Genomic DNA, 57,427 nt, shown 5'->3' on the forward strand with positions numbered 1-57,427 from the left:
GGTGGTTTTGCCGTGGTCAACGTGGGCGATGATGGCGATGTTGTCGGTCTGTTTAGTCATAGTTTTTCCAATGTGCCGCTGGTTTGCACGTGCGGCTTGCTTTCCAAGATTTGTTGAATTTCCAGCGGACTCAGGAGCCGGCCCGGCACCAGTTCCCCGCCAGCAATATGGCCTACCCCCAGCAGCGCCGGGGGGCTTTCTCCAAACACCGCCACCGCGCTGGCATCCGGCCAGGCCCCACGGCGGCGCACGCCCGACAGGAAACGAGCGGCATTGTCGCTGTCCAGCGTGACACGTGTGTGCCCGGCCAGCAAGGACTCGGGGGCCTCCAGGCTGGCAATGCGTTCGGCCTCGGGCATGGCCTCCAGCTGCGCCAGCGTGACGCAGCGCTCCACACCGATGCCACCGGTGTCGATCCGGCGCAGAAAACTGAGGTGCGCCCCGAAGCCCAGTGCAGCACCAATGTCCTCACCCAGGGTGCGGATGTAGGTGCCTTTGCTGCAGGTCACTACTATTTTGATAGCGAACAGCGCTTGATCAGTGGGCGTGAGTGCCAGTTTTAGTGCATGAATGACCACATCGCGCGGCTCACGCTCCACTGTGACACCGGCACGCGCGTACTCGTACAGCGCCTTGCCGTCCTTCTTGAGCGCGCTGTGCATGGGTGGCACCTGGCGGATGGAGCCGGTGAACTGCTGCTGCACGGCAGCCAGGCGGTCGGGGGTGAGCTGGGCAGGATCCACCTCGCGACGCTCCAGCACCTCGCCCTCGGCGTCGCCGGTGGTGGTGGTGATGCCCAGCACGGCAATCGCCTCGTACGTCTTGGCGGCTTCGAGCTGCAGCTGGCTGAACTTGGTGGCTGCACCAAAACACAGGGGCAATACACCCGTGGCGAGCGGATCAAGCGTGCCGGTGTGGCCCGCCTTCTCGGCGCGCAGCAGCCATTTCACCTTTTGCAAGGCGTCATTGCTGGACAGGCCCAGGGGTTTGTCGAGCAGCAGCACTCCGTGCACCGGGCGCCGCTGCACCCGGATGCGGGGAGCGCGCTCGGTCATGTTTCCTCGTCGTCTTTGGAGCGGGAAGCCACGGCGCGCGCAATCAGCGCATTCATGTCGGCGGCACGTTCGGAGGTGCGGTCGAACACGAAGTGCAGCGTGGGCACCGTGTGGATATGAAGGCGCTTGAACAGGCCATTGCGCAAGAAGCCCGCCGCCTGGTTGAGCGCCACCTGGGTTTCCACCGGGTCACCCGTCAGCAGGCTGAAGAACACCTTGGCGTGGGCGTAGTCGGGGGTCACCTCCACGCCCTGCAGCGTCACCATGCCCACGCGCGGGTCTTTCAACTCGCGCGCGATCAGCTCCGTCAGATCGCGCTGGATCTGGTCGGCCACCTTGAAGGCGCGGTTGGGAGTGGCGGATTTCTTCGCAGCCATGTCGTAGTCGTCGCTCTCGTCGTCGCCTCGCCTTACAGCGTGCGTGCGATTTCCTTGATTTCAAAGAACTCGAGTTGGTCGCCTTCCTTGATGTCGTTGTAGTTGCGCAGCTTGATACCGCACTCGAAGCCTTCCTTGACTTCCTTGACATCGTCCTTGAGGCGGCGCACAGACTCCACCTCGCCGGTGTAGATGACCACGTTGTCGCGCAGCAGGCGGAACTTGCAATTGCGCGTGACCTGGCCGGAGGTGACGTACGAACCCGCCACCGTGCCGATCTTGGAAGCCACGAACACGGTGCGGATCTCTGCCGTACCGATCGCTTCTTCGCGCTGCTCGGGTGCCAGCATGCCGGACATGGCCGCCTTCAACTCATCCACGGCGTCGTAAATGATGTTGTAGTAATGCAGGTTCACGTCGCTCGACTCGGCCAGCTTGCGCGCACCGGCGTCGGCACGCACGTTGAAGCCGATCACGATGGCCTTGGAGGCAATCGCCAGGTTCACGTCGGACTCGCTGATGCCGCCCACGCCAGCGTAGACCAGCTGGACGCGGATTTCCTCGGTGGAAAGCTTGAGCAGCGAGGCTGCCAGCGCTTCCTGCGAGCCCTGCACGTCCGCCTTGATGATGATGGGCAGGGTCTGCACCTCGCCTGCGGTCATCTCGGAGAACACGTTCTCCAGCTTGGCTGCCTGCTGCTTGGCCAGCTTGGTGTTGCGGAACTTGCCTGCACGGTAGGTCGCGATTTCGCGCGCACGGCGCTCGTCGGACAGTACCATGAACTCGTCGCCGGCCTGGGGCACATCCGACAGACCCTGGATTTCCACCGGGATCGACGGACCGGCCGTCTTGGCCGGCTTGCCGTTTTCGTCGAGCATGGCGCGCACGCGGCCCGAGGTCTGGCCCGCCAACACCACATCGCCCACCTTCAGCGTACCGGACTGCACCAGCACCGTGGCCACAGGGCCGCGGCCCTTGTCCAGCTGGGCTTCGATCACGAGACCCTTGGCCAGGGATTCCACCGGGGCCTTGAGTTCCAGCACTTCGGCCTGCAGCAGCACCTGCTCCAGCAGGTCGTCGATGCCCATGCCGGTCTTGGACGACACAGCCACAAAGGGCGAATCGCCGCCATACTCTTCAGGCACCACCTCTTCAACCACCAGCTCCTGCTTGACGCGGTCGGGGTTGGCATCGGGTTTGTCTGCCTTGGTGATGGCCACCACGATAGGAACACCCGCCGCCTTGGCGTGCTTGATGGCTTCCTTCGTTTGTGGCATCACGCCGTCATCGGCAGCAACCACCAGGATCACGATGTCGGTAGCCTGAGCGCCACGGGCACGCATGGCCGTGAAGGCCTCGTGACCGGGGGTATCGAGGAAGGACACCATGCCGCGCGGCGTTTCCACGTGGTAGGCACCGATGTGCTGCGTGATACCACCCGCTTCGCCCGCCGCCACCTTGGCGCGGCGGATGTAGTCCAGCAGCGAGGTCTTGCCGTGGTCCACGTGGCCCATGACGGTGACCACGGGAGCGCGTGGCAACAGTTCGGCGTCCTTCTGGCCCGAATCGTCGTCGGTGAAGGCTTCGGGGTCATCCAGCGCAGCCACCACGGCCTTGTGGCCCAGCTCTTCCACCACGATCATGGCGGTGTCCTGGTCCAGCGGCTGGTTGATGGTGACCATCTGGCCCATCTTCATCAGCGCCTTGATGACTTCGGACGCCTTGATCGACATCTTGTGCGCCAGCTCCGCCACCGTGATGGTTTCGGGCACATGCACTTCAATGATGCGCGCCTCGACCGGTGCCGACTGCTGGTGATCGTCGCGCTGGTCGCGGCCGTCGCCACGGCGGCCACGCGGGCCACCACGCCAGTTGTTGCGGCCCACGCCACCGCTGCTGTCGCCGCGGGTCTTGATTTCCTTCTTCTTGGCCGTGTCATTGGCCCAGCTGGAGGACAGCTTGGCCGACTTGACTTCCTTGCCCGAACCCGGGGTAGCACCGGCACCGGCCGGGGCTGCAGCCCCTGCGCGCGGGCCACCCGTGCCAACGGCGGGCTTGTGCAGCGTGCCCTTCTTGGCGTCACCCACCGCCGCAGGCTTGGCCGCGGGCTTGGGTTCTTCGGGCTTCTTGGCGACCATGACCGCCTTCTTGGGCGTGGCCATCATGGCGCGGATGGCTTCTGCCTCGGCCAGAGCCTTACGGCGGCGCTCTTCCAGATCGCGGGCTCGGGCAGACTCTTCGTCCGCACGGGCCTTGGCTTCTGCCTGTGCCTTTTCCCGGGCTTCGGTCTGCGCAGCAGCGCGCGCAGCAGCCTCGGCTGCCTGCTCACGGGTAGCCTCTTGCTTCACGGCGGAGGCCTGGGCCTTCTTTTCGGCTTCCTGGGCGGCATAGGCGGCGGCGCGCTCTTCGGCTTCGCGTTCACGCTTCTCGCGGGCTTCGCGCTCGGCACGCTTCTCGGCCAGTTCGGCCTCCTGGCGGCGGATCAGCTCGGCCTGGCGGCGGGCTTCCTCTTCGCGGCGGGCCAGTTCCAGGTCTTCGCTCGACACAGCAGCTTCTTCGACAACCGCAGTTGCAGTCTCGGCAGCCGCTTCAGCGCCTTCATCCCGCTGGATGAACGTGCGCTTCTTGCGCACTTCCACCTGGATGGTGCGCGCCTTGCCCGTGGCGTCGGCTTGCTTGATCTCGCTGGTGGACTTCTTCACCAGGGTGATCTTCTTGCGGTCGGCAGAAGCCGTGCCATGGCTGGCTTGCAGGTACGCAAGCAGCTTCTGCTTGTCCGACTCGGTCAGTGCGTCGGAGGGGGCAGCCTTGCCCACGCCCGCAGCCTTGAGCTGGTCGAGCAGGGTTTCAGGCGATTTTTTGAGTTCGGTTGCGAACTCGGCGACAGTGTTACTGGACATATGTGGTTCGTGCCTCCCTGACCCTTACTCTTGTTGCCCCGCGAACCAATGTTCGCGCGCCTTCATGATCAAGGCTTTGGCGTCCTCTGCAGACTGTCCGGTCAGGTCGGTCAGCTCATCAATGGCCAGGTCGGCCAGGTCGTCACGTGTATGCACACCACCGTCAGCCAGCTTGGCAATCAGTTCGGGGGTGAGGCCTTCAAGGTCGCGCAGGTCCTGGGAGACCTCTTCCACGCTTTCCTCGCGGGCGATTTCCATGGTCAGGAGCGCATCCTTGGCACGGGCACGCAGCTCGTTGACGGTGTCTTCGTCGAAGCTTTCGATCTCCAGCATTTCCTGCAGGGGCACATAGGCCACCTCTTCCAGGCTGTTGAAGCCTTCGGAGATCAGGATGTCGGCGATTTCCTCGTCCACATCCAGCTTTTCCATGAACAGCTTGCGGGCCGTGTCGGTCTCGTTGGCCTGCTTCTGCGCGCTTTCGGCGGCGTCCATGATGTTGATTTTCCAGCCGGTGAGGTCGGACGCCAGACGCACGTTCTGGCCACCACGGCCGATGGCGATGGCGAGGTTCTCCTCGTCCACGACCACGTCCATGGCGTGTTTTTCTTCATCGACCACGATGGAGGACACGTTGGCCGGGGCGAGCGCACCGATCACGAACTGCGCCGGGTCTTCGGACCACAGCACGATGTCCACGCGCTCGCCAGCGAGTTCGTTGGTCACTGCATTCACGCGGGTGCCACGCACACCCACGCAGGTGCCGATGGGATCCACGCGCTTGTCGTGCGACAGCACAGCGATCTTGGCGCGCGAGCCGGGGTCGCGGGCGCAGGACTTGATCTCCAGCAGGCCCTGCTCGATCTCAGGCACTTCCTGGCGGAAGAGTTCGATCATGAACTCGGGCGCCGAGCGCGACAGGATGATGGGCGCGCCGCGCAGGGTCAGATCCACCTCCATGATCATGGCCCGCACGCGGTCGCCGCTGCGCAGGTTTTCCTTGGGGATCATCTCGGAGCGGCGCAGGCGGCCTTCCACACGGCCGGATTCGACAATGATGTCGCCCTTGTCCATGCGCTTGACGGTGCCCGTGAAGATCTTCTCGCCGCGCGACATGAAGTCGTTGAGCAGCATTTCGCGTTCGGCGTCGCGAATCTTCTGCAGGATGACCTGCTTGGCCGCCATCGCGCCGATGCGGCCGATGGGCACGGACTCGACACCTTCCTCGATGTACTCGCCCACCTCGATGTCGGGGATGCGCTCCTGCGCGTCCATCAGCAGCTCTTCGGCCTCGGGGTTTTGCAGGCCCGCGTCATCGGGCACCACCAGCCAGCGGCGGAAAGTCTCGTAGTTGCCGCTGTCGCGATCGATCGACACGCGGATGTCCACCTCGCCCTGGTACAGCTTCTTGGTAGCCTGGGCCAGGGCCGACTCCACGGCGCCCAAGACCACATCACGCTCCACGTTCTTCTCGCGCGAAATGGCCTCAACCAACATCAACAATTCGCGATTCATGCGACGACTCTCCTGTTTCAATCACCCGAAGATGGAAGGCTGCACACAGCAGCCACCCACCCCAATCCATTCAGCAACTCAGGCAGCTGCCGACCCGGCCTTGCCCGCACGCCCCTTGAAGTCCACGATGGGCGCCAGGCGCGCATCCCGCAGCTCGTCCAGGGTAAAGCCCAGCGCCTGCAAAGGGGCGGGCACACGTTTCTTGCTCACTTTTTGACCTGGCTTGACCGGCGGCTCGTCGCTCCAGACGATTTGCCAGCCACCCGCCTCGGCGCGCTCCAGCGTGCCGCGAAATTTCTTGCGGGTGGCATTGACCTGCCCCCCGCCTGCAGCGCCAATGGGCGCCTTCAAGGTGATGTCGATGACCGCGCCTTCAAAACGCACAAAGTCCTGCTCGTGGCGCAAGGGGCGGTCGATGCCGGGGGACGACACTTCGAGGCGCTTGTATTCGACACCGTCCACTTCCAGCGCAAACTGCAGCTGGCGGGTGACCTTCTCGCAATCCTCGACGGTGACGAACTGCTCCAGCACGGGGGCGGGCGCATCGGCGGCCGGTGGCGTCCAAGGCAAATCGATGGTGACGCGCAGCAAACCACCGGCGGAGCGTTCGATCTCCACCAGGTCATAGTCCAGGCCCGTCACAATTTGTTCAACGACTTGCTGTAGTGCCACTTATTTCAGTTCCATCCCGGAAAAACAAAAAACCCGATAACCCCCGGAGACTTCTCCGGCAGCTTCGAGCTCGAAAAGCAATCGACCAAAAAAAACGGGCGGTTGGTACCCGCCCGTTTGGTCGTGAGGCTCTTATTGTAACGCGTAAAGCATTGATTTGCAAAGACAGCGCATGCAGCGGCACCCATGTGCTGTTGTTAACACGCCAGCGCGGCGGCCTGGCGCCGTTAGCGCCCTCAGAAGGCGCCCCCCACCCATCCAGCCGTCTTTTCTTGCTACAACGACGATAGCGGTTGCAGCAACTCGGCCAGGTCGCTTTCGGTGAACAGCGGCTCCTTGCGGGCCGATGCCTCGCTGTAAAGGCTGCCCGCGAGCTGCGCCTTGCGCTCTTGCTGCGCCAGGATGCGCTCTTCGATCGTGCCCCGCGCCACCAGCTTGACCACCCACACGCTCTGCGTCTGGCCGATGCGGTGGGCACGGTCGGTGGCCTGGTTTTCCACCGCCGGGTTCCACCAGGGGTCGAAATGGATCACGGTGTCGGCCTGCGGCAGGTTCAGCCCCACCCCGCCCGCCTTCAGGCTGATGAGAAACAGCGGCACCTGCCCGCTGGTGAACTGTTCGATGATCGCGTCGCGCTTGACGCTCTGTCCCGTGAGCTTGACCCAGGGCAAGCCGCGCTTCTTCAGCTCCGCCTCGATCAGCGTGAGCATGCTGGTGAACTGCGAAAACAGCAGAATGCGCCGCCCCTCGGCCAGCATCTCGGGCAACAGCGTCATCAACTGCTCCAGCTTGGCCGAGGTCTTGACCTTTTTGGCGGCATCCAGCGGCACCAGCGCCGGGTGGCAACACACCTGGCGCAGCTTGAGCAGCGCATCGAGGATGGTGATCTGCGATTTGGCCAGGCCCTTGGTCTGCAGCGCCTCGCGCACGGTTTTCTCCATGCCCAGGCGGATGGTTTCGTACAGGTCGGCCTGCGAGCCGCTCAGCTCCACCGGCATCACCGACTCCACCTTGGGAGGCAGTTCCGCCGCCACCAGCGCCTTGGTGCGCCGCAGCATGAAGGGCGTGACGCGGGCGCGCAGCTGCGCCAGGCGGGCCGTGTCGCCCTGTTTTTCGACGGGGTTGCGGAACAGTTCCTTGAAGCGCTGCTGGCTACCCAGGAACCCCGGCATCAGGAAGTGAAACAGGCTCCAGATTTCGCCCAGGTGATTTTCCATGGGCGTGCCCGACAGGCACAGGCGGTGGCGCGCCTGCAGCTCGCCCACCACCTGCGCGGCGTGGGTGCTGGCGTTCTTGATGTTCTGGGCTTCGTCCAGCACCACCAAGTGCCAGGGCTGCGCCAGCCAGCGTTCGCGGTCGCGCTGCAGCAGCGAATACGGGGCGATGACGATGTCGTGTTCGGCCACCGCATCGGCCACGGCGTGGCGGCCCGCGCCGTGCAGCACCAGGCAGCGCAGGCCGGGGCAAAAGCGCGCGGCCTCGCGCTGCCAATTGCCCATCAGGCTCACGGGCGCAATGATGAGGGCGGGGTCGCTCAGGCGGCCCGCGTCTTTTTCGACCTGGATGTGGGCCAGCGTCTGCAGCGTCTTGCCCAGGCCCATGTCGTCGGCCAGCACCCCGGCCAGACCATGGGTGCAAAGAAACTGCAGCCAGTTCAGCCCCTGCTGCTGGTACGGCCTCAGCGTGGCCTGCACACCCGCTGGCACGGGCACGGCGGGCAATGCGCTGGCGCCCTGCAGCTGCGCCACCAGGCCGCGCAGCGCATCTGCGCCGTGCCACACCGCGCCCTCGCCCAAGGCCGCGCTGGTGCGCAGCGCGTCCAGACGCGAGAGCTTCAGGCTCTCGCCGCCGAAATCGTGCGCGCGGTCGCCCACCAACTCCAGCAGGGCGGCCATCCAGGGGCGCAGGGTGTCGGTGGGTAGGCGCACAAAACCCGTACCGGTTTGCGACGGCAGGTAGACATGCGAGGGCAGCCGGGGCAGCCCCGTCGCAGGGTCCAACGGCTGAGCCGCAGCGGCGGCAATCAGCTCGGGCAGCCAGGGCAGGACGTTGTGGCGCACGCCGTTGATTTCCATACCCAGCGAGAGCGCAAACCAGGGCGATGTGGCCTCGTCCGCACCTCCCCCCCAGGGCTGCAGCACCACGTCCAGCGCATCGGCATGGGTGATCCAGCCGTTCAGCGTGGCTGCCAGCGTCAGTTCAAACCCCGCGTCGCGCAGCACCACAAAGCCGTTGTCGGCCCAGTGCATCCAGTCGTTTTGCGATTGCTCGCCAGGGATGCCGAACAGGCCATCGTCCGTCCCCAGCAGGCCCAGGTCCATCAGACGTTCGATGGCATCCAGCTCGGCCATCGCATCGCGCTGCAACAGCACCTGGCCGCCATCGGCGCCCGGCACCAGCACGCCCAGCTCCTGCCCGGCCCACCAGCCCACATGGCCCTGGTAGTCAAAACGCAGCTGGGCGGTGATGAGGCCGAGGTAAGGAACATCGGACTCGGCCACGGGCGCCAGATGCAGGCGCGCCACAGGCTTCACGCCTTGCACGCGTGTGAGGGGGCTGAGCACCGGCGGCAGCGGCAGCATGCCGCCCAGGCGGCTGGCCACATCGGCATGGTGCTTTTGCAACGCGGCGGTGCCCAGCGGGGGCGCCTGCAGCAACAGCTGCAGTTGTGCGGCGCTCAGGCCCTCTGCCAGCACGGGGCCACACAGGCCCTGGTCGGTGTCCAGGTACAGCGGCGGGTCGTTGGCGCACAGCGCGGCACTGGGGCTGGGCAGGCGGGCCTGCAGGCGCCAAGTGCTGTCACCGTCGGCTTGGGGGGGCGGGGTCTCGTTCCAGGCCCAGGCGATAGGCAGCGGCTCGCCCCAACGCAGGGGCGCCCCCACGGTGGCACCGCCCGCGTCGGCAAACAGACGGCCCGTGGCGGCGGCCTGCTGCAGTGCCAACAGACCCACCGTCCCTTCGAGCACGCCCGACGGCGCGCCGCTGTAGGCCGAGTAGTAACCCAGGCTGCGCGGCATGGCACGCAGCAGTTGCAGCAGCTGGCGGTCGGCATCGGTGGCCCGGTCGTACACCGCCTGGCCGGGGCCGGGCTGGGTGCGGATGGTCTTGGGCTTGGCCCAGCCGCCGGTGAGCTTGGGGTAGGAGACCACGGCCTCGATCTGCAGCTGCGGCGCGCCCGAGCGCAAGCGCCCCACGGTGGAGAGCAGGTAGAGATAACACTCTGGCCGGTCGGCCCGCGCACCCGGCGGGGGCGGCGCAGCGTTGTCGGCGGCCAGGTCCCAGTCGTGCAGCCAGCGCACCAGGCGCGCCTCGGCCTCGGCGCGGGCCTGGGCGGTCACGCGGTCTTGCATGGCCTGCAGCGCCTGCACGGCCTGGGCCGACAGGGGCGCGGGCGCGGATGAGGGTGCGAATGAGGCTGCGCACGCCGGGCCCGAGCGCAGGTGCGCCGCCTTCAGCGTCAGCGCTACCGCATGTTTGCAGTCTTCCCCGACCGGGCAGCTGCATTCGCCCGACCAGGCGCTGACCTGGCCGTTGGGCGCCAGCTGCAGTTCTACCGACAGCCCATATGGCTCGGGCTGGGTGCCCTGCACCTCGCCATGGAGGGTGAAGGCGCTGTCGCCACGTTCCTCGATGTCGATGTGGACCACCGCCGCCTGGCGAAAAAGGTCCATGCCCCGTGACCAGGCGCCTTTTTCGCACCAGGCCTGCAGCGAGTTGATGGGAAACCAGGGTGCGGAGGGGGAAGACACAAAGTTCAAGGAAAAAAATGCCTCTTGCGCGCGACCATCAAGCGCAATTAGCTATCAAAACAGGAGCAAACAACCCGCAGCGCCTCAGCGCCCGCGGGCGGCCCGCACGCGCTCGAACACGCCCTGGGCCTCCTGCCCTGCCCCGGCACCGCTGCCGGGGGTGGCCGCCTGCAGGCTGGCCAGCAGCCGCGCCAGCACCGGCGCCTGGGGCAGCAAGGGGCCCAGGAACAGCGCGCGTTCGCCGTCGGCAATCAGCAGCGTGGGGAAGGTTTCCACGTCCAGGTCGCCCGCCAGATCGGATTCGTCCTCGATGTCCACCCATTCAAACCGCACGTCCGGGTGCGCGCGGGCCAGCTCGTCGAACAAGGGGCGGTAGATGCCGCAGGTGCCGCACCAGGCCGCACACAGGCACACGACCCACCAGCCGCCGGGCGTGGCGGCCGCAGGGCTTGAGGGGGTGGACGGGGGCAGTGTGGCGGGGCTGGACATCAAACGGGCTCCTGGGGCTGGTGCAGCAGTCCGTCAACACCAGCGGACCCGCTACAAACCGCGCCGTTCCCGGGCGCGGTAAACCTCGATGGTACCCACCCCGGGCGCCCGGTTGCCCCAACTGTTGCGCACCAAGGTGGTCACGGCCGCAATGTCTTCGTCGGACAACAACTGCTGAAACGGCGGCATGCCATGCGGGCGCGGGTTGCCCGCCGTGGCGGGCAGGTAGCCGCCTTGCAGCACCACGCGCACCAGGTTGGTGGGGTCGGCCAGCGTGACGGCGCGGTTGCCCGCCAGCGCGGGGAAGGCACCGGGCTCGCCCTGCCCCTGGTCGCCATGGCACTGGGCGCAGTGCTGTTCATACACCTTGGCGCCGCGCGCCAGGGCGTTGGCCGGTGGTGCGGCCCCGGCAGCAAGCGCCTTGTACTCCTGCTGCGGCAGGCCCTGCAGGTACACCGCCATGGCGCGCGCATCGGCATCGCTCAGGTACTGCGTGCTGCGGAACACCACCTCGGCCATGGGGCCCAGCACCGAGCCCTGCGGGGCCATGCCGGTTTGCAGCAAGGCCACCACGTCGTCGGTTTTCCATTCTTTGACGCCCGCCTCATGCGCCGCATTGAGCGCAGGGGCATACCAGTTCTGCACCGGGATCAGCCCGCCAGTGAACGCCTTGGCGTCGGTGGTGGCACCCAGCGCGTTGCGCGGCGTGTGGCAGGCCGTGCAATGGCCCAGGCCGTTGACCAGGTAGGCGCCCCGGTTGTACTCGGCCGTTTGCGTGGCCTCGGGCCGGGGCGCTCCGGGCGTGAAGAACAGCGCCCGCCACACACCCAGCGCCGCCTGCGTGTTGTACGGAAACCGCAAGGCATGCGGCCGATTGGCGTCGGCAGCGGCGGGAATGCTCTGCAGATACGCAAAGATTGCGTCCGAATCCTCGCGTGTCACCTGCGTGTAGTTGGGGTACGGAAAGGCCGGGTACAACAGCCGCCCGTCCTTGCTGCGGCCATGGTGCATGGCGCGCCAGAACTCGGCCGATGTCCACGCGCCAATGCCGTGGGCCTTGTCGGGCGTGAGGTTGGAGCTGTGCACCACGCCAAACGGCGTCTCGATGCCGCGCCCGCCCGCAAACGGCGCTCCGCCCTGCGTGGTGTGGCAGGCCATGCAGTTGCCCACGCGGGCCATGTACTCGCCGCGCTGAATCAATTCAGGAGTGCTCTGCAGCGTCTCGCCAGTGGGCAGAGGCTCCTCGCCGCGCAAGTTCAGGCTGATCAGCAGTGCTGCCGCGATGCCCAAGGCGGCCAGAACGGAAGAGATTGTCCAGAGGATGCGTTTCATCGGTGCATCCCTTCTCAACGTGCAGCCTCTGCGGCGACGGGCACCTCGGCCACGCCCCCACACCGGGCGGGCATGGCGGCAGGCAGGGTGCGCGCAGGCTTGCCGCCCGCCGCCACGGGCTGGGCCGCCAGCCAGGCAGATACAGCGCTCACATCGTCGGGCGTGAGCTGGCGCGCAATATCGGCCATGCAATCCGGCGCATGGGCGCGGCGCTGGCCGGTTTTCCAGGCGCCGAGCTGGCTGTTGAGGTAGTCGCGCGGAAGGCCCAGCAGGCCGGGGATGGATGGCGCCACGCCCGTCATGGCCGCGCCATGGCAGGCCACGCAGGCGGGGATGTTGCGGGCCACATCGCCCTGCTGCACCAGCCTGCGGCCCTGCTCCAGCACGGCGGGCGGGGCCTGGGGCGGCGGTGGGGGCGGGTACGGCAGGTCCAGCGCCGCAAAGTGTTCGGCCATCTCGCGCAGGTAGTCATCGGTCAGGTGCTCGATGAGGTAGGTCATCTGCGGGTAGCTGCGCCGCCCGTCGCGGAAGTTGAGCAGCTGGTTGGCCAGGTAACCCGCCGGTTTGCCCGCAATGCGCGGAAAGTAGCCGTCTGGCGTGGCCCGGCCCTCCTTGCCGTGGCACACCGTGCAGGCCAGCACGCGCGGGGCCATGGCGGCCGGTGCCGCAGTGGTGGGGGCGGGCTGTGCCGCCACCCCGGCAGCCAGGCCCGCTGACAGGAAGAACACAACAGCAAGGGGGCGCAGCAGGCGGTGCAAACGGTGCAGGCGATCAATCATGGGGATATGGGTGGGGCAACGGAGCACAGGGAGATTCCACACCAACTCTACGCGTGCACTAAAAAACAGTACAGATTCAGTTTCCAGTTAAAAATACAGATCAGTTTGCCCTGCATCAACGCCTGCACCCGGTTTCTACGCCCATGAAACGCTACGAACGCCACGCTGACGCCATTGCCCAGCTCATCCACAGCGGCGCCCTGCGCCCGGGCGACCGCGTGCCCTCGGTGCGCGAGGCCAGCCGCACGCGGGGCATCAGCCCGTCCACCGTGTTCGAGGCGTATTACCTGCTGGAGGCCCAGGGCCTGATCCACGCTCGCCCGCGCTCGGGCTACTACGTCAGCGCCCGGCTGCCCGGCACGGCCGAGGCCCGCCCCGCCGAGCCCCTGCCCTCGCAGCCCGCCGCCACCTCCACCGACGTGGCCATCAGCGACCTGGTGTTCGAAGTGCTGGGCCTGGCGCGCGACCGCGACCTGGTGCCGCTGGGCTCGGCCTTCCCGGGGCTGGAGCTGTTTCCGCTGGAGCGCCTGGCGCGGTGCCTGGCCAGCGGCATGCGCAAGCTCGACCCGTGGAACATCGTGCAAAGCCTGCCGCCCGGCGACGAACGCCTGCGCCAGCAGATTGCGCTGCGCTACGGCGTGCACGGCACGGCGGTGGATGTGGAAGAAATCATCATCACCAACGGCGCGATGGAAGCGCTCAACCTCTGCCTGGAGGCCGTCACCCAGCCCGGCGACGTGGTGGTGGTCGAATCGCCCACCTTCTACGCCGCGCTGCAGGCGCTGGAGCGGCTGAACCTGCAGGCGCTGGAGATCGCCACCCACCCGCGCGACGGCATCGACCTGGCCGCGCTGGCCGAGGCGCTGGAGCGCCAGCCACCCCACCAGCCCATCAAGGCCTGCTGGCTCATGCCCAGCTTTCAGAACCCGCTGGGAAGCCTGATGCCCGAGGGCAAAAAGCGCGAACTCGTCGCCCTGCTCGCCCGCCACGGCGTGCCGCTGATCGAAGACGACGTGTATGGCGAGCTGCACTTTGGCCCCCAGCGCCCGCCGCCTGCCAAGGCGTTTGATACCGAGGGGCTGGTGATGCACTGCAGCTCGTTCAGCAAAAGCCTGGCGCCCGGCTACCGCGTGGGCTGGGTGGCGGCGGGCCGCCAGGCCACGGCCGTGCAGCGGCTCAAGCTGATGACCACGCTCTCTGCCGCCACGCCATCGCAGCAGGCGCTGTCGGAGTACCTGGCCCAGGGTGGGTATGACCGGCACCTGCGCGCCCTGCGCCGCAGCCTGGAACAACAACAGGCGATTGCGCTGGCAGCGGTGGCCCAGCACTTCCCGCGCGGCACGAGGGTGTCGCGGCCCGAGGGTGGGTACTTTTTGTGGGTGGAGCTGCCGCCCCCGGTCAACGCGCTGGAGCTGCACCGGCTGGCACTGCAGCAGGGCATCAGCCTGGCGCCCGGGCAGATCTTCTCGGCCGACCAGCGGTTTGCGCACTGCGTGCGCATCAACTACGGCCACCCCGCCCAGCACCGGCTGCAGGCCGCGCTGGCCACCGTGGGCCAGCTGGCGACTAGATTGGCCATGGGCGCGGCAGAGCACCAGGCCTCACCCAATCGCTATTAAAATAATAGCAAAAAAGTCATGATGGTCGAGCGCATAGGCCGATTTTCGCTACCCTAATTCACGGCCTGGCCTCATCCGCCCCACCCGCCCACGGCATCGTCGCCCACTGCGCCAGCCTTGCACCAGGCTGACACCCCGCGCCCTGCGTTGGAAAGGCCCAACCTCGGGTTCTCCCGCAGCAGGCACAGCGCTTGCAACGGCATACTGGCGCCCGCCCGCACCCCGGGCAGTGCACCACGGCGGCCCACCCGCCCCGCCCTCCAACCCCTACGCCCAGCACCATGGCCGCACCCCAGCATGTTCCGTTTGTGACGGTGGAAGACGAAGACGACTGGGTGGTCTCGTTCGCACTCGGCCCCCGGGGCGCCGACCGCCTCACCCTGGTGCGCACCCCCCATCTTGAATTCATGCTGCGCCCCGAACAGCGCGGCGTATCGGTGGGCGCCGAAGCCGGCCAGCGCCCCGCCCTGCTCGTGGCGGTGCAATGGGGCCACAAATGTGTGGACGTGGTGTCCACCGCCAAGCGCTATAGCCTGGACATCAGCAAGGTGGACAACACCACCCGCAACGCCGCGCTGCGCCTGCTGGGCAAGATGAATTTTGACCAGCGGTTTCAGCTGGCAGACGCACCGTAAGCAAGGGTCTGTTGCGGTGCGAACGCACCGTAGCAACGGACCAGTCTCCAGCAAACCCGGAGCGCTGGCCTGGCGCGCACTTCGCCTGCGTCAGCGCATCATCTTGAACAGCGCCGTGGTGATGGCCACTTGGGACTCATCCAGCGATGTGGGCGTGGTGCTGCCGAAGGCCATGCGATCGTCAATGGGCCAGGGCAGACCCGGGGTGCCAGCGGTAGTGTCGTTGGCCAGGGTGACTTCACGCAGTCGGCCAAAACGTGCATCGCTGTGACCATCGATCTGCTGGTCCAGGGCCGCCGCCAATGAAAACGTTACCCCCCGAATCACCAGCACGTTGCGCGGCCGCGTTGCGTAGGTGTTCACTGCGGCGCCCGGCTCGGCCCAATTGACACTCTGAAAACACACGCGCACCTCCTGCGGATTGCCGTTGCTGTCCAGGTAGACATACCGGTCCTGCTGCCCTTCCGTGCGGCCGTTGGGCAGGCGGATGCCTGCAGCGAGAAAGGCATTGATCATGTCGTTGCCACACAGTTCGGTGCCCGCAACCGCATTGCTGCCATTGACACGCCCCGTGGGGTTGGTGGCGTTGTCGCCTGGGGGGTACCCCACGCCGTTGACAAACGCCTCGTAGGCCAGTTGCCAGCCCTGGATGAAATCGGTAGACAGGCGCTGATTGGCGGCGGAACGCTGCAGGTCGCGCCCAATGGCCACCGCCCCCACCACCAGGCCAATCACCACCAGCGCAATGCTCAACTCCAGCAAGGAGAACCCCCGCTGGCGGTGGGAGGCAGTGCAGCATCGCCGAGGGGTGTGGAAAGAAATCATGGTGCGTAACTCGGTAAACAAGACATCAGTGGCCGATCGCATCTGCGGTCAGCGTGTTGACATTGACGGACGTGGACAGCGCGGTTGCCGCCGTGGTGCGGGTAGCGAACTCGCCATGCACCCTCTGGGCCTCCGCCAGCGAGTCGATGGCATCGGCCTCTGCGTAAATGGCGGCAGCAGTTCCGAGCGCTGCAGCCACAATGCCCGCAGCGGCCAGGCCAATCTGCACCCCCCGCGCGCCCGCGCTCATCGTGGTGTCTGCAGTGGCTGACACCATTTCCTTGGCAGCATCCAGCACACCGGCTGCTGCACTGGCAAGGCCTGCGGTGGCAGAGGCCACATCGGCTTCCGCCAGCTTGATGGCCACAAACAGCTGGTCCCGATAGTCATAGAGCGCCCGCTCCAGCACAAACGCGCCTGTGGCCGCATTGAAATGGGCATGCGCCACCGCCGACAGTGAAGCTGCGCAGTGCAACTCAGCAAACAGCTCGGCATGGCTCGCCGACATCACGATGTCGTCATAGCTGTTGGTGACCGCGGTGCCCGGGGCTTCGAAGGTGGGGTCGGCGCTGCTCGCCGCAGCGTTGGCGGCATCAAAGGCCACGCCGTCTCCGTCCGCGTCCAGCATGCCCGGCGCAACAATCACAAACGCCACGGATCTGCGTGCCCCACGCATGTTGGTGGCCAACTGCCCTGCGGGTGCCACCAAGGCCTGGCTGGCGGTGTTGAGTGCCAGGCACATGTCGATCAGATTGACGGCTCCAGCCACCCCAAGCGGGCATGGCGGGTTGTTGGCCGCGTTGCAGGACGGATTCAGGGGCGCCGTGTCATTGCCCGACTGGGTAATGCCCAGCAAGCCCGCCGCAACGCTCGGGATGGGTGGGGCATTGTCGTTGGGAGCATCACCATTCTGAGGGGCTGGCGAGGGCGTACGCACCCGCAGCGGATTCATGCGATCGCGCGCTGTGGCCAAATCCTGGTCGTTGGGGGCCGTGGCAGATGGGGCGCGAAACACGCCGTAGCGCAGCGCTCCCGCTTCCGGGCGCGGCAGCCCCAGTGTGCGCCAGGGTACAAAACCAACTTGCCGCAAACCTGTGCCCTCCACACAAGCCTCGACCCCGGCCGTATCCGCCGCTGGGCAAGGCAGGCGGTAGTTGGCATGCACAAACCCCAGCACCGCATCGCGTGACTGCTGCTGGGCGTTTGTCTGCACCGTGGTCACCCTTTGGCGCTCTTGCAGTTGCCAGAAAATCACCGCGCCTGGCAGTATCAGCCCCAGGGCCAGCAGCACCACCGAGAGTTCAAGCAGGGTAAAACCCATCATGTGGCGCTTCATGGATTGAGCCCCTTCTCGTCCAGCCGGGTCGCAAATCGCAGCGCATTCGTGAACGTGTCGTACACCTGAACGGCATAGCTGTCAGCGGCAGCCTGCTTTTGTTTGGAAACCTCCAGCGCGGACTTTGCATCGGTCAACTCCTGGGCCGCCAGCACCGTCTCTGCAATCGCCAGCCCTACATTGGCAGCAGCCATCACGACGACGAAAGCTGTCACACCTTCGGTGTTGGCGGCCGAAGCAACGCTGAGCACTGCACTGGTCGTTGCCAGCGCCAAGCCCATGGCAGCCAAGGCCACGCCGGTCTCGGCCCCCTGCACGGCCGACTCGGAGCTCTCGATGTCAAACACGCGCAGCTTCCAGTACTCCTGCATCACACGCGCGTTGTCATACGCGGTGTAAGCGCCCTGGGCGGCCGCCTGCATCTCGCTCAATCGCGCGACACAGCCGATGCGCGCCGCCAGATCCCCCGGGCCCACGGCCACGGCCAAGTCATCGTAGGCGTTGTCCTGCGGACGTCCGGGAAGGTCAAAGCGCCAGGAGCCCCCTGCTCCCACCACGTTGTTGCCATCAAAAGCTGCGTTCTCGCCGGGGTGCACCAGAATGAACGCCACCGGCACACTGCTGGCCACGTTGCCAGCGGTCAACACGCCTGCTGCTGCGGGGTTGGCTGCGAAGCGGCGCAGCACCCGGCACCAGTCCAGACCGTTGGCAACGGTGCGGCGATTGCTTGCGGCGGTCTTGGCCGCAATCGCTCGGTCGCGTGCCGCAGTGACAGCAGCCGACGCAGAAACAGGCGTCTCCAGTGTGCCGGGGTAGGTAGGCAAATCCGGCATGCCGGTGAAATTGATGTTCAGGTCTGGCGACACAGCGTCTGCAGGCCGGGCGACCAAGTTCGGAACCACTGCCAGATCCCAGCCGGCGCCCCGGTTTACCCCGTAGTGGAGGCGCCCAAAATCGCTGCTCAGCCCCAGCAGCTTCCAGGGTAGGCGAACCGCCGTGGCGTCACCACAGCTTTCAATGCCGTTGGTGCCAGCGGCCGCACAGGGCAGCCGGTGGTTGGCCAGCACAAAGCCTTCTACCGCAGCCTGGGCTTCGCTCAACTGCTGCAGCATCGCAGGCCGCTGCATGGGCTCGCGCGTGGACACCACCCAGCGCCATACAAAGATGCCGATGAGGCCGAGGATGGCCATCACCACCGCCAGTTCCACCATCGAGAAACCGCGCTCGCGGTGCAGGGAGCGCTTCATCGCGTGCCCCCCTTCTGGTCTACCTGGATCAGGATTTCCATGGACATGTCCGGCGGCATGGGCGTGACGCCCCGGCCTGCGATGTTGCACGGCGGTGGATTGGCCGCCTGCGTCTGCAACTGGGTCAGCTGGTTTTGCGCATCGGTAATGCGGGTGTCGGCCTTCGCGAGCTGGCTTTCCAGGGCGGTGATCATGCGCTGAATCTTGATGGGGCGCAGGTACTTGGCATCGGGGTCCGGACTCGCACTCGATGTCCCCAGCAGATCATTGAGCGCGGCCAGTATCGCGCTGGTGGTGACAGCATCGCCAGGCTGGCACACACCCGCAAAGGTCGAAGTACAGGCCCACTCTGTCGCCAGCCCGGCCGTCAAAGTGGTGTAGCGCCCCGCGTTGAGAAGGTTGCTGTAGGCCGTCTGGTAGCTGCTCTGCGCGGAGCCCAGGTTGGATTGCGCGGTCGCCAGGTCATTTTGTGCCGCGGTCAAGTTGGCTTGGGCAGACGCCCGTGCAGCCACGGCGTCGTCGTACTCTTTCTGCAACGCCACCGGGTCGCTCAAAAGCGTTCGCTGCGACGTCTTTTCCAACCGCTGGACTTGCAATGACTCTTTCACCGCCGGGTTAGACGTGGCCGCGATCTGAAGATCCAGTGCGGCAATGTCTGCGTCGAGCTGCGCCAGCATGGTGGTGCGGTTGGCAATCATGTTGGCGTAGTTGTTCACCTGCGTCGTCCAGTTGTTGACGGCGTTCTGGTAGTTGTCCCTGCGCTGGGTGGCCCCATTCACGGCAAAGGACCGGGTTTCCCAGGTGTTGGCCGCATCCAGGAGCGGCTGCACCAGTCCATCGATGCTGGACGACAGGCCAGAGCGGCGGATCTGCGCGACCAGCGTATTCACCGCATTGGTTCTTGCGATGTTGGCTGCGGTCAGTTCGTTGCGCCGGGTGGCAAGCTCTGCGGCAATAGCGTTGCGATCATTGGTCGCGTTTGTCACCTCTGCCGTGGCCGCATTAATGGCTTGGGTCAGATCCACGGCAGGGCAGGTCAGGTCAGCAGCGTTCACAGAGCTGTCGGCCAACGCAAGCGCGTTGCCCGCCATGACGGCCGCCGCGATGTTCAAGCCCACAGACACGGCGTTTGCCGCGACCACCCCTCCCGTCAGTGCGATGGCCGCTGTGTGCTGTGGCGCAGCCGCGCACGCGTTGACAGCCAGCCCCAGCGTGGCAGCGCACAGAGCCCAAGCTACGGCAGCATTGCCTGCCTCCGAAATACCCTCCAGCACCGTGGCAGTGGTTTCGATGGCCGTGATGCCTGCGGTCAGTGCGGCAAACACAATGGCCTGCTTGGCAGAGTCGATGTTGCCCTCGCGCAGCTCATCCACCTGCTCCACCACATCGTGCGCCAACGCAACGGTGTTGACCGAGTCGATGAGCGGCTGGCAATGAAAGCTGATCAGCAGGCTCAGGTGCGAGCGCTCCAGCACAATATCGTTGTATGTGGCCAGCAGCGGTCTGCGGGCGGGGTCTTCCACAGCGGGATCGGCCGAAGCATTGGCTCCGTCAAACACAGAGTTGTTGCCATCCGCGTCGTCGTTCCCTGGGTGCACCAACGCGTAAGCGACCGAACGCACGGTGGGCGCACGCACTTCGGCCATGCCCGCCGCATAAGGTGTAGTCCGCCCCACCTCCAGGCGCTGGCACAGGTCGGTCAGGGTCAGGATGTCGGCCTGGTACGTACCCGACGCCGGGGTTTCCCGCATCGATGCGAACGTCCGGCCAGTGGTGTTGTATTCCAGCGGGCGCCAGGCATCCGTCAACACCGTCAAATCATTGGCGCCACCGCCGCGTTGGACAAGGTACCGAAGCTGACCCACCCCCACACCGGGGTCCGCGCCAGCCAGTTGGAGCGAGACAGACGGCAACCAGCCTTTCTGATCGCCAGCGGCGCAGTCTTCCAACCCGTCGCGGTCAACATCCGGGCACGGCATGCGCCGCAGCACAGTGGCGAAGTTGATGATCGCCCGGTCCGCCTGGGCAAGTGCCTGCCGCTCCTGCCGTGAAGAGTCGATGGCGGAACGCTCGCGCCATTGCAGGTAGCCCATGGCAGCCAGGCCTGCAATCACCGATATCAGCAACAAAACCTGCAGCAAGCCAAATCCCCGCGCGCGCGCAGGCGCTTGGCGGGATGCGGGGGTGTTCAAGTGAGTCATCAGCATGAAAAATGAAAGGCGGACTCGACCACTAGGGAAGACTTTGGCGCAGCCAGCCGGCCAGCTGGGTGGGAGATTCCGCTACCACCACATCGTCGGAGCCGAACCGGAGCGGCGCAGCAGGGCTGGCCGCACACAAACCCGCGCTGGTGTGCGGAGGGTCCAGCCGGTTGCCGTCGTTGTCTGCATCCTTGAGGGGCACCACCACCCAATACGCGACGGACATCACTGCATTGCCAGCGCAATTGATGGCCCCAGCCGCTCCAGCATCGCCCGTCAGGTAGGGCCGGTTGGTGGCCACAGCCAACGCAGCCAGGCCCGCTGCGTTGTTCAGGCCCACGATCAAATCAGAAACATCCGAGAAATTGGCCTCACCCGCGCTGTCGCCAGTCCGCTCTAAGGCCACGGCCAAGTCTGCATCGTCTGCCGCCGTAGCCGAGCCACTGCGAAACACGGCGTAGCGCGCGCGCAATGCCATCTCCGGCACCACCAGCCCCAGGCTCACATACGGGAACCAGCCCACCTGCACACCTGCCGTGCATACACCGCTGCCGGGAGCCGTCAATCCCTCGTACCCTGTGGCTGCGGCGCTGGTGTCCGGACACGGCAGACGGCCATGCCTCAGCGCAAATGCACGCACAAGGGATTGCAGCTGCTTGGCTTCGGCGCGCCCGCGTTCGATCTCCTGCTGCGAAGCAACGGTTTCATATCCGCTGAACGCAGCCCACGACAGGAGACCCGCCACCACCAGCACCACCGCAATTTCCACCAGGGACAACCCAGCCTGGCGCAAAAAAACAGGCCGCCCGGACGAGCGAAGCAGTGCATGGGTCATGGCTTGCTGCCCTGCGCGGCAGGTCGCCGCGTGTAGGCTTGAACATTGGCGGCAGCAGCGCTGATGCGCGCGCTGATCGCCTGCAGCTCAGCCAGGATGGCCTGCTTTCGGGCCACATCCTTCGGCGCCGTGCTGCTGCCCAAGCCTTGCAGTTCGCGGTTGAGCGCCTGGACCTGGCCGCTGCCCTCCAGCATTTCGCGCAGCGCCTGGAAGTACCGGGGATCAAACCGACCTTGCGAAAGCACCTCCAGCTCGGTGAGCAGCGCCTGGACCCTCTCCGGCGACGCCTGGGCACCTTGGGCCGTGATGGCGGCCAATTCTGTCCGAATCTGCCCCAATCGCTTGCGGCGCTCTTCCGTCCCCATGGATCCCGAACCGTTTGCGGCAACAGCTTGCGCAGAAGATGCAGCGCCACCCAAGGCACCAGGCATGGGGCCCGCAGCAGGGCTCTGCACGGTCGGCGCGGGCCCCGGCGACGCCCCGGCAGAACGCGGTGCCTGGAGCGGCGAATTGGTTGTCGAGCGGCCAGTCCCCCCCTCCCCCTGCCACAGCCACAAAGCAGCTCCCAGAACCAGCAGGGACAGCAGTCCCAGACCACCGCCAATCAATACGGGTTTGCGCATTCAGCACCCTGTCCTGCGAGATGGACAGGCCTCAACAAAAGACAAACCTCCGCCCCATGCAGGCGCCACACCGCACCGCCAGCGTGGAGGAGTTTGAAACTGCACCAACAGCATCACTGCCCCCCACCCATGGTCTGGGTCACGGACTGCCGAACCAGGTCGTAAACGGGCAACAGCAACGCAACAATCAGGAAGAGAAACAGGCCGCCAGCAACAAGAATGATCACTGGCTTGAGGATTTCGGCCAGCGATTTGACAAGCACCTCCAGGCGCTTGCGATAGTCGCCCGCCAGATGCGAGAGTTGCTGATCAAGGCTGCCCGACTCCTCACCCACAGAAATCATCCGCACCGCCATGGCCGGAAAGCCCCCCACGCGCCGCATGGAGGCAGAGACCGAATCCCCCCTCGAAACCGACTCCGCCACCTGGATCAGCCGTGTGCGGTAATAACGGTTCTTGGTAGCCCGCCCAAGAATGCGCAGACTCGACACCAGATCAACCCCGGCCCGCACAAGAATGGAGAGATGCTCTGTAATGTGCGCCATGCCAGACGACACAAGCAGCGTGCGCGCAATCGGCAGACGGTGCAGCAGGCTGTAGGTAGCCAACTGAAAACGCTCTGACCGCTTGAAGGCGATCATGCACACGGCAATCACCAACGCAGCGACCGCCAACACCCAGGGCAGATGGGTGGAGAGCAGGTTGGCGAAAGCCACCAGCCCCTCCGTGATCGGAGGCAGTTTGGCCTGCAATTGCTTGAACAGCCGCGCCATGCTCGGCACGACGTAGTAGATCCAGAAAATCGCAACGCCGATGATGGTGGCAAAAACGAAGGCAGGGTAAATAAGTGCTGTCTTGATATCGCGCCGAATGTTGATCATGCGCTCCACGTGTTCAGCCGCCTCGCCCAGCATCCTGTCGAGCGTACCGGTCTGGTCGCCGATGGATATGAGATTGCGCACCGTCTCGGGAAACACATTGGGATGGCGATTGAAGGCCTCAGTCATGCCCACACCGGCGTTCAAATCGTCCAGCATGTTGCGCGCCACAGCTGCCATGGCCGGGTTGCCTACGCTGTCGCTTTCGTCCACCAATGTTCTCAAGGCATCGAGCGCAGGGACACCGGCCCGCATCATCAACCCCAGGTCGCGCAGAAAGCCGCCGAGGTCCTCGCTTCGTACCTGCCTGCGGAACAGGTGCATGAGCATGTCGGTGACGGCGGCCAGCCACGCAGGAAAGCGCCAAAGCCCGATGACCGTGCCATCGGTGTCGGCCTCCAGGCGCATGCGCGCAGACAGGTCGCGTTTGACCGCCAGGCGCAACAGGCCGGACCTCACAGCGCCATGGGGGAGGAGCACCCGGTAGTAGTAGGTATTGAGATTGGCCATGCAATGGTTCCGCCCGAAAGGACTCAGTCCTCACCCACTGTGCGCAGGATTTCTTCCATGGTGGTCTCACCCGCCAGCACGCGGTGGCGCGCCAGCGTCAGGATCGGCCGCATGCCCGCAGCCACGGCGCGCTGGCGCATCTCGGACCGGGGAGCATCCGCAGCAATGGCATCGGCCAGATCGCGGTTGACTGCCAGCATTTCGTAGACCGGGAGCCGCCCCAGATAACCGGTGTCGCGGCAGTGGTGGCAGCCCATCCCATGGAAAACCTGCAGAGGCTCGGCCCCATTGGCATACCCCAGCCAGCGGCGCTCGTCGTCGGTCGCCGCGCGCGGTTTGGCACAGTGCGGACAAACGCGGCGCACCAGCCGCTGATTGATCACGGCGACCAGATTCTCCGCAATGGTTTCCGTATCCACACCCAGCAACTTGAGCCGTGGCATCACGCCAAAAATGCTGCCCACGTGCAAGGTGGAGAGCACCAGATGCCCGGTAGAAGACGCATCCAGTGCCGCACGCGCGGTTTCAGAGTCGCGGATTTCCCCCACCAGGATGATGTCGGGGTCATGCCGCAAAAAGTGCCGCATGGCATTGGCAAACTCGTAGCCCGCACGCCGGTTCACCTCGGTCTGGCAGGCCACCGGCACGCGGTATTCCACCGGGTCCTCCACGGTAAGCACGTTGCGCTCGATGAGGGGCTGCATGCGCAGTGCAGCATGCAGCGTGGTGCTTTTGCCCGAGCCGGTGGGGCCAGTGATAAGGATCAGCCCGTGGGGCTTGGAAAAAGCCTTGGCCATCACCGCCACGTCTTCCTCCAGAAAACCCAGGTCGGTCAACTTGTCCAGGTTGCTGCGCTCCGGCAAAAGGCGCAGCACCATGCGCTCTCCAAACTCGGAAATCAGCGTGGACACGCGGATGGTGAAGTTGTGCTCCATCACCTGGGCAGTGAAGCTGCCGTCCTGCGGCAAGCGCTGCTCACTGGCATCCATGTCGGCCTGCAGCTTGACATAGACCACCAGGCGATCCAACGCAGGCGACAGCGCGAACACAGGTCGCAACACTCCGTCCACCCGCAGCAGCACCGAACGGCTGCGTGCCGTGGGTGCCAGATGGATGTCGGTTGCACGCTCGCGCACCGCCAGATGCAACATGTGCTCCAAGAGCCGCGAGGGGCTGTAGGCGCGGTCCACATCCGCTTCCAGCTTGCGCACTTCGCTCTCAACCAAACGGGCCGGAGGATGTTCAGCAAAATAATAGTGCTGCTGAATCGCCTGGGCCACGCTGTCAAACTCGCCCTGGAAAAAGTGGCATGCCTTCCCCAGCTTGCGCTGCACCAGCTCGGTCACGGCATCCGGCTGGGCATCCCCCAGCACAACGTCAATCAGCCCTTCGCTGTTTTCCCGCACCGGCAGAAATCCATAGGTCAAGCACAGAGACCGATTGAAGATCCCTGCCACCGCCGTGTCGGGCTCCGGCATTTCGTCGGCGTTGACGAAGCGCAGGCCGCGTTGCTCGGCCAGCTGGCGCGCCACGTCGTTCGCACTGGCAAACCCCAGCTCGACCAAAAGGTTGCCCATGGGCACCTTTTCGATTTTCTGCTTCTGCAGCACATAGTCGATGGCGACGGCCGACACCAGGCCCGCATTGACCAACGCAGCGCCCAGGGAAGGGCTCTTTTCCTTCAGCACTGCAAGGCGCTCTGCGGCCGACGCACCGGCAGGCAGCAGCGGGTCCGACGTCTCCAGCAATGATTCAGCGGGGGGATGCATCCTGATGCTCCAGAAGTAAGAATGTCAGTTCGTCAGGCTTTCCCGTGGGGGGCAACCCATGTCGTTGCTGAAAGCGGGCGAGAGCCTCCCCTGTCTTCGAGCCAAAAAATCCATCGTCCAATTCGCGCGGGTCCAGCAGCCCCATGCCCTTGAGCTGCCCTTGCACCTTGCGCGTGGCCTGCTGCGCAGCAACGATGTGCCGCGCTTCATCCTTGCCAAGCCATGCCACCCAGGACTCTTTCTCTACTGAGAATCTGCAAAAGCGGGGGGAAGACTTCAACGAACCCACAACCCCATCGGGCAGGCGCTGCACGTGCACCACCTCGCCTGCTGCAGCAATGGCCTGCAGTTGGGCTTCACACACCCGGCGAGGAGAAGGCGGGTCTGCGGGGGGCGTGACCTGCCCACCCACCACAGCGGGCTGGGGCTGGCTGGCGGGCGCCACAGTGCTTGCCACCGGCACGCTCCCCTCCTCGGAAACGGCGGGAGAAAAAACCTGCGAAGGCCCAAACGCAAAACTTGCCACAGCCACTGTCGCCGTGGTTCCAGCCAGCACTCCCGCGAGAATCCAGGCTTTGCGGCGCCAGACCTCAGGCTGCGGAGGCGAGTTTGCAACCACCTCGTCCCCCAACGCGGGCAGGTCGGCAACTGCACGCTGCACCAGAGCAGCAGTCACCACCGATGCGCGCGCCCCGGCCAGGCCATAGAGGCAACGGTCCAGCACCAGATGGATCCGGCGAAGATTGCCCTCTGTAGACCGGTGCAATGCCTCAGCCGCTGCTGGCTCCAAAGAAAGGCGCCCTTCAGCGCCCGCTGCGTTGACACGAAAATCGAAGTAGCGGGTCACCTCGTCCTTGTGCAGACCACTCAAACGCGCGTGCTTGACGATGCGGCTCTTGAGTTGGCGCAACTGCGGCATTGCCAACGTCTGCTCCAGCTCCGGCTGCCCCACCAGCAGTATCTGCAAGAGCTTTTCCTGGCCTGTTTCCAAGTTGCACAGCAGGCGCACCAGCTCCAGGGATTCCACGCTCAGGTTTTGCGCATCGTCTATGACCAACAGCTTGATCTCGCCAGCTTGGTGCCCAGCAATCAGGAAATCCGTCAGGTGTGCCAAACCTTGTTCCACCGACTCCGTCGGCGGAAGCCCAAAATCGGTCTGAATGGCCGACAGCAGAGCGCTGTCCTGCAGGAACGTATTCAGAATCAGGGCCGAGTGACAGTTCTTTCCCTGCAAGGTATCCAGCAAACGCCGCACCAGCGTGCTTTTACCCAGTCCTACCTCCCCCGTCAGCAACACAAAGCCCTTGCGAGCTTCAATGCAGTGGGCGATCTCGGCGAAGTCCTCTTCCAGCCGGGGGGTAAAGAAATACGAGCCCGCATCCGGTGTGGGTGGAAACGGGTTGCGCGACAACCCCAACGTCGCGTAGATGGAGCTGCTGGTCATTGCCGCGCCGCAGGAGTGAACTGTGCCAGGGCCGCACGCAAAGCGGCGGAGTCTGGCTGCAACCGCGCTGCCGCATCCAGCGTGGCGCGGGCTTCTTCCGTTTTGTGCTGGCGAGATTGGATGCTGGCCAAATTGATAGCCGCTTCCTCATCTCCGGGCATGCGCTCAAGGATGGAGCGGTACCCGTCTGCCGCAGCCGCATCACGCCCGGCCCGCAGGTCAAACCACGCCTGAGCGCGCATCAACCCCAAAGAACCAGCTGGCAAGCGCTCTTTAAGCGCCGCCAGTTCACGCTCGGCATCTTGGGTCCGCGTTTCCTTCATGGCCGCCACAAATCGGGCAAAGCGAAGTTCCACCGGGGTATCGTCCACGGCAGGGGCAGGAGCAACGGGGGCTGCGGAATTGCTCCCCCGCAAAGGCTGCCGCACAGGTGCCACACGCGCAGAGGCTTGCACGGACGTTGATGGCTGGTCACCCGAAGGAGGAGAGACTGCGCCTTTGGCAATGGCAACGCTCCTCGCAGCAGGTGCAGGAGACGGGGCCGGGACTGCCGACACGTTCGACTGCGCGCCCGAACTCAGGACGGTCGGGGTCGGCAACGCAGCCGCGGCCACAGGCCCGGCCTTGGCAACGGGCTCTACAGGAGCTGCGGCTACGGGACTCGTTTGCACAGGCTGAATTGCCTCAGTCGCCGTCGGCGCTGCGGCTGCAACGCTGGAGGGGGCAGCACCGTCAAGCATGGCTGGTTTGGGCGCAGGCGCCACTGCGGCAGGGGTGAAATCGGCTTTAGGCTGTCGCTGGTTCTGCCAAACAAACCAACCCAGCACACCCGCTCCCAACACTACGCCGAAAGCGACCAGGGCATCCAGCCAGGCCGGACGGCGACGCGGCGCACTTGCGGGCGCACGCGCTGCGGCAGGCGCTGGGCCCTGGGGCGCGTCCATGGATTTCAGCGCGTCGTGGATGAGGCTCATAGCACACGCACCCGCAGAACGATGACCAACTCACGGCTGCCATGCACCTTGTTTTCGTTGCCAAACAACTTGCCCAGCAGAGGAACATCCGACACACCCGGCGCGCCCCGGTCGTTGCTGGAGCTGCGCTGGTCAATCAACCCACCAACCACCACCACATCACCATCCCCAACGTTCAGGGTGGTGGTCAGACCTTTGTAGCTGACCTTGGGCAGTGAGACCAAATTGCTCCCCCCCACAGCCACCAACTGCAGGCTGGCAGGATCCACATCGCTTTGCATCGGGTTGAGCATCAGCTCAATGCGCCCATCATCACGCACCATGGGAAGCACGCCCACCATCACACCGGAAAACACCGTGTCTGTCTGCACGCTCGACGACGTCGTAGAAGCACCACCGCCGGGCACGGTCTGCGTAGAAGCCGACTGCGACACATAGCGTGAACTGGTCCCCACAGACAGCAGCGCAGGCGTTCCATTGCGTACCTGGACATTGGGGTTGGAGAGCACTTTCAGATTGCCAAACGAACGCAGCGCGTTGATCACGATCCCATAGTTGCTCCCCTGGTAGGAAACACCCAGGGCAGGGCCTGCCACGCTGCCGATCAGTGCTGCAGGAATCGAGATGGCACGTGCTGGGTACCCCGACGCAGCGTTGGGTAGCGTCCCGGTGCTGCCTCCCAGTTGCATGGGCGAAGACCCAAACCCCGCAGCCAGACGGCTGCGCAGCGAAGTCCAGTCCACGCCAAACTCGAAGTTGTCCGAAAGCTGCACGTCAATCAGTTGCGCTTCGACATACACCTGCTTGCCCAGTACCTTGTGCACCTGAGCCAGCATCTTTTCGACAGCGCGCATCTTGGATGGCCGGGCTTTCACATAAAGCGTCCCGGTCATCTTGTTCAGAGTGAAGCCACTGTCTTCTCCCATCGTGGCCAAGGGGGCCTGGGGCAAAGGCGCTGGCTTGCCGGGCGTGGGCGCACCGGGCCACCCTGGGACGCCTCCAGCGGCGGACGACAGGTTCATGTTCTGCTGCTGCAGCTGTTGCTGCTGGGCCGCCCGCTCCTGAGTGTTGTCTCCCAGGACCGACTTGAGCGCGCTTTCCAGTTCCAGATAGGGGTCGGTATTGGAGCCCCCGGAGCCCGCCATGGTGAGGCTCCCCTGCTGGGCGCCAGAGCCGCTGCTGCCACTGCTTCCGCTGCCGCCCGAATTGCTATTGCCAAACACGTTGCCACCAGACCCCATCTGGATGCTGGACTTGGTGTTCAGGAAATTCAGTGCAAAGAATTTTTCTTCAGTGAGATTCACCCGCAAGGTGTTGCCCCGAAACTCCCCTGCCACATCGTAGGTGCGCAGGACTTCATTGAACCCCTCACGCAACGTCACCTGGCGCAAGTGCATGTCCGCCAGTTGCCCGCCCTTCAAAACGTTCGGGTCCACAATCAGATTCAGGTTGCCGGCGTCAGCGAACGCACTCAGGATCTGGCTGATGCTGGCCTTGGACATCGCCACATTGATCAGCTTGCCCTCCAGAGGGTCAAACACGGGAGCTACTGGCGCAATGACAGGCGCCACGGTTGTTTTGTTAATTTCAGCCAGCAACATCTGCTGGTGTGCGAGCAACCTTTGCGCCTCCTGTGCGGCGTGTTCGCGCATCTGATCTGCAGCCGCTGTATCGGGCGGAGGCAAGCTCGCGGCGCTGCGCGGCGGCTGGTTGGCACACCCGCTCAGTACCAGAGCGGCACAAACCAGGGCCAAAGGCTTGAAAAACGGGGGATTGTTCATATCGCTGTCCTTGGCGCTACTCGCGTGATTCTTGAAGTTGTCGTGAGGAAAAGGCCATGCGGTCACACGACAGGCCGGAACACCTGGTCACACCACATCCATACATGCCTGCATACCTGCGTGCTGTCGTCATGGCAGGCTCCTGATCGGGCCAACCTGCCCCCCCGGAACCCCCGCACGGAACTCCTGGGTGTTGATGCTGGCCAGGGACCCATCGGCCCATCGCAACGTTCCAACCCGCAACTCGCCTGAAGGCAAGGTCAGGGTCTGCCGCCCCAGCCGCTCTGTGACCGTGGCTTCATTGGGTTGCACGCGAACAACGCGCCCCCCTCCCTCCAAACGCGAGCCCTGCCGTGCAAGGTGACCATCGATCACCACGGACTGGGTCTCTGCCGCCAGATCGTCCATGTGCAGGGACAAGGATCGGCGTGGCATTTGCACGCTTCCCACCACATCGCTGCCTGGCAAGGGCAAAGCAATCAGCCCCTGCGGGTCAGTCCCTGCGCGAGAAGCCTGCGCCTGCACGCGTGCCATCGCATCAAAAGCGTCAGCAACCCGTGCCTGGTCGGTGCGCAAGGCCGCTGGCAAAGGCGCCAGCTCCGCCGTCACAGGGCGTACAGACGGGGTCCGAGCCTGCGTCAACTGGAACACCCCATAAAGGCCCCACCCCAAAAGAAGAATGGCGAGGCCATTCAAGAGCAATGCCGCGTATTTCATGGTTTCACGTTTCCTGATGCTGTTGCCGTTGCCACCAGCTCATAGGAGAAGGCGCCAGGGACGGTGTAGGTCGGATCCACGGCTTTGAGCGTCCAGCCCGCCGCAACCAGTTGCGACACCCATCGCGTCACTGCCGCTGATGCGCCCGGCGCCATCACGCCATCCACTCGGAAAGCACGCACGCGGGACTGGCCAGTGGTCGTCTCCAAGCGCACACGCTGGATGCGAATGTCCTTTCCTGAAGACGCCTTGAGCAGCGCCATGAAAGCCACGGGATCGTGCCGAGCCCCTTCATCCAAAGCACGCGAAAACTCCGCCACAGGCAAAAGCTTCTGCGGTGCCTCCACAGACGACACCGCCTGAATGCGGTCGCGCAGCGCGCTCAACTCTGCGCGCTGGCCCTGGCCCACTGCCTGCTGCTGCTCAGCCATCTGCCCCACGAGCACGCCGACAATGGCCAGGACAACCCCCACCACGGCCGTTACCACAGCGACTGGAGCCACCCAACGCTCGGACCGCCACGCCAACCGGTCAACCACAGGGTTTAGGGCGTGCCGCCCGGCTGCCTCCCGTGCCAGCCTGGGCAATACGGTGTGCACACGCTCCCCTGCCAGTACCAATTCTTGAGGTGGCAGAACGGCAGGATCGCCACCCAACACAGCGCGCAAAGCGGCCAGACAGCTGTCGCCATCAGAAGGCTGCTGTGTCCACAGCGCCCCCCACTCCACCGCATCGGGTCCGAGGCGTGCCAAAAGGGCACTGTGGTTGGCAGTCACTACCTGGGCAGCGCTCGCCATGGCCGAAGCGCCGGAACCCAGGGCCTGGGTAGAGCCAAACGCCATGCCTTCCTCGGTCTCGATGAAGCACATCACCCGCCGCTGGGACAGCATCAAACGCGCGTTACCCAACTTCACTCCGTGGCAGAGGAGTCCAGGCGCCATCATCACGAGGCAATGGTCCGACTGCTCTTGCGCCCACTGCGTGCAACGCTGCCAGAGGTCCAGCGAAATGGCCGAGAAGAACACCTGAAAACCGCCTGGCAGCTTGACCAGGCGATGAACAACCACGTGTGCCACCCCCTCCACCAGCCCTTGGGTACGGACCCGCTTTTCAATCAGCGCCGTGGCGTACTCCGCCTTGCCCTCAAACCGCCACACATCGGTGAAGACATCATCCAGGTCAAGCACCACCAGCGCGCTGTGCGTCAACCTTGGCCAGGCTGGCACCTCCTGTGCCTGGTGGCCATGGCAGTGCAACCATCCGGCACTGGCAACGCGATACACATGTTCGGCGCTCATGGGGTCACCCTAGGCGATGGAGGTTGAGATACAGACACGGTCTGAAAGTGCAGCGTGCCCGTAACGCCCAGCGTCAGTCCCTGATCGCCAGCCTGTGGTGGCTGAAAAAGGCTTGCCTCAGGGGACACGGTGGCGATATCGAATACATCGGCAATGAAAATCTGGCCTGCACCGCCACGACCAAGCTCTCCCAGAAACTGGGCAGCCTCCGCGCGGGTAGCGGGCCCCTGGGCGCGGCGCAGCCTGCGCTCGCCCCACTGAGCAGGATCAAATCCCATCCGCTGCACCTGCTGCGCCACGTCCTTGATTGAGCGCACCAGTTTCTCGCGCTGCTGCACCTCGGGGATCAGACGGCGGGCACTGTCCAACTCCAGCTGGAGCTGAGCGAACTGCTGGCGCTCCCAAGCCAGTCGCTTGAGTCCACCGTGCGCCAACCAGGCTCCGCCCCCTAACAGGGCTGTCGCCAGTGCCAGGAAGGCAAGCTTGAACGTGCGGGCGCCGTTCAATTACTGCTCCATCGTCCAGTGGGCAGTCAGCAGGATGACGCGATCCTCGTCAAAGGTGCGCCCCGTGGCTGTTCCACCAGCATTGCCGCTGGTATTGACGACCGCTTGGCGCGCGTCGCTGTTGGTCATCGCGCTGTTAGCAGCGGTGTTGGCGATGTTCACCCCTTCTGTGTTGTTGGCCTCCCATTGCGTGCCAGGCGCGTTGGCTTCAGCAGCAGCACTGTGCGCGGGGCGGCTCTGAATGCGGAAGCGGCCTTCACGCGAATCGGGCTTGCCATCAATCACCTGGTCCATGAAGCGCGCCAGATCGGGAGTCAGGCCACGAATCACCATCACGTTGCCCGCACCGCTGGCAGTCCCCGAGGTGTTCCACTGGAAGCAGACCTGCAACTCCACCGCATTGCCATTGGAGTCGATATAGAGAAAGCGGTCCTCATGCCCTTCGCCCCGGCCTGGGGGCATGCGCACACCAGCGCGCGTCATCAGGGTACGCAGGTTCTGGGTCGCCAGGGCTGCGTCACCCGCGCCCGCCTGGCCGGCGGTATACCCTTGTCCGCTGCAAATTTTGAGACCTCGGTTGGCAAAATTCTCGGGAATTCCCGCCACAGCCATAGACCCCGCACGCGTACAGGCATTGGTGCCAGCCGGAATCTCGGTCTCTGCGCCATTGACCATGTAGGTGGGCGCTTGCTGGCAATCACCCAGAGTCACGCCCGTACGCTGGTAGTACTGGTCATAGGCCATCTTCCACTGGTAGGCGAACTTGTTCACCGCCTTCTGGTACTCCGCGTTGCGCTGAACATCTTTGGCAATGGCCACGGCACCAATAATGAGGCCAATGACGGCCAGCACAATCGCCAGTTCGACCAGCGTGAAGCCCTGCTGGACCTTGCGGCCCAACTTGCGAAATGAATGGGTTCTAGACATTAGAAATCTCCGGCAATGGTTCGATACGGATGGGGATACGGACTGAATGGCAGCAAGGACGCTCTACTGATTCATCTTGTAGATGGCCGTGACAATGGCCACCTGGTCTTCATCGAAGCTGCGGTTGTTGTTGGTGCCAATCAGGTCACGGTTGGTGGCCTGCCATTCCTGGCCTGGCCCATTGATGGGGCTGCCGCCCGCGTTGTTCGCCACCCCTTGGCGGCGGAAACGGCCTTCGCGCTCGTCGGGCTTGCCATCAATCATCTGATCCAGTGATCGGGCCAGATCGGGCGTCAAGCCCGTGATGATCATCACGTTGCCAGCCCCTTCGCCCACAGCGTTGTCTGCAGATCCGCTGGCCAACGGGACATTCCACTGAAAGCAAACCTGGATTTCCTGAGGATTGCCGTTGGTGTCCAGGTAGACATAGCGGTCTTCCAGGCCTTCGGCCCGGCCCGGGGGCATACGAACACCGGCACGGGTCATGAGAACGCGCAAATCCGTGCGATCCCCCACCCGCGCGGTCATGCGCTGGCTGATGGCTTTGTCACAAATCGCGCCGGGAGGCGTCACCGTCGTCATGTTGCGCCCCGACCGGCCCGCAAAGTTCTCACCGTTCACCATGTTCTGTGGTGCAGTCTGGTTGTCCCCCAGTACCACGCCAGCCCGCTGGTAGTACTGGTTGTACGCCTGCTCCCACTGGTCAATGAACTTGTTCTTGATCTTGGTGTATTCGGCGTTGCGCTGAACATCCTTGCCAATGGCGACCGCGCCAATGATCAGGCCAATGACCGCCAGCACAACAGCCAGCTCGACCAGCGTAAAACCCTGCTGGCGCGCGGCGCGCGAGCGGCTGGTCAGGTGTTTGAATACTTGTTTCATGATGGTGTTTTCCTCGCCCCGATTACTGATTCATCTTGTAGATGGCGGTCAGGGTGATGACCTGTTCTTCGTCGCGGGTGTTGCCCGCGCCGGAGGCGGTGGGAGCTGCCGCACCACGGCCATAGGAGTTATTGGCGGACCACTCAACACCAGGTCCATTGGGCGTTCCGTTGGCTATTCCCCTCAGGCGGAAGCGACCCTCCTGCGCATCTGGCTTGCCATCGATCATTTGATCCAGCATGCGAGCCAGGTCAGGCGTGAGCCCTGCGATCACCATCACATTGCCCGCGCCTTCAGGGGTGCTCGGTCGATTCCACTGAAAACACACCTGGATTTCCTGCGGTGAGCCGTTGGTATCGGTGTACACAAAAAGGTCTTCCTGCCCCTCAGCACGGCCGGGGGGCATGCGGATGCCAGTTCGCGTCATGTGCTGGCGCAGATCGTTGGTGTTCGCAACGAAAGCGTTTGCAGAGTCACGAATCACGGCATCTGCTTCGGGTGTGTGCGCGCAGACAGGTGGAGGCAAGGCTGCAGCACTCATGTCGCCACCGGACGTCGGCTCGCCCGCAGCAGCCACATAGGCAGCTCCATTGACCATGATGCGGGGCGATGTCTGGCTGTCCCCCACCACCACACCCGTGCGCTGGTAGTACTGGTTGTATGCCTGCTCCCATTGGTCGATGAACTTGTTCTTGATCTTGGTGTATTCGGCGTTGCGCTGAACATCCTTGCCAATGGCAACCGCACCAATGATCAGGCCGATGACCGCCAGCACAACAGCCAATTCCACAAGGGTAAAACCACCCTGCGTCGCTCGGTTACCGGGAGAACAGTGCATGCGCCGAGCAGGCAGAACGGAGAGAAGTGATCGCATGATTTCCTCAAGCGTTGAAAGAAGAGTGAGCGCGAAGATTACTAAACGTAACGAAAGTTAACAAATCAAAACTGGGCTCAGCAACCGGACTGTTCAGCCCTCATCAACCGTACCCGGCTGCCCAGAAAAGCACCGAAAAACGGCAGCCCTCCAAAACAAGAAATCATTGATTTTTCTTATTCAAATCAATAAGTTAACACCCAACCTGACTAACTTTCTGTCTTCAAAAGAAGGTGCGCAAGCATCGCGCATGCAGGCTCTCGATGCCATAGTGCGTATGTATTAGTGACACAACAGCAACAAAAACAAACAATCAAATTCAATGATTGGTAGTTTTTAACTATTGGAAAAACAAGGGTTTTCAAGGGGCTGTCAGCACCAGGTTTTGGCGTTGAAAACCTAGGCGCAAAGCTGCGACAAACATGCGCGACTGGATAGCGCGCGCAAGCGTTCGAACTTGGATGGAAGCCGTGTGAAAACGGCGCGCCCGGAACAGGCTAAGAGTGCACGCCCTACCCTTTTTTGCCGGAGACACGGCGACGCATGCCCAAAGCCAACGGCTCAGAAGAACTCACAGCATGCGAAGACTTGGAGAGACGGGATGTGGTGTGCTGGTGCAGGTGCTCACCCCACCGCTGTCCACTTCTGCTCACTGGCCGCAGACGCCAACACCCGCTCGATGAAGCGCACGCCGCGCGCACCGTCTTCCACGCGCGGGTAGTCGGCGTGCAGCGGGTCGGCCGCCGTGCCTGCCTGCCGTGCGCGGATGTCGGCGGCCACGCCCAGGTAGACGTTGGCGAAGGCTTCGATGAAGGCCTCGGGGTGGCCCGCAGGAATGCGCCCGGCCTGCAGCGCGGCAGGGCTGAGCCAGGGCGAGCCGCGCGTGAGAATGCGGCGCGGGCCGTCCACGGGGGAGTGGATGAGCTGGTTGGGTTCTTCCTGCCGCCAGGTGATGGTGCCCAGCGTGCCGGACACCTGCAGGCGCAGGTCGTTCTCCAGCCCGGCTGCCACTTGCGATGCCACGATGAAGCCGCGCGCGCCGCTGTCGTAGCGCAGCAGCAGCTGGGCGTCGTCGTCCAGCCTGCGCCCGGCGCCAAAGGTGGTGAGGTCGGCGCACACCCAGGCGGGGTGCTGTCCGGTGACGGTGGCGGCCAGGTTTTCGGCGTGTGATCCGATGTCGCCCAGCGTGCCTGCGCTGCCGCTGCGCGCCGGGTCCAGCCGCCAGTCGGCCTGCTTGTTGGCGCCGCCCTCTTCCACGGCGGTGGCCAGCCAGCCCTGGTTGTATTCGACGGTGATCTTGCGCAGTGTGCCCAGCGCACCGCTGTGCACCAGGTAGCGCGCCTCGCGCACCATGGGGTAGCCGGTGTAGTTGTAGGTCACGCCGAACACGGTGCCCGCCTTCTTCACGGCGGCCACCAGCTCGTCGGCCTGCGCGCGGGTGTGCACCAGCGGCTTGTCGCACACCACATGGAAGCCCGCCTGCACAAACGCCAGCGCCACCGGGTGGTGCACATGGTTGGGGGTGACGATGCTTACCAGGTCGATGCGCTCATGCGCCGGGCGGCGCAGCTCGTCGGCCAGCAGGTCCTGCCAGCTGCCGTGGTTGCGGTCGTCCGCCAGGCCCAGTTCGGCGCCGGATGCGCGCGCCCGCTCGGGCGATGAAGACAGCGCGCCGGCCACCAGCTCGAACTGGCCATCGAGCGCCATGGCTTTGCGGTGCACAGCGCCGATAAACGCGCCGTGGCCGCCGCCCACCATGGCGTAGCGGAGCTTTCTAGGACTGGACATACGAAACGCCTTTGCTCGCTGTGTGTTGTTGTTATCGGTTTTATGCAGGGGTGCGGCTAAGCCTGCTTGTCGCGCGCAAACACGGCGTCGAATGCACCGGCGGCGGGCTTGAAATCCAGCCGCTTGCAGAACCCCGCGCTCTCGGTGGCGCCGTGCACGCGGTCCATGCGGCTGTCCTCCCACTCCACCGAGAGCGGGCCTTGGTAGCCGATGTCGTTGAGCGCGACGATGATGGATTCGAAATCGATCATCCCGCGCCCCACGCTGCGAAAGTCCCAGTTTCGCCGCGCATCGCCAAAGCTGGTGTGCCCGCCAAACACGCCCACCGTGCCGTCGCCCTTGCCCCACCACACGTCCTTCATGTGGGCGTTGTAGATGCGGCCGGCAAACTGGCGGATGAACCTGATGTAGTCCACGCCCTGGTAGGCCAGGTGGCTCGGGTCGAAGTTGAAGCCGAAGCGCTTATGGCCGCCGACCGCTGCAATCGCGCGCTCGGCCGAGGCAATGTCGAATGCGATCTCGGTGGGGTGCACTTCGAGCGCAAAGTTGATGTCGTTCTCTTCGAACACATCGAGGATGGGGCCAAAGCGCTGCGCAAAATCAGCAAAGCCCTTGTCCCAATACGCCTGCGTGGTGGGCGGAAAGGCATAGATCGAATGCCACACCGATGATCCGGTGAAGCCCGTCACCGTCTTCACGCCAAACTTGGCGGCAGCGCGCGCTGTGTCCGACAGCTCGGCCGCTGCGCGCTGACGCACGCCTTCGGGCTCGCCATCGCCCCACACATGGGGCGGAAGGATGGACTGGTGGCGCTCGTCGATCAGATCGCACACGGCCTGCCCCACCAGGTGGTTGCCGATGGCAAAACACTGCAGGCCGTGCTGGGCCAGCAGTGCGTGTTTGTCTTTGACGTACTGGGGCGACGACAGCGCCTCCTGCACGTTGAAATGGTCGCCCCAGCAGGCCAGCTCCAGGCCGTCGTAGCCCATGCTGCGTGCCAGCGGCGCGAGTTCTGCCAGCGGCAGGTCGGCCCATTGGCCGGTGAAAAGGGTGACGGGTCTTGGCATGGCGGCTCCAAGGGCGTGTGGTTGCGGATGTACAAGCGGCAAGCAGCTATCTTTTCAATAGCTGCTTGCGCTTGATGAATAAGCGCTACAGGCCTATTTGATTCAAAACACCATCAGAACGGCGAATCGGGGAAGTAGAAATCCTTCGCCGTTTCCTTGGTGATCAGCACCGACGGAATGATGGTGTTGGCGGGCAACTTCTCGCCCTTGATACGCGCCTCGGCCGTGAGCTTGATCGAGTCGTAGATGAACTTGGGGCTGTACGACACGTTGGCCTGGATCAGCGGGTTGCTGCCATCCATCAGCGTCTTGATCATGCCCTTGGCACCCGCGCCGCCAAACACCAGCTTGATGTCCTTGCGCTTGGCCTGCTCGATGGCCTTGAGCACGCCCACGGCCATGTCGTCGTCAGCCGCCCACACGGCGTCGATCTGCGGGAAGCGGGTCAGGTAGTCCTGCATCACCTTGAAGGCGTCGTCGCGGTTCCAGTTGGCGTACTTGGCATCCAGCAGCTTGATGCCGGGGTGGTTCTTCAGCACGCTGTTGAACGCGTCCATGCGCTCGTTGTCCAGCGTGGTCGCAATGCCGCGCATGGCCACCACGTTGCCCTTGCCGCCCAGCGCCTTGGCGATGTACTCGGCCGGAATCTTGCCGAACGCGGTGTTGTCACCCGCCACATACGCGTCCTGCGCGCTGGTGTCGGTCAGGCCCCGGTCCACCACCGTCACGTACACGCCCTTGGCCTTCACTTGTGCCACGGGCTTGGTCAGCGCCGCCGATTCGAACGGGAAGATGACCAGTGCATTGATCTTGTTCACCGTCACCAAGTCTTGCAACTGGTTGGCCTGCTCGGGCGCGCCGCCTGCCGTCTTGACGATGACTTGCAGGCCGGGGTGGGCCTTTTCCAGGTCCTTCTTGGCCTGGTTGGCCCAGTACACGATGCCACCGGTAAAGCCGTGCGTGGCCGACGGAATGGCCACGCCCACCACCGTCTTGTTGGCCTGCGCCATGGCAGGGGCGGCCAATGCCAAGGCGGCGGCGCCCACGGCCGAGAGGGCCAGGCGGCGGGTGAAAGAAGAAAGTTGGCTGCTGTTCATGCGTTGTCTCCTGTTGCTTTGGAATATGGCCATGGAAGCTGGCCGGCTGGGGAACACGAAAGTCAAACGACCTACCGAGAAAACCGAAGATCCATCACCGCTTTCCGCGCTGCATGAAGGCAACCGCGATGATCACGAACCCCTGCACCGCCGCATTCAGGTACACGCTGATGATGCTGGTGAGGTTGAGGATGTTGCTGATGACCGAGAGCAGGATGGCGCCCACCACCGTGCCGGTGATGCTGCCCGCCCCGCCCTTCAAGACCGTGCCGCCCACGATGACGGCAGCAATCGCCTCCAGCTCCCACAGCAGGCCCGTGGTGGGCGATGCAGAGCCCAGGCGCGGTACGTAGAGCAAGGTGGCGATGCCTACGCACACGCCGAGAAGCATGTACGTGAGGATCTTGATCTTGTGCACGTCCACCGCCGCGTACTGCGCCACCTGCTCGTTGGAGCCGATAGCCTGCACATAGCGGCCATAGGCCGTGCGGTTCAGGATCACGCCGCCGATGACAGCCACCAGCAAAAAGACCCACACCGGAATCGGCACACCCAGCAGGTTGGCGTAGTACACCGGGCTGTAGATGTCCGACAGATCGTTCTCCAGGGTGATGGCCCCGCCGTTCGAAAAGTACGTGAGGTACGCACGGAAGATGCCCAGCGTGCCCAGCGTGACGATGAAGGGCTCGATGCGCCCCTTGGTGATGAGCAGGCCGTGCACCAGCCCAAACACCGCGCCCAGCACCACCGCCAGCAGCATGCCCACCACCACGGCCGCCATGGGCGAGCCCAGCACGGGCGCCATCGCGTTCATAAACAAGATGACCGAGCCCGCGATCAGCGCCGCCATCGACCCCACCGACAAATCGATGCCGCCCGAGATGATGACGAAGCACATGCCCACCGCGATGATGCCGATGAAGGCCGTGCGCGTGAGCACGTTCATCACGTTGTCGTAAGTAGCGAAGTTGCTGTTGAGCAGCGTGCCGGCAATGCACAGCAGCACCAGACCGATGACCGGGCCCAGGCCGTGCAGCTTGCCCCACCAGGCGCTGGCACCGGTGGCGGCCGCAGCGGCGTGGCGGCTGCCGCCCGCCTGGGGGGCAGCGGTGTTTTCAGCGGGTACCTGTGGCATGGGCGATCAACTCCTCTTCGGTCAAATGGGGTTCTTGCAGCGTGGTCTGCAGCCGCCCGGCGCGCATCACCGCCACGCGGTGGCACAGGCCGATCAGCTCCATCAGTTCGGACGAAATCACCACCACCGCAAGCCCCTGCTCTGCCAGGCGCTGCACCAGGTGATAAATCTCGCGCTTGGCGCCCACGTCCACGCCTCGCGTGGGCTCGTCCAGCACCACCACGCTGGGGCCGGGGTGCAGCACCTTGGCCAGCGCCAGCTTTTGCTGGTTGCCGCCCGACAGCGACGACGCGCGCACCTCCAGCGACCCGGTGCGGATGCCGAACTCCTGCACCGCATCGCGCAGCGCAGCCTGCTCGGCCGCCGGGTCGAGCCAGGGCTTGGCATAGCGCTCCAGCGCCATCAGCGTCAGGTTGGGCCGCAGGCTGAAATGCACATGCAGGCCCTTGCCCTTGCGGTCTTCGCTCAGGTACGTCAGGCCGTGGCGCGCCGCATCGCGCGGGCTTTTGAGCTGCACGGGTTTGCCAGCAATTTCTACCGTGCCGGCCGAGCGCGGGCGCAGGCCCAGCAGGCCCTCGAACAGCTCGGTGCGGCCCGCGCCCACCAGCCCGGCAAAGCCCAGGATCTCGCCACGCCGCACGTCAAAGCTCACGTCCTCGGCCCAGCCCGGCACCGTGAGGCCGCGCACTTTGATGGCGGGCTCTCCACCCGCAGGCGCAGGCAGCTTGGGCGGGAACAAATCCGCCAGCTCGCGGCCCACCATCAGGTTGGCCATCTGCCGCCGCGTCACGCTGGCCGTGGCCTCGCGCGCCACCAGTAGGCCGTCGCGCATCACCACCACCTCGTCGGTGGTGCGCTCCACTTCGTCGAGCTTGTGCGATATGTAGATGATGGTCACGCCCGCCGCCTTGAGCCCCGCCATCAGCGCAAACAGGCGCTCCGTCTCGCCGGGGGTCAGCGTGGCAGTGGGCTCGTCCATGATGAGCAGGCGCGCATTGCGGGCCAGCGCGCGGGCAATCTCCACCAGCTGCTTTTCGGCCACTATGAGCTTGCGCACCCGCGTGTCCGGGTCCAGCGGCAGGCCCACTTGCGCCAAGGCAGCGCGCGTCTTCTCGCGCATTGCCTTGTCGTCCAGGAAGGGGCCGCGCTTGATCTCATGGCCCAGGAAGATGTTCTGCGCAATCGTCAGGTCGTCCGCCAGGTTGAACTCCTGGTGGATCAGCACAATGCCCTGCGCCTCGGCCGCGCGCGAGCCGCCGCCCGGTGCGCGCACCGCGCCGTCCACCACCACCTCGCCGGTGGTGGGGCTCTCGTACCCCGCCAGAATCTTCATCAGCGTGGACTTGCCCGCGCCGTTCTCGCCCAGCAGGCCGTACACCCTGCCCGGCTGCAGCGCAAAGCCGACGCCGTGCAGCACGCGCACCGGGCCAAACTCTTTGGTGACGTTGCGGAACTCGACGGCTACGCTCATCGCACAGCCCCTGTTCCTACAACTGCTCCAACGCCCGCACCCGCCACCGAGCCCGCGCGCGACAGGCTCTCCTGCATCGCCAGCACGCCCGCGCCCACCACACCGGCATCGTCAGCCAGAGGGGCGTATTGAATCTCCAGGTGCCGCGTCGACAGCGCCAGCGACCGGTGGTACACGCTCTGCCGCACCGACGCCAAAAACAGCGGCCCCATGTCCGTCACCCGCCCCGCAATGAACACATGCGACGGGTTGAAGAAGTTGACGATGGACGCCAGCATCTGCCCCACCAGGCTGCCCGCGCGCTGGATGATGGCGTTGGCCGCCACATCGCCCGTGCGGCTGGCCTGGGCCACGTCTTCAATGGTCAGCGTGCCCGTGCTTTGCAGCCGCTCGGCCAGCAGCGCGCTCTCACCGCGCTGCGCAGCCTCCACGGCCATGCGCGCCATGGCGGGCGCTGCAGCCATGGCCTCCACGCAGCCCTGGTTGCCGCAGTGGCAGCGCGGGCCGTGCTGGTCCACACAGATGTGGCCCACATCGCCTGCCGAGCCATTGGCGCCCCGATACACCTGCCCGTGGCACACGATGCCGCAGCCAATGCCCGTGCCCACCTTGATGACCAAGAAGTTGGGCAGATTGCGCTGCAGCCGGTACATCTCGCCCAGCGCCATCAGGTTCACATCGTTGTCCACAAACACCGGCGCGGCAAACGCCTCGCGCAGGTAGTCGCGGATGGAAAAGCCGTCCCAGTCGGGCATCAGCGGCGGGTTGACGAGCTGCCCGCTTTCAAAATCCACCGGCCCCGGCACGCCCATGCCAATGGCAATCACCTGGTGGGCGGCCAGCCCGCAGCGCGCCAGCAGCTCCCGCATCAGCCCCCGCACCCGCGCCAGGATCACGCCCGGCCCCTGGCGCACATCAATCGGCTCGCGGTGCCGTGCCAGCACCGTCATATCGGGCCGCATCACTGCCACCTGCATGCTGGTGGCGCCCAGGTCGGCGCCAATCACCACGCCCAGGGTTTCGCTCAGACGCAGGGTTTCGGCACGCCGGCCGCCAGAGGATTCCTGCAGGCCTACCTCGTCGAGCAGGCCTTCGTCCAGCAGCGCCGCGACCATGGCGTTGGCCTTGCTCTTGGAATAGGCCAAGCGCTGCGCCAGCGCATTGCGCGACGCGCCTGCGGACCAGAAGATGGTCTGCAAGACGCTCAGGTCTTCAGTGCCGCAGTGACTCCAGCGGGTGGATGGCAAGGCTTGTCTCCTGTCATGGTTTTGTGCAGCACCTCATGGGGGCGGGTGCTTGACAGGGATGCTATGCGGTCTACTTTGGCCGGGCAAGACTGAACTTTGACCAAAATCTATTCAAAGTGACGACTTGGGAAACGATGCGAACACAGGTATCGGTTGGGCGGTACCAATCCAAGATTGCAGTATGGGACCTCGACACTCAGTCACCGCTATCGCGGTCGCCCAACAGCGGCGCACCTCTAAAATCCCGCAACCTGAGGAGGGAGGCTCGATGGCGTACCGCAACAAGACCTACATCGCCTTTGATGGCGACAACGACATGCACTACTACCGTCTCATGACGGCGTGGAAGGCGAATGACGGGTTTTCGCTCAATTTCAACAACGCCCACGAATTGAATACGGCGAGCGATTCGAGCCAAGAGGAGAGCATCAAGCGCCAGCTTCGAGAGCGCTTTGCAAACTCCAAGCTGCTTGTGGTGCTCATCGGAGCAAGCACTAAGTACCTGACCAAGTTCGTCAAGTGGGAAATGGAAGTGGCTTTGCGCCTCGGACTGCCCATCATTGGCGTGAACTTGAACGGGAGCCGACGGATGGATGACCGTTGCCCGCCCACGATTCGAGATCAACTGGTGGTCTACACATCGTTCAATCACAACATCATCGAACACGCGATGGACCACTGGCCTGCCGAGTTTCATTCGCTGCGCAGCGCCGGTAACAGCGGGAATCGCTACTACAACGATGACGTCTACAGGCGGCTCGGTTTATGAGCTACTTCTACGATTCGATTAAAACGAGGGCCTATTGGCGCTACGCGCTGTTCTCGGGGAAGGCCATTGGCAAGTTCTTCGCCGTCATGGGCATCTTGTACTTGTGCGTTGATTTGGCAGACGCATTCAACATCTATAAGAAAGACCAGCATAGTTACTACGGACTGATCATCTTGGTCGTGCTAGCACTGTTATACGTGCTGTCCACCCGGCGGCCGCTCTCACGCATCAGCTACAAGATTCCGCAGAAGGACTTCGCAATAGAAGTTGTGATCGGCGACCTCTTCAAAACTCCCGGTGAGGTCATCATCAGTACCAGCTCTACATTCGACACGGACATGTCGTCAGGGCTGATCGCCGCGTCTAGCCTGCAAGGTCAGTTGGCGACGAATTACTTTAATGGCCAGACCACCGAGATTGATCGGCAGATCGAAGCTTCGCTTGAAAGAGATCAGTTCATCACCAACGAGAAGAGGCCGGGCAAGAAGAAGGAATATCCCATCGGCACAGTCGCCCGTGTCAGCGCGCACAGCAAGAACTTCTACCTTGTAGCAATGTCCCACATGGAAGAGAACAAGAACGCCCGATCAGACCTGAAGATGATCGACGAGGCGCTTGAGAAGCTTTGGGAGAGCTTGGCGGCTAAGGCCGAGGTAGGCGACATCGTGATGCCATTGATGGGCACGGGGCGCGGGCGGGTTCCCTATCCCAGAAAGAAAATGATCGAACGTATTGCTCAATCCTTCGCCGACGCTGCGAGCGAACGTGCGTTCTCAAATAAGCTGATCATTGTTGTGCGCCCGGAAGACGCATCGAAGTTCTCGCTGAATCTGTTCCAGGTTCGGGATTATCTAGGGCAAAGCTTGCACGCTTAAGAACAAGTTGTTCGCGTGTGATCGCCAAAATTGTTGGCCCCTCAGTGGCTTAATCGCAAAGACTACAGGCGGCCGCGCTCAATTCAACGTCACCAGTTTGACTTGGGTGATCTGCCAATAGCCGGCGAACCGGCAACTGGGATGCGTTAGCGTAACGTCATCCAGCTCCATCCCGCCGCTTGCGCCTACAACCAGCCTCTCTTGGCAGCGCACCCACGAGCGCGATGCGCGAAGCACATTCTCAGCGCAGATCTCGCGGCACCACGCCCACCGCCTCGCACCAGCGTTGGAAATCCGCCCGCCGGTCGGCCGTGCGAATCCGCTGCAGCACGGTGTGGTGCGGCCCCAGGTACTCCACGCTCCCCTTGACCACCACATGCACCAGCAGCTCTTCGGTACCCGTCGCCTCCCACCAGTCCACATTGCCGGCGGGCTCGTGGATGTAGTCGCCCGGCCGCACCACGCGGCCATCGTTCAGGCGGCGCTCGCCCGCCAGCGTCAGGGCGTGCACTTCGCCGGTGTGCCGGTGCAGGCCCAGCCGCGTGCCGGGGGACAGGCGCATCAGCTCTACCCACCCAGCGTCGTCGGGCAGGAACTGAATGGGCAGGGACCACTTGCCTTCGCCTTCGGGTATCCAGTCCGCCAGGCCCGCGCGCTCCAGCGCCTGGTCCACGATCACATCGGCAAGGTGGTTGTTTGTTGTCGTCATCGTCATGTTGGTGCTCCTGGGTAAGTAGCTATTGGTGGATGGCTTGATTGATTGCTTGGTTGCTTATTGCTCGGGGTGCTGGTGGCGGTACTCCTGCGTACGGCCGCCAAAGCCGTACGCTGCGGCGCGAACGTCCTGCACGTAGACATAGCTTTCGGGGTGCAGCGCGCCCAGCAGGCCCTCGAAGGCTGCGAACGCCTCGGCGATGTAGCGCGCCTTCTCGGCCTTGGTGTTGGTCTCGTCCACCACCTTGACGTCGAAGTAGAAGCTTGATTGCTTGAGGTCGGCCAGCGACCGGCCGGCGACGTACCAGTCGGCCGGGTCCACAAAGGTGATGACCACGGCGGTGAGGTCGCGCCGCTTGCCGAGCACGCGGGTGGTCAGGTCGAGCAGGGTTTCTGCAATGCGGGCAGACAGCTCGGGCGTGCGTTGGGCAGACACTTTGACGTTGAGGATGGGCATGGAGGGCTCCTGTAAAACTCATGGGGTTGAACGAGCCTTCACTGTAGAAATTGCGCCCCGCCACGGAAACCGCCCGTGGCGATAATGGCTTTTGCTCCGCACGCAAAGGCGCGCACGATGAAAAAAGAACCCCGCTCCTTCCTCCCCGATCCGGCCGACCTGCGGTGGCTGGTGCGGTCGCTCGACCTGCGCTCGTTTTCTGCAGCGGCGCGCGAGATGGATGTGGCGGTGTCGGTGGTGGCGCGCGGTGTAGACCGGCTGGAGGCCGGCTACGGCGTGCGCTTGCTGCGCCGGTCCACGCACGGCCTGTCGGCCACGCCCGAGGGCGCAGAACTCGCGCAGGAAGCGCGTGCCTTGCTGGCGCAGCTGGAGGACATCGGGGCATCGCTGTCTGACCAGCGCAGCCGCGTGGCGGGCACCTTGCGCCTGGCCTCCAGCCAGGAGATTTGCGAGGCGTTGGTGCTGCCCCACCTGGCGGACCTGCAGGTGCGCTACCCCGCGCTGCGGGTGGAGCTGCTGGCCGACGACCGCGTGGCAGACCTGGTGACGGAGGGCATCGACGTGGCGCTGCGCACCACCGTGGGCCACAGCGACCTGGTGGTGGCGCGCGAGCTGGGCCGGTTTGAGCGGCGCCTGTATGCGGCCCCTGGATATTTGGAACAGCACGGCACGCCCGCCGACCCCAGCGACTTGCAGCAACACCACACCGTGACGCACACCGCGCAGGGGCCTGCCGTGACCTGGGCCTTTCGCAATGCACAAGGCAAGCCGCTGGAGGTGACCGTGCGCTCGCGCCTGGCCGCCAGCAGTTCGGCCCTGGTGCACCACGCACTGGTGAGCGGCGCGGGCATCGGCATGCTGTCCAGCCCGCTCGCGGCGGCTGATGTGGCGCAGGGCCGGTTGGTGGAGGTGCTGGCGCCGTTTGCGTCTCGCACCGTGCACACGCTGTACGCGGTGTCGTCACCAGGCCGACGCAATGCGGCCAGGGTGAAGGCGGTGATTGATTTTCTGGTGAAAGCGTCGAAGGACCGGTGGGCGCTGGCGCCTGTGCGTTGAAGATTTTTTATGCACCACCGGCTGGCCGAGGGCCGTTGACCCCTGCCGCAAGACAGCCCGGGGGTGAGCAAGGTGCGGACATGCAGGTCCAATGAGCTGGCCCGCTTTCATTGCTTGCTAGCAGGCCGATGCCACCCAGCCCCGGAACGCAAAGCCCGTGTAAAACATCTGCACATCGCTGAACCCAGCCTCGCGCAGAATCGCCTCGTCTTCCTGCGGCGTCAGCACGGCCAGCTCCGCCGCAATCTTGTCTCGCGCCCTGGCCGCATGCTCCGGCGGCACGCCGGACGCCACCTGAAACGCGGCATAGCGCGACAGCCACAGATCGCGCTCCCCTGCCCCGCCCTCGCCACCGGGGCCAGCACCATCCGCCACGCTCAGATGCGCCACCACCAGCGGTGCCCCGGGCCTGAGCCGCCGCCGGATCTCCACCAGCATGGGCACGCGATCCTCGCGCGGCACAAAGTGAAAAGTCAGCAGGCACGTGGCGCCATCGAATGGCCCGGCTGGTGCGGTCTGCACATAGCCGTGGTGCAGCGCCACGCGGTCGCCGGGCACGCCCGCGCTCTGCAGCCGCTGCGCCGCCAGGTCCAGCATGGGCTGGCTCGGGTCCACGCCGTCAAACCGCCAGCCGGGGTGCGCCAGCGCCATGTCTTCCAGCTCCAGCCCACCGCCCGCGCCCACCACCAGCACGCGGCCGTCGGCGGGCACACGCTCGGCCATCAGGATGCGGGACATGCGCAGCAGGCTGTCGTAGCCGGGCACGTTGCGGCGGGGGCCTTCGGCATAGCGGGCGACCGCGGCGGGGTCGGTGAAGGGGGATGCGGTGGGATGGATCATGGTGTGGTCTGGTGTGCGGTGGGTGCGACGGTTGGCGATGGGCTGGGTCCGCCGGTTTGCCAAGCCCGCGCAAGGTTTCGACAAGCTCAGCCCGAACGGTTGGGGTGGGCAACGTGTCAAAGAAATCAAGCCAAATTGGCCTCTAGCGCTTATCCATCAAGCGCTAGAAGCTATTAATTCAGGAGCATTCTGTTCGTGCGCCAGCGCTGTTTCTGGTTGCATGCTAGCATCACGCAACTTTTAATGTTGCATGAAACGAGATAGCCGACTTTCCAACGTTCTCCACGCGCTGCTGCACATGGCAGAGATGGAGGGGCCCGCCACTTCTGAGGCGATGGCGCAGGCCATGCAGACCAACCCAGTCGTCGTGCGCCGCCTGATGGCGGGGCTGCGGTATGCGGGTTTTGTGTCGTCGGCCAAGGGGCACGGCGGCGGGTGGGTGCTGTCGTGCCCGCTCACCGACATCACGCTGCGCGACATCTACGAGGCGCTGGGCGCGCCCACGCTACTGGCGGTGGGCAACCGCGTGGAGAGCCCCGGCTGCATCGTGGAGCAAGCGGTGAACCGCGCGCTGACCGATGCCTACCAGGCGGCCGAAGAGGCGCTGCTGGCGCGGCTGGGCGAGGTGACGCTGGCACAGCTGTCGGCCGAGTTTCATGAACGCATGGTGGCCGGGTGCCACGGTCACAAGGAGATTGAGCATGGCGACAGCAGCAATGGCAAAAACCCAGGCGTATGAGGTGATCGTGATAGGCGGCAGCTTTGCCGGCCTGTCGGCCGCAATGCAGCTGGCGCGTGCCCGGCGGCGGGTGTGTGTGGTGGACGCAGGCCAGCCGCGCAACCGGTTTGCGGCAGCGTCGCACGGCTTCTTCGGGCAAGACGGCGAGCCGCCGCTGGCGATGATCGAGCAGGCGCGGCGCAAGCTGGCGGCCTACCCCACGGTGGGTTTTGTGCAGGGCACGGTGGTGTCGGCCACGGCGCAGCAACGCGCTGGGTCACCCGAGAACGGGTTTGAAGTGGTGCTGGACGATGGCGCAACCCTGGAGGCCCACAAGCTGGTGCTGGCGTTTGGCGTGCAGGATGGTTTGCCCGAGATTGCAGGCCTGCGCGAGCGCTGGGGCGCCACGGTTTTGCATTGCCCCTACTGCCACGGCTACGAGTTTGCAGGCCAGCGGCTGGGCGTGCTGTACCACTCGGCAGGCTCGGCCATGCACGCGCAGCTGATTGCCGACTGGGGCCCGACCACCCTCTTCCTGAACGGCGACACCACGCTGGAGACCGCCGAGCGCGAGCGACTGCTGGCGCTGGGCATCACCATCGAGCCCGCACCCATCGCCGCGCTGGAAGGCCCGGGCCAGGCGCTGCAGGGTGCGCGGCTGCAAGCCACTGGCGGCGGTGATGCGCGCGTGGTGCCGCTGGATGCGCTGTATGTGGCAGCCACCACCCGCCCTGCCAGCCCGCTGGCCGAGCAACTGGGCTGCGCGTTCGACGATGGGCCCATGGGCCCTTACCTCCGCACCGATGCCAACAAGATGACCACCGTGCCCGGCGTGTATGCCGCTGGCGACCTGACGCTGATGCGGCACAACGCCACGCTGGCCTCGGCCGAAGGCGTGCTGGCGGGTGTGGGGGCGCACCAGGCGCTGGTGTTTGGGCAATAAGAGCAGCTAACAAAACTCTTCTGGCGTTGTTGCCCCGTCTTGTCGTACTGCTCGTACTGCCTGCGACGCAGCGCCTAGCCAGAATCGCTTCGCTGAGTTTTGTTAACCGCTCTAAGTAGCGCAGCGCTGCCGCGGCACCAGGCCACAAAGTAGCAAGATCGGCTAAGTACCGGCGCGCAAGCTGCGGCACACTCTGCGGCCATGAGCCTGGACCAAAGCGCCGATCAGCACTACCGCGACCGCGTGGCCCGGGTGATCGCCCACATCGTGGCGCACCCGCTGGCAGCGCATCGGCTGGAGGACCTGGCCGCCATTGCCCACTTTTCCCCTTTCCACTTTCACCGCGTCTACAGCAGCATTGCGGGCGAAACCGTGGCCGCCACGGTGCGCCGCGTGCGCCTGGCCTTGGCCACGCGGCTGCTGGAGCAAGGCGGGCAGAGCATCACGCAGGTGGCGCTGGAGGTGGGCTACGACAGCCCGCAGGCCTTCACCCGCGCGTTCAGCCAGTTCACCGGGCAGTCGCCACGGGCGTTCCAGCGGGACATGCACCGCCTCATCCTTGATCCAGGCTCCGCAAACGCGCACGCAAACGCGCATGCAAAGGCCGAGCAAACTCTGGCCGTGCAGATCGTCGAGCGCCCGGCGCAACGCCTGCATGCACTGCGCCACCAGGGGCCGCCATCCACCATTCCCCACACGCAGCGGCGGCTGTACCTGCAGTGCGGCCAGCGCGCAGCCCACCGGCTGGGCGCATCGTGCGGAGACCCGCAGGACCTGGGCGGCGGGTTTCGCTACTACGCGGCGGTGGTGCTCTCAGAGCCGCTCCCTGCGGCAGATGGCGGGCTGGAACGGCTGGACATCCCGGCAGGCCTGTACGCACGCCACACGCTCACCGGCCCCTATACGCGCATCAACGCGGCACTGGCGGCCATCCACACACGCTGGCTCCCGGCCAGCGGCTATGAGCCGGACGACCGCCCCACGCTGGAGCACTACCTCAACTCCCCGCGCAACGCCGCGCAGGCGGACCTGCGCACCGACCTGCTGATTCCCATCCGCCCCACCACCTCCCTATGACCCGTTTTCGCTGGCTCTTTCGTTCCCTTTTGCCCGCAGCGCTGTGCTGCGCCGCCACCCTGGCCCAGGCGGCGGGCTTTGCCTTGATCGAGGTGCCCGCGGACAAGGACGGGCCCGCGCTGCGCGGCGCCGTGTGGTCGCCCTGCAGCACGCCGCCGGGCCGCATCGATCTGGCGCCGCTGGTGCTGCAAGGCACGCGGGACTGCCCCGTAGCTGGCCAGGGCCTGCCGCTGGTTGTGGTGTCGCACGGCGCGGGCGGATCGGCCCTGGGGCACCACGACACGGCGGCCACGCTGGCCGACGCAGGTTATGTGGTGGCCGCCATCAGCCACCCGGGCGACAACTTTCAAGACCTGAGCCGCCAGGGCTACCTGTCGGCCTTTGCCACGCGGCCGGTGGACATGAAGCGGCTCACGGATTACATGCTGGGCGCTTGGCCCCAGCGCGCGCAGCTGGACGCGGGCAAGGTCGGTTTCTTTGGCTTTTCACGCGGCGGCTACACGGGCCTGGTGGCCATCGGCGCCGTGCCGGACTGGACGTCACGGCAAGACCTGTGCTCGCCGCTATCCACCCGGCCCTTGTGCGGCGAGATCCGGCGCAAAGAAATCCCCGCCACGCCCGCGCCGGACCCGCGCATTCGGGCGGCAGTCATCGTCGACCCCTTGAGCGTCTTCGATGCCAAGGGCCTGGGGCACGTCAAAACCCCCATCCAGCTGTGGGCCTCAGCACTGGGTGGTGATGGCGTCACGCTGCAAAGCGTGGAGACGGTGCGCCAGGGTCTGCCCAGCGCGCCCGACTGGCATCTGGCGGCCAACGCCGGGCACTTCGCCTTTCTGGCGCCCTGCTCGCCAGCGCTGGCCGAGACAGCGCCGGATATCTGCCGCGATGCGCCGGGGTTTGACCGGGTGGCTTTTCACCAGAAGTTCAACGCGCAGGTGCTGACCTTTTTTCAGCGGCACATCGCGGCATCCAAAGCGCCTTAAGCGCTGTTCGGCAATCGCCACACCGCGGGACCCTTGGGTTGACGCAACCCGCAGCGGGCACCTACACTGCCTCATCGCGTCTGATCCCTTGGGTCGGAGCGAACCACAAAGCCCTCCACCACCGTCGAGGGCTTTTTTTCGCCCTTCGTTTGAAAGCTCTCCCTGCTTGCAGAGAGGGCTTTTTGCATTTCTGGAGCCGTTTCTCATGCCCACGTCCTTCACGCCACCCGCCGCTGCAAGCGTTGCCAGCGCCACCCCGCCCCGCATTCACCTGGTCATTGGCCCGGTCGGCGCGGGTAAGTCGACTTTTGTGCGTCAACTGGTGCAGCAGCACCGCGCTGTGCCATTGAACCTGGACGACTGGATGGCCACGCTGTTTTCGCCTGACCGGCACAGCAGCCCAGACACGGCAGACGTGATGGCCTGGTACGTGCCGCGCACGCTGCGCTGCCTTGCGCAGATCTGGAAAACTGCCGAGGCCGTGCTGAATGCGGGGGGCGATGTGGTGCTGGAGGTGGGCCTGATTCAGCAGGCACAACGCGATGCCTTCTATGCACGCATGGGACCATGGGCGGATGCCGTGGTGGTGTACGTGCTGGACGCCCCGCGCGAGCTGCGGCGCGAGCGTGTGTTGCGGCGAAATACTCAGCAGGGCGCAACGTTTTCGATGGTAGTGCCACCGCACATCTTTGAGCTGGCCAGCGACCTGTGGCAGCCGCCTGGCGAAGCGGAATGTGCGCAGCGCAATGTGGTGTGGGTTCCCGTGGCGGAACGCGCACTTTGAATGCATGAGGGACACCTCCACTGGAAGCGGCACACGCGGCCACGAAGGATGTGGCGCGCACAATGCCGCGTCCCAGCTTGTAGTCCGTAGCCATGCCCACCCGTTCGACGGTTTCCCGCTTCATCTCTGCCCGCGCCCAATGGCTGGCCTGGCTGTGCGCCCTCGGCGCACTGACAGCCCCGGTGTCCCGCATGCTGCCCATCGACCAAATGCCGATGTTGCAATGGCTGGCGGAACTGGCCGCACATTGGCAATGGCTGTATGCCGCCGTGGGTGCGGTGGCCCTGGGTGTGCTGCTGGCGCTGCGGCGCGCGTGGTGGCAGGTGTTGCCAGCGCTGGTGCTGACGATGTGCTTCTTGTGGCAGCCTGCCATCTTGACCCAGGCATCCGCCCGGCCTGCCGATGCGCCTGTGCTGACCCTGGGAACGGCCAACCTGAATCTGGCCACCAGGGATTTCACGCCGCTGGCGCAGTGGCTGGAATCGGCTGACGCGCCCGACGTGCTGGTGCTGGTGGAGTACACCCAGCTGGCCCACGCCGCACTGGCGCACAACCCCGCCATCGCCGCGCGCTACCCGCACCGCCTGACGGCGCCGCAGCCCGACCCGTTTGGGCTGGCAATTGTGTCGCGCTACCCTTTGAATGACGCGCAGGTGCTGCATCCCCGCACCGAACACGACACCCTGCGCCTGCGCGCCACGCTGACATGGAACGACCGGCAAGTGCACTTGAGTGCCTTGCACCCCATGCCCCCGCTAAGCAGCGCTTTCAGCCGCGCGCGCGATCAGGCGCTGCAGGACGAAGCCCGGCACCTCGCCCAGGCCGGCGGACTGGGCCTGATGGCGGGGGACCTGAACACCACGCCCTGGGCACGGGGCCTGTGGGGTGCAGAGCAAGCGCAGATGCGCCGCGCGGGACCCGCGTTGCCCACGTGGCCCAACGCCTGGGGCTGGCTGTCCGTATTGCCGCTGGACCATGTGTTGGCCTCGCCGGGGTGGCTAAGGGTGGATGCGAGCACCGGGCCGAACCTGGGCTCGGATCACCTGCCGGTGGTGGTGCGGCTGATGGCACAGTAGCCGCCAGTCAGCTGGCGAGCCTGGGCCGCCGCAGCGTCCACAGCGCCGCCGCCATCAGCCCCACGCCCGCCAACTGCACGGGGCTGAGCGTGCGGCCATACACCGCCCAGTCCACCAGCACAGCGGTGAGCGGGTACACAAACTGCAGCACCGCAATGCGCCCCAGCCCCAGGCGCGCCATGCCCGCGAACAGCACCACATAGGCCAGCCCCGTGTGCAGCACGCCCAGGCCCAGCAGCCAGCCCCAAGCGGCGCCCAGTGGCGGCCACCCGAGCACAAAGGGAGCCCATGCCAGCGCCACCGCGCCCACCAGGCATTGCCACAGGGCCATGGCGTAGGGGCTGATGGCCTTTTGCGTGTTGGCCAGCAGCGTGACGCCCGCGTAGCACAGCGAGCCGCCCAGGCACATCAGCACGCCCGCCACGTAACCCTGGCTGCTGCTTGCGGCAGCGGCTGCGGCCGTGCTGTCAAGCAGCCCGGTGGTCAGCACCAGGCCCGTCAGCGCCGCCAGGGTGGCCAGCCACTGCAGGGGCGAGATGGCCGCACGCAGAAACAGCGCGCCAAACACGATGACCCAGATGGGCTGGATGTGAAAGATGACCGTGGCCACGGCGATGGAGGTGCGGGGGATGGCCGCAAAGAACAGCGCCCAGTTGAGCACCATGAGCACGCCCGTGGCGCAGGCCACCCAGCGCGCTTTGCCGCTGAGCAAAAGCTCACGCCCCCGGCCTGTGGCCAGGCACCATGCCAGCAGCGCCAGCGCACCAAATGCGCAGCGAAACCACACGGTGACCAATGGGTGCTGGCCCGCCTCTTCCACAAACACGCCGATGGTGCCCAGCAGCACGCCACCGGCAATGAGCAGCCACTGGCCGTCGCGCTCGCGGGCGAGTGCGTTGGCTTGTGCACTGGCTTGTGCGTTGGCGGGCTGTGGCGTGCTGGCAAGGGATGGCGATGCGGCAGTGTGGGATGGGGAGTGGTTCATGCCGTCGATGCTCCGGGTTTCGGGCTACGCTGTAAAACGGATAAATCGAACAGATACCATTCGATAAACGAATTCAAAGCAAACCGCCCATGAACTACCCAGACTTTCAGATCGACTGGCTGCGCGCCTTCGTGGCGGTGGTGGATGCGGGCTCGCTCTCGGGCGCGGCGCCGCTGGTGCACCGCTCGCAGTCGGCCGTGAGCATGCAGATCAAGAAGCTGGAGACCGCGCTGGGCCGCCCCGTGCTGCTGCGCGGGCCGCGCCACCTGGAGGTGACGCCGGCGGGCGCGGAGCTGCTGTCCTACGCGCGCCGCGTGCTGGACCTGCAGGCCGAGGCGCACGCTGCGCTGTTCGGCCCCAAGCTGGCGGGCCGGGTGCGGCTGGGGGTGCCGGACGACTATGCGTCGGCTTACCTCACGCCGGTGCTGCGCAGCTTTGCCCACCGCTACCAGGGGGTGGAGATTGAGCTGACGTGCGAGCAGTCCACATCGCTGATCCCGCGCCTGGGGCGTGGTGAGCTGGACCTGGCACTGGTCTCGCGCGACAAGCCGCAGCGCGGGCGCTTTCTGTTTGATGAGCCGCTGGTGTGGGTTGGCGCTGCGCAGTACGAGGTGTGGCGGCGCGACCCGCTGCCCATTGCGGTGTACGAATCGGCCAGCATGGCGCGGCAGGCCACGTTGTCGGCGCTGGCGGCGCGGCGCCGGGCCTATCGCATCGTGTACCACAGCTCCAGCCTGGCAGGCCAACTGGCCGCCGTGGAAAGCGGCCTGGCCGTGGCCGTGCTCACGCGCTGCAGCGTGCCGCCCCACCTGCAGATCTTGCAGAACCTGCCGGCGGAGTTTGACCTGCCGCCGCTGGATGCCATGCATGTGGCGGTGCTGCGCAGCAAGGTGTCGCAGCGCTCACCGGCGGTGGATGCGATGTATGAGCAGATGGTGCGGACGCTGGGGTACTAAGAACGTGTTTACGATCTCGCAGGGGATCGCGTTGGAGCGAAATCGGGATGAGTGGACGCCTCGGATCCGCCGCATGGGCTCGTGCCCATGCAAGCAGCCGGGGCGTTCAATCGCCCGATTTCGCTCCAACCCGAAGGGCAGTGGCCTTGTCGGGCGGTCTGCGGCGTTGCGGCGCTTGTGGATAGCCGGGCTATCCACTGCGCACCGCGCCTAGCATCCCATCCCGAAAAGGCCGCTGCGCGCCCCCTGGGAGATCGTAAACACGTTCTAAGGGCGCAGGCGCGCGCAGGCCGCCCCTGACGCCACAAGGCACTTGCGCGACGGTGTTTGTGGCGCAATCACGTTCTAATGCTTGCCACCGGGCCGCTCTGAGGAATACAAGGCGCGCCCACTTTCCTCTCGAAAGGCATTCATGACCACCACCGCCACCATCCCCACCACTGCCTTGCAATTGCGCTCCCTCGTCCAGCCCGACGGCACTTTGCAGCTCAGCCTGGAGCCCACGCCCGTGCCAACGCCGGGGCCTGATGAGGTGCTGATCCAGGTGCAGGCCACCCCCATCAACCCGTCGGACATCGGCCTGCTGCTAGGCCCGGCCGATTTGTCTACCGTGCAGGTCAGCGGCACGGCCGATCGGCCGGTGGCCACGGCCCGCATCCCCGAGCGCGCCATGCCCAACATGGCCGCACGCCTGGGCCAGAGCATGCCGGTGGGCAACGAGGGCGCAGGCCTGGTGGTGGCCGCAGGCGCATCGCCCGCAGCGCAGGCACTGCTGGGGCGCACCGTGGCCGTGATTGGCGGCGCCATGTATTCGCAATACCGCGCCATGCCTGCGGCGCAATGCCTGGTGTTGCCACCCGGCACCACGGCGGCCGAGGGCGCATCGTGTTTTGTGAACCCGCTCACGGCGCTGAGCATGGTGGAGACGATGAAGCGCGAGGGCCACACTGCGCTGATGCACACCGCTGCGGCCAGCAACCTGGGGCAGATGCTGAACAAGGTGTGTCAGAAGGACGGCATCGCTTTGGTCAATATCGTGCGCAAACCCGAGCAGGCGGCGCTGCTGCGCGAGATGGGCGCGCAGTATGTGTGCGACAGCAGCGCGCCCACCTTCATGGCCGACCTGACGGATGCGCTGGCTGCCACCGGTGCCACGATTGCGTTCGACGCCACGGGCGGCGGCACGCTGGCTGGGCAGATCCTGCAGTGCATGGAGGCCGCCATCAACCGCACGGCCAAGGAGTACAGCCGCTACGGTTCGGCCGTGCACAAGCAGGTGTATTTGTACGGCCACCTGGACACGCGGCCCACCGAAGTGCACCGCACCTTTGGCATGGCCTGGGGCATGGGCGGATGGCTGCTGTTTCCGTTTCTGCAGAAGATTGGCAATGAAGCCACCCAGGCGCTGCGCGCGCGCGTGGCGGCCGAGCTGAAGACCACGTTTGCAAGCCACTATGCGCGCACGGTGTCGCTGGCAGGGGCGCTGAGTGCGGAGGCGATTGCCTTTTATGGCCCGCGCAATACCGGGGCCAAGGTGCTGATTGATCCGTCGATGGAGTGAGGCTGCGCGGGCGTTTTCCTACGGACTCGCGATCAGCCATCCCAACCGTTCGGGCTGAGCTTGTCGAAGCCCTGGACCGCGCTTCGACAAGCTCAGCGTGAACGGTTTTGGTGTTGTTTCAAAGCCGCGCACTTCCGCCGCGTTCAATCCGCAGCCGCCGCCCGCACCAGCGCCAGCAATTGCTCGCGCGGCCCCAGCAGCGCATTGCCGCCCAGCAACCGCAGCGCCCCACCCTGCCCTGTAACCACCAGTTGCGGCACACCACGCGCACCCACGGCGCGCAGCGTGGCCTGGGCGGTGGCGGTGCGTTCGGCGGTGGCGCGCTGCAAGGTGTTGTCTGGCGCCAAGGCCAGGGCGGCAGCTTCTGGCAGGCCCATGGCTCGCAGCACTTCGGCGATCACAGCGGGGTCTGCGTTGTCGCGCCCCTCCACATAGCGGGCGTGCTGCAAAGCGTGCAACGCATCCAGCTCGCGCGTGGGCGCAGTCTGGGCCACGGCCGTGAGGGCCAGCGTGGCGGGGCCGGAGTCAAAACGGCCGCCCGTGGCACCCAGAATCTGGTTGCGGTAAGCCTGCGTAAAAGACTGGCCGGTGAGCTGCTGGATGCGCTGGTCGTTGGCCCAGGCGTAGGCGGCAAATTGCGCGTCCATGGGCCGCGCGCCTGCGCCTGCAAACAGGCCGGTGGGGGCCAGCACCACCTCGACACCCTCCTGCGCTTGCAGGAACTTAAGTGCGGGCGCGGCGGCATAACACCAGCCGCACAGGGGGTCGAACAGATAGGTCACGGTGACGGTGGGCATGGGTCAAATTCTTTCGTTGGGATCTGAGGTATCAGACGCAGTCAGTGCGGCTTCAAAAGCCGCAATCTCTTCGGCCAGCGTGCCCCGGCTGCGGAAATGGCGGGCGGCGCGGTCGTACCAGTTTTCGGCGTCTTCCAGATCGCCCTCTTGCAGGTGCAGGATGCCGTGCAGCCAGGCGGCGAGCATGGAGCCATCGTGTTGCACCAGATCGTGCGCCGCGTTCCAGCGCCCGGCGTGCAGGTGCTGCAGGACTTGTTGGAGCGGGTGCGTGCTCACGATCTGGTT

At 65.0% G+C, this 57,427-nt stretch carries 50 protein-coding genes; 13 read left to right on the forward strand and 37 right to left on the reverse strand.

Annotation, left to right across the window (positions count from 1 at the left end; all coding sequences use genetic code 11):
* Positions 1-56: 56 nt before the first annotated feature.
* From truB to ACTPOI_RS25825, 9 genes are all read right to left on the reverse strand, one after another.
* Positions 57-1,055 (reverse strand): tRNA pseudouridine(55) synthase TruB, encoded by a 999-nt coding sequence (gene truB / locus ACTPOI_RS25785; RefSeq protein WP_440114457.1) that lies wholly within the window; start codon positions 1,053-1,055, stop codon positions 57-59.
* Positions 1,052-1,432 (reverse strand): 30S ribosome-binding factor RbfA, encoded by a 381-nt coding sequence (rbfA, locus tag ACTPOI_RS25790; protein ID WP_108617772.1) that lies wholly within the window; start codon positions 1,430-1,432, stop codon positions 1,052-1,054. Before rbfA ends, truB begins: the two co-directional genes overlap by 4 nt.
* A 32-nt stretch (positions 1,433-1,464) precedes the next feature.
* Positions 1,465-4,332, reverse strand: a complete 2,868-nt coding sequence (gene infB, locus ACTPOI_RS25795) for a translation initiation factor IF-2 (protein ID WP_440114462.1) — start codon at positions 4,330-4,332, stop codon at positions 1,465-1,467.
* Positions 4,333-4,356: 24 nt separating this feature from the next.
* The gene (gene nusA, locus ACTPOI_RS25800; RefSeq protein ID WP_094290850.1) at positions 4,357-5,844 is read right to left on the reverse strand and encodes a transcription termination factor NusA; all 1,488 of its coding nucleotides are present in this window, start codon (positions 5,842-5,844) and stop codon (positions 4,357-4,359) included.
* A gap of 78 nt (positions 5,845-5,922) precedes the next feature.
* Complete coding sequence (gene rimP, locus ACTPOI_RS25805) at positions 5,923-6,516, reverse strand: ribosome maturation factor RimP (RefSeq protein ID WP_094290849.1); 594 nt, start codon at positions 6,514-6,516, stop codon at positions 5,923-5,925.
* A gap of 275 nt (positions 6,517-6,791) precedes the next feature.
* On the reverse strand, positions 6,792-10,187 hold the full coding sequence (locus ACTPOI_RS25810; RefSeq protein WP_440114713.1) for a DEAD/DEAH box helicase: 3,396 nt from the start codon (positions 10,185-10,187) through the stop codon (positions 6,792-6,794).
* A gap of 162 nt (positions 10,188-10,349) precedes the next feature.
* A complete protein-coding gene (locus ACTPOI_RS25815; RefSeq protein WP_440114466.1) occupies positions 10,350-10,754 on the reverse strand; it encodes a thioredoxin family protein in 405 nt (134 codons plus the stop codon).
* 51 nt (positions 10,755-10,805) lie between these two features.
* On the reverse strand, positions 10,806-12,086 hold the full coding sequence (locus ACTPOI_RS25820) for a c-type cytochrome (RefSeq protein ID WP_440114469.1): 1,281 nt from the start codon (positions 12,084-12,086) through the stop codon (positions 10,806-10,808).
* A gap of 14 nt (positions 12,087-12,100) precedes the next feature.
* The gene (locus ACTPOI_RS25825; RefSeq protein ID WP_440114472.1) at positions 12,101-12,865 is read right to left on the reverse strand and encodes a c-type cytochrome; all 765 of its coding nucleotides are present in this window, start codon (positions 12,863-12,865) and stop codon (positions 12,101-12,103) included.
* 143 nt (positions 12,866-13,008) lie between these two features.
* Here ACTPOI_RS25825 and ACTPOI_RS25830 point away from each other — a divergent pair, with 143 nt between their 5' ends.
* Complete coding sequence (locus ACTPOI_RS25830; RefSeq protein WP_440114475.1) at positions 13,009-14,484, forward strand: PLP-dependent aminotransferase family protein; 1,476 nt, start codon at positions 13,009-13,011, stop codon at positions 14,482-14,484.
* A gap of 281 nt (positions 14,485-14,765) precedes the next feature.
* On the forward strand, positions 14,766-15,119 hold the full coding sequence (locus tag ACTPOI_RS25835; protein ID WP_252658656.1) for a hypothetical protein: 354 nt from the start codon (positions 14,766-14,768) through the stop codon (positions 15,117-15,119).
* A gap of 90 nt (positions 15,120-15,209) precedes the next feature.
* On the opposite strand, the gene ACTPOI_RS25840 is transcribed toward ACTPOI_RS25835, so the two are convergent.
* The 22 genes from ACTPOI_RS25840 to ACTPOI_RS25945 form a co-directional block, all read right to left on the reverse strand.
* Positions 15,210-15,944, reverse strand: coding sequence for a type II secretion system protein (locus ACTPOI_RS25840; protein WP_252658655.1), 735 nt, complete (start codon positions 15,942-15,944; stop codon positions 15,210-15,212).
* Positions 15,945-15,969: 25 nt separating this feature from the next.
* Positions 15,970-17,280 (reverse strand): type II secretion system protein, encoded by a 1,311-nt coding sequence (locus ACTPOI_RS25845; RefSeq protein ID WP_252658654.1) that lies wholly within the window; start codon positions 17,278-17,280, stop codon positions 15,970-15,972.
* On the reverse strand, positions 17,277-18,527 hold the full coding sequence (locus ACTPOI_RS25850; protein WP_440114480.1) for a type II secretion system protein: 1,251 nt from the start codon (positions 18,525-18,527) through the stop codon (positions 17,277-17,279). The genes ACTPOI_RS25845 and ACTPOI_RS25850 overlap by 4 nt, the downstream gene beginning before the upstream one ends.
* Positions 18,524-20,728, reverse strand: coding sequence for a hypothetical protein (locus ACTPOI_RS25855; protein ID WP_440114483.1), 2,205 nt, complete (start codon positions 20,726-20,728; stop codon positions 18,524-18,526). The genes ACTPOI_RS25850 and ACTPOI_RS25855 overlap by 4 nt, the downstream gene beginning before the upstream one ends.
* A gap of 31 nt (positions 20,729-20,759) precedes the next feature.
* Positions 20,760-21,563 carry a type II secretion system protein gene (locus tag ACTPOI_RS25860; protein ID WP_440114486.1) on the reverse strand — a complete coding sequence of 268 codons (804 nt, stop codon included), beginning with the start codon at positions 21,561-21,563 and terminating at the stop codon, positions 20,760-20,762.
* On the reverse strand, positions 21,560-21,928 hold the full coding sequence (locus ACTPOI_RS25865) for a hypothetical protein (protein ID WP_440114489.1): 369 nt from the start codon (positions 21,926-21,928) through the stop codon (positions 21,560-21,562). Before ACTPOI_RS25865 ends, ACTPOI_RS25860 begins: the two co-directional genes overlap by 4 nt.
* A gap of 371 nt (positions 21,929-22,299) precedes the next feature.
* Entirely contained in the window at positions 22,300-23,574 is a 1,275-nt protein-coding gene (locus ACTPOI_RS25870; protein ID WP_440114492.1) for a type II secretion system F family protein, read from the reverse strand.
* A 23-nt stretch (positions 23,575-23,597) separates the two neighbouring features.
* A complete protein-coding gene (locus ACTPOI_RS25875) occupies positions 23,598-25,343 on the reverse strand; it encodes a GspE/PulE family protein (RefSeq protein ID WP_440114495.1) in 1,746 nt (581 codons plus the stop codon).
* Positions 25,327-26,787, reverse strand: coding sequence for an ExeA family protein (locus ACTPOI_RS25880; RefSeq protein WP_440114498.1), 1,461 nt, complete (start codon positions 26,785-26,787; stop codon positions 25,327-25,329). The genes ACTPOI_RS25875 and ACTPOI_RS25880 overlap by 17 nt, the downstream gene beginning before the upstream one ends.
* A complete protein-coding gene (locus tag ACTPOI_RS25885; protein ID WP_440114501.1) occupies positions 26,784-27,158 on the reverse strand; it encodes a tetratricopeptide repeat protein in 375 nt (124 codons plus the stop codon). The genes ACTPOI_RS25880 and ACTPOI_RS25885 overlap by 4 nt, the downstream gene beginning before the upstream one ends.
* A 599-nt stretch (positions 27,159-27,757) precedes the next feature.
* Entirely contained in the window at positions 27,758-29,302 is a 1,545-nt protein-coding gene (mshL, locus tag ACTPOI_RS25890) for a pilus (MSHA type) biogenesis protein MshL (protein WP_252658645.1), read from the reverse strand.
* Between the two features lie 953 nt (positions 29,303-30,255).
* Positions 30,256-31,449: a hypothetical protein gene (locus ACTPOI_RS25895; RefSeq protein WP_440114504.1), complete on the reverse strand. Its 1,194-nt coding sequence runs from the start codon at positions 31,447-31,449 to the stop codon at positions 30,256-30,258.
* A 104-nt stretch (positions 31,450-31,553) separates the two neighbouring features.
* Positions 31,554-32,063, reverse strand: a complete 510-nt coding sequence (locus tag ACTPOI_RS25900) for a hypothetical protein (protein WP_252658641.1) — start codon at positions 32,061-32,063, stop codon at positions 31,554-31,556.
* Positions 32,064-32,963, reverse strand: a complete 900-nt coding sequence (locus ACTPOI_RS25905) for a type II secretion system protein (RefSeq protein ID WP_440114507.1) — start codon at positions 32,961-32,963, stop codon at positions 32,064-32,066.
* Between the two features lie 90 nt (positions 32,964-33,053).
* Entirely contained in the window at positions 33,054-33,872 is an 819-nt protein-coding gene (locus tag ACTPOI_RS25910) for a type II secretion system protein (protein ID WP_252658639.1), read from the reverse strand.
* Between the two features lie 22 nt (positions 33,873-33,894).
* On the reverse strand, positions 33,895-34,746 hold the full coding sequence (locus ACTPOI_RS25915; RefSeq protein ID WP_252658638.1) for a type II secretion system protein: 852 nt from the start codon (positions 34,744-34,746) through the stop codon (positions 33,895-33,897).
* A gap of 624 nt (positions 34,747-35,370) precedes the next feature.
* Positions 35,371-36,534, reverse strand: a complete 1,164-nt coding sequence (locus ACTPOI_RS25920; protein ID WP_440114512.1) for a Gfo/Idh/MocA family protein — start codon at positions 36,532-36,534, stop codon at positions 35,371-35,373.
* A gap of 56 nt (positions 36,535-36,590) precedes the next feature.
* The gene (locus ACTPOI_RS25925) at positions 36,591-37,601 is read right to left on the reverse strand and encodes a sugar phosphate isomerase/epimerase family protein (protein ID WP_440114515.1); all 1,011 of its coding nucleotides are present in this window, start codon (positions 37,599-37,601) and stop codon (positions 36,591-36,593) included.
* Between the two features lie 113 nt (positions 37,602-37,714).
* On the reverse strand, positions 37,715-38,698 hold the full coding sequence (locus ACTPOI_RS25930) for a substrate-binding domain-containing protein (RefSeq protein ID WP_440114518.1): 984 nt from the start codon (positions 38,696-38,698) through the stop codon (positions 37,715-37,717).
* Between the two features lie 94 nt (positions 38,699-38,792).
* A complete protein-coding gene (locus ACTPOI_RS25935) occupies positions 38,793-39,833 on the reverse strand; it encodes an ABC transporter permease (RefSeq protein WP_440114521.1) in 1,041 nt (346 codons plus the stop codon).
* The gene (locus ACTPOI_RS25940) at positions 39,814-41,304 is read right to left on the reverse strand and encodes a sugar ABC transporter ATP-binding protein (protein WP_440114524.1); all 1,491 of its coding nucleotides are present in this window, start codon (positions 41,302-41,304) and stop codon (positions 39,814-39,816) included. The genes ACTPOI_RS25935 and ACTPOI_RS25940 overlap by 20 nt, the downstream gene beginning before the upstream one ends.
* Positions 41,301-42,551, reverse strand: coding sequence for an ROK family transcriptional regulator (locus tag ACTPOI_RS25945; RefSeq protein WP_440114527.1), 1,251 nt, complete (start codon positions 42,549-42,551; stop codon positions 41,301-41,303). Before ACTPOI_RS25945 ends, ACTPOI_RS25940 begins: the two co-directional genes overlap by 4 nt.
* A 268-nt stretch (positions 42,552-42,819) precedes the next feature.
* On the opposite strand from ACTPOI_RS25945, the gene ACTPOI_RS25950 reads away from it, so the two are divergent.
* Complete coding sequence (locus ACTPOI_RS25950; RefSeq protein WP_440114530.1) at positions 42,820-43,320, forward strand: TIR domain-containing protein; 501 nt, start codon at positions 42,820-42,822, stop codon at positions 43,318-43,320.
* Positions 43,317-44,195, forward strand: a complete 879-nt coding sequence (locus ACTPOI_RS25955) for a macro domain-containing protein (RefSeq protein ID WP_440114533.1) — start codon at positions 43,317-43,319, stop codon at positions 44,193-44,195. Before ACTPOI_RS25950 ends, ACTPOI_RS25955 begins: the two co-directional genes overlap by 4 nt.
* 241 nt (positions 44,196-44,436) lie before the next feature.
* Here the strand turns inward: ACTPOI_RS25955 and ACTPOI_RS25960 are convergent, their stop codons facing one another.
* Positions 44,437-44,910: a cupin domain-containing protein gene (locus ACTPOI_RS25960; RefSeq protein WP_440114536.1), complete on the reverse strand. Its 474-nt coding sequence runs from the start codon at positions 44,908-44,910 to the stop codon at positions 44,437-44,439.
* A gap of 57 nt (positions 44,911-44,967) precedes the next feature.
* Complete coding sequence (locus ACTPOI_RS25965) at positions 44,968-45,366, reverse strand: tautomerase family protein (protein WP_094290820.1); 399 nt, start codon at positions 45,364-45,366, stop codon at positions 44,968-44,970.
* A 117-nt stretch (positions 45,367-45,483) separates the two neighbouring features.
* Between ACTPOI_RS25965 and ACTPOI_RS25970 the strand changes: the two genes are divergently transcribed.
* On the forward strand, positions 45,484-46,422 hold the full coding sequence (locus ACTPOI_RS25970) for a LysR family transcriptional regulator (protein WP_440114540.1): 939 nt from the start codon (positions 45,484-45,486) through the stop codon (positions 46,420-46,422).
* A gap of 117 nt (positions 46,423-46,539) precedes the next feature.
* Here ACTPOI_RS25970 and ACTPOI_RS25975 read toward each other — a convergent pair whose 3' ends face one another.
* A complete protein-coding gene (locus ACTPOI_RS25975) occupies positions 46,540-47,262 on the reverse strand; it encodes a class I SAM-dependent methyltransferase (protein ID WP_440114543.1) in 723 nt (240 codons plus the stop codon).
* 250 nt (positions 47,263-47,512) lie between these two features.
* Here ACTPOI_RS25975 and ACTPOI_RS25980 point away from each other — a divergent pair, with 250 nt between their 5' ends.
* The 6 genes from ACTPOI_RS25980 to ACTPOI_RS26005 all read left to right on the forward strand — a co-directional run bounded on the left by ACTPOI_RS25980 (position 47,513) and on the right by ACTPOI_RS26005 (position 52,843).
* Positions 47,513-48,001: an Rrf2 family transcriptional regulator gene (locus ACTPOI_RS25980; protein ID WP_440114546.1), complete on the forward strand. Its 489-nt coding sequence runs from the start codon at positions 47,513-47,515 to the stop codon at positions 47,999-48,001.
* Positions 47,964-48,923 carry an NAD(P)/FAD-dependent oxidoreductase gene (locus ACTPOI_RS25985; RefSeq protein ID WP_440114549.1) on the forward strand — a complete coding sequence of 320 codons (960 nt, stop codon included), beginning with the start codon at positions 47,964-47,966 and terminating at the stop codon, positions 48,921-48,923. Before ACTPOI_RS25980 ends, ACTPOI_RS25985 begins: the two co-directional genes overlap by 38 nt.
* A gap of 201 nt (positions 48,924-49,124) precedes the next feature.
* Positions 49,125-50,000: an AraC family transcriptional regulator gene (locus ACTPOI_RS25990; RefSeq protein ID WP_440114552.1), complete on the forward strand. Its 876-nt coding sequence runs from the start codon at positions 49,125-49,127 to the stop codon at positions 49,998-50,000.
* A complete protein-coding gene (locus ACTPOI_RS25995) occupies positions 49,997-50,983 on the forward strand; it encodes an alpha/beta hydrolase family protein (RefSeq protein WP_440114555.1) in 987 nt (328 codons plus the stop codon). The genes ACTPOI_RS25990 and ACTPOI_RS25995 overlap by 4 nt, the downstream gene beginning before the upstream one ends.
* A gap of 205 nt (positions 50,984-51,188) precedes the next feature.
* Positions 51,189-51,767 carry an AAA family ATPase gene (locus tag ACTPOI_RS26000; protein ID WP_440114558.1) on the forward strand — a complete coding sequence of 193 codons (579 nt, stop codon included), beginning with the start codon at positions 51,189-51,191 and terminating at the stop codon, positions 51,765-51,767.
* Positions 51,768-51,859: 92 nt separating this feature from the next.
* Positions 51,860-52,843, forward strand: coding sequence for an endonuclease/exonuclease/phosphatase family protein (locus ACTPOI_RS26005; RefSeq protein ID WP_440114561.1), 984 nt, complete (start codon positions 51,860-51,862; stop codon positions 52,841-52,843).
* A gap of 7 nt (positions 52,844-52,850) precedes the next feature.
* Here the strand turns inward: ACTPOI_RS26005 and ACTPOI_RS26010 are convergent, their stop codons facing one another.
* Positions 52,851-53,828, reverse strand: a complete 978-nt coding sequence (locus ACTPOI_RS26010; RefSeq protein ID WP_440114564.1) for a DMT family transporter — start codon at positions 53,826-53,828, stop codon at positions 52,851-52,853.
* 89 nt (positions 53,829-53,917) lie between these two features.
* Between ACTPOI_RS26010 and ACTPOI_RS26015 the strand changes: the two genes are divergently transcribed.
* Together ACTPOI_RS26015 and ACTPOI_RS26020 are read left to right on the forward strand one after the other, a co-directional pair.
* Positions 53,918-54,784 (forward strand): LysR family transcriptional regulator, encoded by an 867-nt coding sequence (locus tag ACTPOI_RS26015; RefSeq protein ID WP_440114567.1) that lies wholly within the window; start codon positions 53,918-53,920, stop codon positions 54,782-54,784.
* A gap of 412 nt (positions 54,785-55,196) precedes the next feature.
* A complete protein-coding gene (locus tag ACTPOI_RS26020; RefSeq protein ID WP_440114570.1) occupies positions 55,197-56,345 on the forward strand; it encodes a zinc-binding dehydrogenase in 1,149 nt (382 codons plus the stop codon).
* A gap of 143 nt (positions 56,346-56,488) precedes the next feature.
* Here ACTPOI_RS26020 and ACTPOI_RS26025 read toward each other — a convergent pair whose 3' ends face one another.
* Together ACTPOI_RS26025 and ACTPOI_RS26030 are read right to left on the reverse strand one after the other, a co-directional pair.
* Positions 56,489-57,142, reverse strand: coding sequence for a DsbA family protein (locus ACTPOI_RS26025; protein WP_440114573.1), 654 nt, complete (start codon positions 57,140-57,142; stop codon positions 56,489-56,491).
* A gap of 3 nt (positions 57,143-57,145) precedes the next feature.
* Complete coding sequence (locus ACTPOI_RS26030; RefSeq protein ID WP_440114576.1) at positions 57,146-57,418, reverse strand: hypothetical protein; 273 nt, start codon at positions 57,416-57,418, stop codon at positions 57,146-57,148.
* Positions 57,419-57,427: the final 9 nt, after the last annotated feature.

The sequence above is a fragment of the Acidovorax sp. BL-A-41-H1 genome (assembly GCF_051942715.1).

Coding starts and splice junctions, on each gene's coding strand:
- truB (WP_440114457.1), bottom strand. CDS start 1,055: ATGACCGAGCGCGCTCCCCGCATCCGGGTGCAGCGGCGCCCGGTGCAC.
- rbfA (WP_108617772.1), bottom strand. CDS start 1,432: ATGGCTGCGAAGAAATCCGCCACTCCCAACCGCGCCTTCAAGGTGGCC.
- infB (WP_440114462.1), bottom strand. CDS start 4,332: ATGTCCAGTAACACTGTCGCCGAGTTCGCAACCGAACTCAAAAAATCG.
- nusA (WP_094290850.1), bottom strand. CDS start 5,844: ATGAATCGCGAATTGTTGATGTTGGTTGAGGCCATTTCGCGCGAGAAG.
- ACTPOI_RS25810 (WP_440114713.1), bottom strand. CDS start 10,187: ATGGACCTTTTTCGCCAGGCGGCGGTGGTCCACATCGACATCGAGGAA.
- ACTPOI_RS25815 (WP_440114466.1), bottom strand. CDS start 10,754: ATGTCCAGCCCCGCCACACTGCCCCCGTCCACCCCCTCAAGCCCTGCG.
- ACTPOI_RS25820 (WP_440114469.1), bottom strand. CDS start 12,086: ATGAAACGCATCCTCTGGACAATCTCTTCCGTTCTGGCCGCCTTGGGC.
- ACTPOI_RS25825 (WP_440114472.1), bottom strand. CDS start 12,865: ATGATTGATCGCCTGCACCGTTTGCACCGCCTGCTGCGCCCCCTTGCT.
- ACTPOI_RS25830 (WP_440114475.1), top strand. CDS start 13,009: ATGAAACGCTACGAACGCCACGCTGACGCCATTGCCCAGCTCATCCAC.
- ACTPOI_RS25835 (WP_252658656.1), top strand. CDS start 14,766: ATGGCCGCACCCCAGCATGTTCCGTTTGTGACGGTGGAAGACGAAGAC.
- ACTPOI_RS25840 (WP_252658655.1), bottom strand. CDS start 15,944: ATGATTTCTTTCCACACCCCTCGGCGATGCTGCACTGCCTCCCACCGC.
- ACTPOI_RS25845 (WP_252658654.1), bottom strand. CDS start 17,280: ATGAAGCGCCACATGATGGGTTTTACCCTGCTTGAACTCTCGGTGGTG.
- ACTPOI_RS25850 (WP_440114480.1), bottom strand. CDS start 18,527: ATGAAGCGCTCCCTGCACCGCGAGCGCGGTTTCTCGATGGTGGAACTG.
- ACTPOI_RS25855 (WP_440114483.1), bottom strand. CDS start 20,728: ATGACTCACTTGAACACCCCCGCATCCCGCCAAGCGCCTGCGCGCGCG.
- ACTPOI_RS25860 (WP_440114486.1), bottom strand. CDS start 21,563: ATGACCCATGCACTGCTTCGCTCGTCCGGGCGGCCTGTTTTTTTGCGC.
- ACTPOI_RS25865 (WP_440114489.1), bottom strand. CDS start 21,928: ATGGGGACGGAAGAGCGCCGCAAGCGATTGGGGCAGATTCGGACAGAA.
- ACTPOI_RS25870 (WP_440114492.1), bottom strand. CDS start 23,574: ATGGCCAATCTCAATACCTACTACTACCGGGTGCTCCTCCCCCATGGC.
- ACTPOI_RS25875 (WP_440114495.1), bottom strand. CDS start 25,343: ATGCATCCCCCCGCTGAATCATTGCTGGAGACGTCGGACCCGCTGCTG.
- ACTPOI_RS25880 (WP_440114498.1), bottom strand. CDS start 26,787: ATGACCAGCAGCTCCATCTACGCGACGTTGGGGTTGTCGCGCAACCCG.
- ACTPOI_RS25910 (WP_252658639.1), bottom strand. CDS start 33,872: ATGAAACAAGTATTCAAACACCTGACCAGCCGCTCGCGCGCCGCGCGC.
- ACTPOI_RS25915 (WP_252658638.1), bottom strand. CDS start 34,746: ATGCGATCACTTCTCTCCGTTCTGCCTGCTCGGCGCATGCACTGTTCT.
- ACTPOI_RS25920 (WP_440114512.1), bottom strand. CDS start 36,534: ATGTCCAGTCCTAGAAAGCTCCGCTACGCCATGGTGGGCGGCGGCCAC.
- ACTPOI_RS25925 (WP_440114515.1), bottom strand. CDS start 37,601: ATGCCAAGACCCGTCACCCTTTTCACCGGCCAATGGGCCGACCTGCCG.
- ACTPOI_RS25930 (WP_440114518.1), bottom strand. CDS start 38,698: ATGAACAGCAGCCAACTTTCTTCTTTCACCCGCCGCCTGGCCCTCTCG.
- ACTPOI_RS25935 (WP_440114521.1), bottom strand. CDS start 39,833: ATGCCACAGGTACCCGCTGAAAACACCGCTGCCCCCCAGGCGGGCGGC.
- ACTPOI_RS25940 (WP_440114524.1), bottom strand. CDS start 41,304: ATGAGCGTAGCCGTCGAGTTCCGCAACGTCACCAAAGAGTTTGGCCCG.
- ACTPOI_RS25950 (WP_440114530.1), top strand. CDS start 42,820: ATGGCGTACCGCAACAAGACCTACATCGCCTTTGATGGCGACAACGAC.
- ACTPOI_RS25955 (WP_440114533.1), top strand. CDS start 43,317: ATGAGCTACTTCTACGATTCGATTAAAACGAGGGCCTATTGGCGCTAC.
- ACTPOI_RS25960 (WP_440114536.1), bottom strand. CDS start 44,910: ATGACGATGACGACAACAAACAACCACCTTGCCGATGTGATCGTGGAC.
- ACTPOI_RS25965 (WP_094290820.1), bottom strand. CDS start 45,366: ATGCCCATCCTCAACGTCAAAGTGTCTGCCCAACGCACGCCCGAGCTG.
- ACTPOI_RS25970 (WP_440114540.1), top strand. CDS start 45,484: ATGAAAAAAGAACCCCGCTCCTTCCTCCCCGATCCGGCCGACCTGCGG.
- ACTPOI_RS25975 (WP_440114543.1), bottom strand. CDS start 47,262: ATGATCCATCCCACCGCATCCCCCTTCACCGACCCCGCCGCGGTCGCC.
- ACTPOI_RS25980 (WP_440114546.1), top strand. CDS start 47,513: ATGAAACGAGATAGCCGACTTTCCAACGTTCTCCACGCGCTGCTGCAC.
- ACTPOI_RS25985 (WP_440114549.1), top strand. CDS start 47,964: ATGGCGACAGCAGCAATGGCAAAAACCCAGGCGTATGAGGTGATCGTG.
- ACTPOI_RS25990 (WP_440114552.1), top strand. CDS start 49,125: ATGAGCCTGGACCAAAGCGCCGATCAGCACTACCGCGACCGCGTGGCC.
- ACTPOI_RS25995 (WP_440114555.1), top strand. CDS start 49,997: ATGACCCGTTTTCGCTGGCTCTTTCGTTCCCTTTTGCCCGCAGCGCTG.
- ACTPOI_RS26000 (WP_440114558.1), top strand. CDS start 51,189: ATGCCCACGTCCTTCACGCCACCCGCCGCTGCAAGCGTTGCCAGCGCC.
- ACTPOI_RS26005 (WP_440114561.1), top strand. CDS start 51,860: ATGCCCACCCGTTCGACGGTTTCCCGCTTCATCTCTGCCCGCGCCCAA.
- ACTPOI_RS26010 (WP_440114564.1), bottom strand. CDS start 53,828: ATGAACCACTCCCCATCCCACACTGCCGCATCGCCATCCCTTGCCAGC.
- ACTPOI_RS26015 (WP_440114567.1), top strand. CDS start 53,918: ATGAACTACCCAGACTTTCAGATCGACTGGCTGCGCGCCTTCGTGGCG.
- ACTPOI_RS26020 (WP_440114570.1), top strand. CDS start 55,197: ATGACCACCACCGCCACCATCCCCACCACTGCCTTGCAATTGCGCTCC.
- ACTPOI_RS26025 (WP_440114573.1), bottom strand. CDS start 57,142: ATGCCCACCGTCACCGTGACCTATCTGTTCGACCCCCTGTGCGGCTGG.